Below are 56,548 nucleotides of genomic sequence, written 5' to 3'. Positions count from 1 at the left end.
GCCGGTCACCGTCCGCCACTGGTGCTGCCGGCGATAGATCAGCCGGTGGTTGTCGAAGAAATTGACGAAATGTTCGGCGGGAAACTGCAGCATGCGGGCGGACGGCGTCGACCAGATGGCCGCCGCCATCGGCAGGAGATAGTTGTTGGTGAAACCCGGCGAAAAGCCGCGCCAGTCGAGATAATCGCCGATCGAACGGGAGGCGAGATGGCCGGCCGCCCGGTCTTCGAGGCAGGTGCGGTTGAAGCGCAGGATCTCACGAATCATCCACAGGAACGACGGCCGCAGCAGATTGCGCTTCTGTGCGAAGATCGAAGACAGCCCGCCGCCGCACCATTCCAGTCTGCCGCGGTCGAGTGAGAGCGAAAAGCTCATGTCGCTTGCATGCGTGGCGATGCCGAGCTCGGCAAAGAGCGTCGTCAGATTTGGGTAATTCTGTTCGTTATAGACGATGAAGCCGGTATCGACCGCAATCCGAACCCCATCGTAATCGACGTCGACCGTCGCCGTGTGGCCGCCCGCCCGCGCTTGGCTCTCGTAGAGCGTAACGTCGTGTACCTGACACAGCGCCCAGGCCGCGGAGGCGCCCGAGATGCCGGAGCCGATGATGGCGATCTTCAGCCGGCGGGGAGCAGGACGCAAGTGCGCGTTCATGTGGCGTCCTTTGTGGCGTTGTAGGCGGCGAGCGCCCGGTTGCGCGCGCGCGTGTGGTCGACGATCGGTTTCGGATAGGTTTGGCCAAGCGTGATGCCTGCCTCGTCGAGCATGCTCTTTGGCGCTTCGAACGGCCGATGGATGTATTTTGCCCCGAGCTCTCGAAGCTCCGGCACATGAGCTCTGATATAGTCACCGTCCGGATCGAAGGTCTGGCCCTGCAGCACCGGATTGAAGATCCGGAAAAACGGTGAGGCATCGGCTCCTGAGCCAGCCACCCACTGCCAGCTTGCGGCGTTGTTGGCGGGATCGGCATCGACCAGCGTGTCGCGAAACCAGGCCTCGCCCCGGCGCCAGTCGACCATCAGATCCTTGATGAGGAATGAGGCGACGATCATGCGTACGCGATTGTGCATCCAGCCATGGTGCCAGAGCTGGCGCATGCCGGCATCGACGATCGGGTAGCCGGTCACCCCCCGGCGCCACGCGTTGAAATCGTCATCGTCGTTGCGCCATTCGAAGCCGTCGAATCGATTGTTCCAGTTTTCAGAGGCAAGCTGCGGGAAATGGAAAAGCAGGTGATAGGAAAATTCGCGCCAGGCGATCTCCTTGCGGAAATGCACGATATCGGCCGCCGGCACTTGGCTCGTAAGACCGCGTGTCGCATCCCAGATACGGGCAGGGGAGATCTCGCCAAGTGCCAGATGCGGTGACAGCATCGATGTCGCTTGCTTCGCAGGATAGTCGCGGTTCTCTTTGTAGCCATCGAGCGCTTCCTCGACGAAGTCACGTAGGTTCTGCTGCGCACCTTCTTCGCCCGGCGTCCAGAGATCGCCAAAACCCTTCGCCCAGTTCGGCTTCGTCGGCAGCAGTCTCCAGCTCTCCGGCCTTTCGGATTTTAGAAGCTGCGAGGCCAGCCTTAGTTTCGCAGGCGCGGCGAGCGGCCGCTCTGGTTCGCCGGCGGCCTCCAGCGCCCGCCAGAAAGGCGTGTAGATGCGATAGGGTGTGCCGGCGCCGGTCATCAGCCGGGAAGGTTCGTGCAGCAGCTGGCCGCCGAAGCTTCTCGCCTCGATCGCCTGCTTTTCCAGTTCGTGCTTGATTTGGATATCGATGGCGATTCCGGATGGATCGTAGCGGCGGTTCCAGAAGACGGCTTCGGCACCACTCTCCCTGATCAAAGCGCAGAGCACCTCGAGGGCCTCGCCGCTGGCAAGCACCAGTCCTCCCTGCTGCTTGCGCAACGACCTGTCGAGCGCTTCCAGCGAATGGTGCAGCCACCAGCTTTGCGCAGCGCCCAGTGGACCGGTGCCTGCCGTGGGCTCGTTTATATAGAGGGGGATGACCGGCCGGCCGGAGAGATCGGCTGCATTGAGAGCCTGGTTGTCGTCAAGGCGCAAGTCCTTGCGAAACCAGAGAATGGCCGGTTTTGCCGCGTCCTGTGCCAATAAAGCCGTTCCCTGCTTGTGTTCTTTTCGACCTGCTACGAATGTACGGAACGGCCGGATCAAAAGTTTCATCCGCGAGAACAAGCTTTGCATCGCCGTCGCGACATGAAAAAGGCCGGCGTGAACCGGCCTTTTCTGTCAGCGGAGGGTGCCTGTTAGTTGTCGTACTCGCGGCAGGCGTCGCTGATCGATGCGCCGCTCTGACCGCCGCGGGTGTCGACGCCGGACATCTGTTGCGGCATGCCGGGGCATTCCATCGATTGCGGACGGCCGATGCTTTGTGTCGTCATCGGGTCGACCGTCGTGCTGCGCACCGGATACATGCCGTTGTCACTGTTGGTGTAATCGGATGAATAGCTACCTGAACTCGGATCGGTCGAGCCGCCATTCGTCGGACCGATCGGGTCGGGGTTCGACTGGCCAAAGGCAGACGATGCCATGCCGATCGCAAGCAGCCAAGCGGCAATAAGGGACTTGGTCATGAGGATATCCTCCTTTGATTTTCATCTTGGGTGGCCCTCGGGTAACCGCCCGCTGGAATCATTGTTCCGAAATTTGCCAAAAAAACTTTTACGCGAACCTTGCATGGTTACGCATAAACCTTAACGGGCGAAGCCGCTGGATCGGCATCGCCGCTTGCCTTAATTGCTGGATAAACGCTGAAAACCGGCAGCATGAGGCCGCTATGTTCATTTCCTCTCGCGAGGCCGCAGATTTGGGCCTCCAGATTGCCCTTGCACTCGCCTTGACAGCAAGCGGCATGGCGATCGCGTCCTCTGCCGTGGGCCGCGAGAAGGACAGGATTTCTTCAATCGACGTCAGCCGCCCCTCGCTATGGACCGCCACTCCGATGCGCGTCGATCCAACCGCGCAAGCCGAGCTGCGCGCCGATACTCCGGTCGCGCGGGAGCTCGCCGCCAGCACCGATACCCTCTGCCACGACTCGATCGGTCTCCGACTCTCCTGCGGCTTACTGGCCACCCGCACGGCTTTCTAAGGCGGTTTTTGCCTTCTCAAGAGCGGCCGTCGTCTTTCCGCAAGCTTGCAAAATGCAATAATTTGCCGTTATCAAGCGATAGCAACGACCGTCCGAAATTCCTCCTTAAAAGGATCTACGTTTTGTCCCTGCCGATGCCCCGTGGCTTCGAGAAGCCTTATGCCGCCTTCCTGTTCGATATGGATGGCACCATTCTCAATTCGATCCAGGCGGCCGAGCGTGCATGGAGCGACTGGGCAAGGCGTCACGGGCTCGATGTCGCCACCTTTTTGCCGAAGATGCACGGATCGCGTGGCATTGACACGATCACCCGGCTGAACCTGCCCGGGGTGGACCCCGAACATGAATCCAGGCTGGTGACCGAAGCCGAAATCGCCGATGTCAGCGACGTCGTTGCCATTCCCGGTGCTGCGACATTCCTGAGTTCACTGCCTCCGGATCGCTGGGCGATCGTTACATCCTCGCCGTTGCGTCTTGCCCATCGGCGGCTGGAGGCGGCAGGCTTGCCGGTGCCGAAATTCATGGTGACGGCGGAGGATGTGAAGGTCGGTAAACCCGATCCGCAATGTTATATTCTGGGCGCCGAACGGCTCGGCGTCAGCACCCATGATTGCCTGGTGTTCGAGGATGTCGCAGCCGGCATCGTTGCCGGCGAGGCCGCCGGCGCCGATGTCATGGTCGTCACCGCTGCTCATCACCACAAGATAGAGACGCGGCATCCGACCCTCGCATCCTATGACGAGATTTCGGTGCGTATCTCAGCCGACCATAAGATGTTCATCGTCCCGAACGCGGCCTGATAGCAGCCGCGTGACGTTTCCTGCCGTTCACTCCGCGGCAGCGGCAAGACAGCGATCGATGATGCTGCCGATTTCGCTGCGGCAGGATCCGCAATTGGTACCAGCACTCGTTTCCTTGCCGACAGTCTCGACGCTGTGGCATCCGCCGTGCACGGCGGCAGCGATCTGGTTGACCCCGACGCTGAAGCAGGAGCAGACGGTGGCGCCCGGATCCGGTCTGCCGGCGCCGGGACGGCCTGCGACGAGTGCAAAGCGTTTCCTGAGGTCGCCATGCGAGGCGGAAAGCTGCGAGATCGCCCAGTTGCGGGCGACGGCGACCGGTTCGCGGGCGAGGAACAGCGCGGCGAGCAAGGTCTCGCCATCGAAGAAGGCCAGCCTGAGGTCGCCGGATTGCCGGTCGGCATAACCCAGCGGCTCGATTTCATCGGGAATGGCGAAAACCGCGCGGCACCAGGCCGTCCAGTCCTCGACAGTGTTTCTGAAGGCAAGTTCCAGCCGCCAGCCGCCGTCGGCTTTCGCCAGCGCCCAATAGGCTGCCTCAGGTGTCGCCGGTTTTGTCGCCGAGACGGCGAAGCCATAATGGGTGGCGGGGAAGGGTCGGACGGCGACGGCAACGTTCTTCGACGCCGGCTGGCCGGAAAGCGGATCGGTTATCGGCGCGACCACGGCGTCGATCCGCGCTTTTGCGGCGAATTGGTCGTTCCAGTGCATCGGCGCAAAGATGCCGCCGCGTGCCTGGCGATCGGTCACCAGCGCCCGGACGATCGCCTTTCCGTGGGGACTGTCGATCTCGACGAGGCCGGCGCTTGATATACCGGTCTCGATGGCGTCGCGCGGGTGGATCTCGGCAAAGGGTTCGGCGATGTGGGCGGAAAGCCGCGCGCTCTTTCCTGTGCGCGTCATCGTGTGCCAGTGGTCGCGGACGCGCCCGGTGTTCAGCGTGAAGGGGAAATCGGCATTGGTGCGATCGGTTGCCGGCGGTTTCACCGCGACGAAGCGCGCCTTGCCGTCGGCATGGAAAAACCCGCCCTCGGCGAAGAAGCGGGTGATGCCGGGTTCGGTTCCTGACGCCTGTGGCCATTGAAAGGGCGACAGTTCGTCGTAGGCGCCGTCGCTTATGCCCGCGCGAGCGCCGATGTCGAAATCGCGGCTGCCGTTATTTTCGAAGGCGGAAAGTGCTGCATGTTCCGCGAAGATCGCGGCCGGCGCCTCAAAGGCGAAGGCGGCGGCAAATCCCATGCGGCGTCCGACCTCTGCAAGCTGCCACCAGTCGGCCTTGGCATCGCCTGATATGCCGAGAAACGGCCGCTGCCTGGAAATGCGCCGTTCGGAATTGGTAACGGTGCCGTCCTTTTCGCCCCAGCCGAGCGAGGGTAGAAGCACATCTGCGTGCCGGGTCGTATCCGTCTCTTTGAGGATGTCGGACACGACCACGAAGGGACAGGCGGCGATCGCGCTTTCGACGCTGTCGGCATCCGGCATCGAGACGACGGGATTGGTGGCCATGATCCAGAGCGCCTTGATGCGCCCGTCGGCCACGGCGCGGAACATGTCGACCGCCTTCAGGCCCGGTTTTGCGGCGATGACCGGTGAATTCCAGAAGCGCTGCACGCGGTCCCGGTCTTGCGGATTTTCGATCGCCATATGGGCGGCCAGCATATTGGCGAGACCGCCGACCTCGCGCCCGCCCATCGCGTTCGGCTGGCCGGTCAGCGAGAACGGTCCCATGCCTGGGCGGCCGATGCGGCCGGTCGCCAGATGGCAGTTGATAATCGCATTGACCTTGTCGGTGCCGGAGGAGGATTGGTTGACGCCCTGGCTATAGCAGGTCACGACTTTCGGCGTGGTCTCGAACAGGCGGAAGAATTCCCGGATCTGCATGGCCGGCAGGCCGGTCCGCTCCAGGAGATCGTTGATATCAAGCGCCGCGGCAGCCGCAAAGGCGTCGGCGAAATCTTCCGTGTGGGAAGCGATATAATTCTGGTCGATTGCCGGGCTTGTCGCGAGATGGGCAAGCAGTCCCATGAACAGCGCGACGTCGCCGTCCGGGCGGATTGCCAGATGCAGGTCGGCGATATCGCATGTCATCGTCCGGCGCGGATCGATGACGACGATGCGCATGTTTGGCCGCGCCACCTTTGCGGCGGCAAGCCGCTGGTAGATGACGGGATGACACCAGGCGAGGTTGGAGCCGGTGAGCACCACCAGATCGGCGAGTTCGATATCCTCGTAGGTTCCGGGCACCGTGTCGGCGCCGAAGGCGCGGCGATGCCCCGCCACCGAGGAGGACATGCAGAGCCTTGAATTGGTATCGATATTGCCGGAGCCGATGAAACCCTTCATCAGCTTGTTGGCGACGTAATAGTCCTCGGTCAGCAACTGGCCCGAGACATAGAAGGCAACGGAGTCAGGCCCGTGTTCGGCGATCGTTTCGGAAAAACGCCGGGCGACCAGATCCAGCGCCTCGTCCCAACCGCTGCGCTCGCCTGCGATTTCGGGGTAGAGAAGCCGGCCATCGAGATCGATGGTTTCGGCAAGTGCCGACCCCTTCGAGCACAGCCGGCCGAAATTCGACGGGTGCTCGGGATCGCCCTTGACGCTGACTGAGCCTGCCTCGTCGACGGTGGCGAGAACGCCGCAGCCGACGCCGCAATAGGGACAGGTGGTCTTGACCTCGGCTACCATCTATTCCGCCGCCATCATCAGGCTTTCCAGGGCAATGAACAGCCTGCCGTCTTCGTTCAGCACCTGTATCGTCCGGACCTCGCCCTGGTCGGCACCGAGAGCCTTGCCGGTTTCCAGCGAGATCACCCAGTTGTGCAGCGGGCAGGTGACGGCTTTGCCGTGAACGATGCCCTGAGACAGCGGCCCGCCCTTGTGTGGGCAATGATCCTCGATGGCGAAGACCTCGTTTTCGGCGGTGCGGAAGACGGCGATTTTGCCCTGCGGTGTCTTTACGCAACGCGCCCCACGTAGCGGGATGTCGGAGATGTCGCCTATTGCGATCCAGTTCATGTCCATCTCCTTACTCTGCAGCCTGCGGATAGCCGATCGTCGCCATCGGCTTGAACTCATGCTTGTCCTTGCCGGAAACACGCTCCGACCACGGGTCGACCTGGGCAAATTTTTGGCTGAAGACGAAGCGCTCGTAATAGGCTTTGCGCTTTTCGGCATCGCCCATGATCTGCCGGCGGATTTCTTCGAGGCCAACACGCTTGGCCCACTTGTAAATGCGCTCGAGATAACGGGCCTGCTCGCGGTACATTTGCGTCAGTGCCACGATATGCTCCAGCGCCTCGTCCGCGGTCCGCACGAGCCCAAGGACCTCCGTACCCTTGATGTCGAGACCGGCGGCACCGGCGAAATGGATCTCGAAACCGGAATCGACGCAGATCACGCCGATATCCTTGCAGGTTGCCTCGGCGCAGTTGCGCGGGCAGCCGGACACGGCCAATTTCAGCTTGGCCGGCGTCCAGGAGCCCCACATGAATTTCTCGATGCGGATGCCGAGACCGGTGGAATCCTGGGTGCCGAAGCGACACCAGTCGGAGCCGACGCAGGTCTTCACTGTGCGCAGACCCTTGGCATAGGCCTGGCCGGAAACGAAACCGGCCTTGCCGAGGTCGGCCCAGACGGCGGGCAGGTCTTCCTTCTCGATACCGAGCAGGTCGATCCGCTGGCCGCCCGTCACCTTCACCATGGGGATCTCGAATTTGTCGACGACATCGGCGATGGCGCGCAGCTCGTTCGAATTGGTGACGCCACCCCACATCCGCGGAACGACGGAGTAGGTGCCGTCCTTCTGGATGTTGGCATGGACGCGCTCATTGATGAAACGCGACTGGTAGTCGTCGGCATATTGGTCCGGCCAGTCGCTGACCAGGTAATAGTTGAGTGCCGGCCGACATTTGGCGCAGCCGCAGGAGGTCTTCCATTCCAATTCCTGCATGACGGCGGGGATGCTCTTCAGCCCTTTCGCCTTGATCAGGCGGCGGACGTCGTCATGGCCGAGTTCGGTGCAGGTGCACATCGGCTGCACGGCAGCCGGGTTGTAGCTGTCACCGAGCGTCAGCGCCATGAGTTGTTCGACGAGGCCAGTACAGGAGCCGCACGAGGCGGATGCCTTCGTGTGGGCCCGCACGTCGTCGAGCGACGTCAGCCCTTTGCCTGAAATCGTCGAGGTGATCTTTCCCTTACATACGCCGTTGCAGCCACAGATCTCCGCGTCATCCGGCAAGGCTGCAACGGCCGCCATAGGGTCCAGCGGCGACCCTCCCTGATAGGCCTGTCCGAAGATCAGCGTCTCGCGCATCTCCGAAATATCAGTCGCTTTTTTCTTCAGGTCGTTGAACCAGGCGCCGTCAGCGGTCTCGCCGTAAAGCACGGTGCCGATGATCTTGTTGTCCTTCAGCACCAGGCGCTTGTAGACGCCGGCGCTGGCATCGCGCAGCACAATTTCCTGGCGGTCGTCGCCGTCGGCGAAGTCGCCAAGGGAATAGAGTTCGATGCCGGTGACCTTGAGCTTGGTCGGTGTATCCGCATGCACGAAAGCCGGCGAGCGATCGCCCGAGAGATGTGCTGCGGCAATCCGAGCCATTTCATAGAGCGGCGCAACAAGGCCGTAGACCATGCCGCCCACCTCGGCACATTCGCCAAGCGCAAGAATATTGCCATCCGAGGTCTGCATGCCGGCATCGACGACGATGCCGCGATTGACCGCAAGGCCGGCGTCCTTCGCCAGGCCCACACTCGGACGAATGCCGACGGCCATTACCACCAGCGTTGCCGGGATGATGCGGCCGTCGTCAAGCTCGATACCCTCGACCCTGCCGTTGCCGACGATCGCCTTGGTATTGGCCTTGCAGATGACCTTGATGCCACGTTCTTCGACCGCCTTCTGCAGCAGATAGCCGGCGGCGGGGTCGAGCTGGCGCTCCATCAGCGTCGGCATGACGTGCAGCACGGTGACGTCCATGCCTCGCTGGGCAAGACCGGCCGCCGCTTCGAGGCCAAGCAGACCGCCGCCGATGACAACAGCCTTTTCGCGCGACTGAGCGGCAAGCAGCATCGCCTGCACGTCGTCCAGATCGCGATAGGTGATGACGCCCGGCAGATCCTTGCCGGGGACCGGGATGATGAAGGGCACCGAACCGGTTGCGATCACCAGCTTGTCATAGCTTTCGGTGACGCCGTGGTCGGAGGTGACGGTCTTGGCGACGCGATCGATGTTGACGATCTTGTGGCCCTTGTAGAGCATGATGCCGTGCTTGATGTACCAGCCGTCACCGTGAATGATGATCTGCTCGTAGTCCTTCTCCCCGGAGAGAACCGGCGACAGCATGATGCGGTCGTAATTGACGCGCGGCTCGGCATTGAAGATCGTAACTTCATAGCGTCCGGGCGCCTGTTCGAAGAGGTGCTCCAACATGCGCCCGGGCGCCATGCCATTGCCGATGATGACAAGTTTTTCGGTCATATTTCCAAGTCCTTAGATCAGGTTGCAGCCACGGGCGCGGAGTGCCCTTGGCGCGACAGTTGCTTTACGGACAGGTGCATCCAGATGAGAGAAGCGACGACGATTGCAAAGAGCAGCAGGAAACAGCTGGACCATAGGCCGGTCATGTCCTTGAGCAGGCCGAAGGCGATCGGCAAGATGAAGCCGCCAAGGCCGCCCATCATCCCGACGATGCCACCGACGGCGCCGACGCTTTCGGGATAGTAGGCGGGAATGTGCTTGTAGACGGCGGCCTTGCCGAGGCTCATGAAGAAGCCGAGCACGAAGATGACGACGATGAAAATGGCAGGCGTAATCGTAGCGGCCGGCAGGGACAGAATGAGGGTGGCCACGGCCGATACGGCCAGCATCGTATACATGACGCTGCGTGCGCCCTTTTTGTCCGACAACACGCCGCCGAAGGCGCGGAAGATGCTGCCCGGGATCGAGTAGCAGGCCGCAACCATCCCGGCCGTTTCCAGGTTGAAGCCGTAGACGCCGACCAGATAGCGCGGCAGCCACAGCGACAGGGCAACGAAGCCTCCGAAGGCGAAGAAATAGTAGAGCGAGAAACGCCAGACCTGAACGTTCTGCAGCGGCGCGAATTCCTGAGCCAGGCTCTTGGAGGCGACGCCGCGCTCGCGGCGAAGACGGAAGGCCGGGTCATCGGTGGTGGTGAACCAGAAGACGATTGCCATCAGCGCCAGACAGACGGCCCAGATCTCCGCAACCGCCTGCCAGCCCCATGCCAGCAGGACGAAGGGGGCGGCGAATTTGGTCACGGCCGCGCCGACATTGCCGGCGCCGAAGATGCCGAGCGCCGTTCCCTGCTTTTCCGCCGGGAAGAAGGGCGAGACATAGGCGACACCGACCGCGAAGGAGCCGCCGGCAAGCCCGACTCCGAGACCGGCAATCAGCATCTGCGAATAGGTCTGGGCGTAGGAGAGCAGGAATGTCGCCAATGCGGCGGCCAGCATGGTGATCGTGTAAACGAGACGGCCGCCGTAACGCCCTGTCCAGATGCCGAGGACGATGCGCACCAGCGAGCCGGTGAGGACCGGGGTGCCGACCAGTAATCCGAACTCCGCCTCGTTCAGGCCGAGATCCTGCTTGATGCGGATGCCGATGATCGCAAAGATCGTCCAGACGGCGAAACAGAGGGTGAAGGCGGCTGTGGAGATCCACAATGCTTTGGCTGGTTCGCCGGCGGACATAGGCTCTGCTTTCTCGATGACGGACATGGCTTCTCCGTGGCCCGACGAGGTCGTGCCGATCCATTGTTGGGGGTTAAAACAAAAAAGCCGCTGGCCAGGCCGCGCATACACGAGGTGCGCGAAGTATCCTGATCAGCGGCTTTGCTGGTGGCGCCCGTCGTTGGACGCCGAATTCATGTCAGTAGGACCTACGTCTTCAATCTGAAGAGCAATGTCTCTGTTTTGCGCGAGCGCCTAATGCGCGCTCATTGTGCTGATCGTCGTTGATCTGCGCGCTAATAACCTTGCAAGCTGTGTGCCAGATTGGTGTTTTCATATCAAGGCACTGAATAAAAACAGTATTTTTAAAAGTCTGTCGTCTGCTCGTTTTTGGGGCTACTAAAAATCGTGCAAATTTTTTGTGCGTTGCGGTGGGGCGGACGGAGATCATTGCTGGCGTTTTGTGCAGGCCGGCCTGTCGATCAGGTCTCATCGCTGTGGGAAGCGAAGGGCAGGGTGCTCCGAACGGCGAAGCCCGCAACATAGTCCGGCAATCGCGTCGGATCGAAGACGTGGTCGTCCATGAAGCGGTCGCCTTCGTCATTGCCTTCGATGCGGATATCGGCGTCATCGGGTGCGTTGTCGTCGCCGAGGGCTCTGCGATAAAGATCGGGGCGATAGGCGGATGCGGCGGCCCTTGCGCTGTTGAGGCTGGCCTCGGCCTGTCCCCAGCGGATCATTTGGCTGTAGATCCATAGAGCATGGCTTGGCCGGGGATAGTTGGCGAAGCCGGAATGGAACATGAAATAGTCGGCAATGACGCGGCGGTTGCCCTTTGCATCGAGGCTGAATTCGCCGGCGAGAACACGGCGAATGATCTCGACGGGGGCGGCGATATAGCGGGAATCGGCAAGTGCTGCCGCCAGCGTGTCGTGATTGTCCGGCCGGTCGCACCAGCGGGCTGCGGCGTCGAGCGCCACGATCAGCCGGGAAACGGTTTCCGGATGGCTTTCCGCCCAGTCCGGCCGCATGCCGATCACCTTTTCCGGAGCCGATGGCCAGATATCCTGTTTGGCGGCAACGATGCGGCCGAGGCCGCGCTCCGAGGCGACCATATTCCACGGCGCGCCGACGCAGAAACCGTCGATCGCGCCGGCTGCAAGCGCGTCCGAAGTCAGTGGCGGCGGCACGACGACGAGCTTGACCTCCCTGTCGGGATCGATGCCGCCAGCCGCCAGCCAGTAGCGGAATTCGTAATTATGGGAGGAAAAGGGATAAGTGACCCCGAAGGTCGGTAGCGGCTCGCCGCGCATCTTCATCGCCGCCAGTGTCTTCGCCAAAGCTTGCGCATTGTCGAGCGCATTTGCCGTTTCCGGCAATCCCGCGTCATTTCGCATCCTGTCGAAAAGTCGCGTCGACAGCGTGATCGCGTTGCCGCCGCGTCCCAGAGAAAACGGCGTGATTGTCGGCGAGGGATTGGAGCCGAGACCCAGCATGGAGGCGACTGGCATCGGCGACAGCATGTGGGCGATATCGAACTGGCGGAATGCCAGGCGGTCGCGGACAGTCGCCCAGGAGACGTCCTTGACGAGATCGAGCGTCAGGCCTTCCTTTTGCGCAAAGCCGAATTCTGCCGCCGCAATCAGCACCGATGCGTCGACGAGCGGAATGAAGCCGGCCCGCAGCACTTTCGGCCCTTCGTTGTTCACGCGCACGGGCGAGGGCAGCCCGCCGCTAAAATTCGTCGCCTTCGTCATCATATCCACTCCGGTTCCTCCGGAAATTCACGAACGTCGGCCATTACATCAACAGCCCTGCGGCGGTGACGACGCTCTGGGCGATTTCCGACATCTTCTTCTTTTCGTTCATCGCCGTCTGGCGCAACAGGGCGAACGCCTCTTCTTCGGACAGTCCGCGCATTTTCATCAATATGCCCTTGGCGCGCTCGATGAGCTTGCGTTCCTCCAGCGCTGAGCGGGCATCGGCAAGCTCGCGCCGCAGCCGGCTGAAGGCATTGAAGCGGCTGACGGCCATGTCGAGGATCGGCTTGACACGTTCCTTCTTCAATCCGTCGACGATATAGGCCGAGACGCCGGCATCGACCGCAGCTTCGATCGAGGCCGTGTCGGAGCGATCGACGAACATGGCGATTGGCCGGCTGACCGTGCGCGTCAGCTGGAACAGATGCTCCATCATGTCGCGGTTGGGATTTTCGATATCGATGATGATTACGTCGGGCGTCAGTGTTTCGATGATTCGCGCGATGCCGTTGACCTCATGCACCACGGTGACGCGCGCATGCCCTGCCTCGCGCAGCCCTTCTTCGATGATGGAGGCGCGTATGGCATTTTCGTCGATCACCAGAATTGTCAGATCGAGATGCGTCATTATTCATTGATGACGCACTGCAGCAATTTTGGCAAGGTGTCGCCTGAAAAACGTGCATCAACGCAAATGCCTAAAAAACAATCAAATGCTGCACTTTTGGGCTTCTCCATTCAACAGACCGATGTCGATAGCCCGATTTTTCTGGCCCGTTGCCGCTTGAGGAAGCGCTCCGTTTCGGCGAAAAGGCGTGACGCTCTCGACCGCGATCTTTTTGAGGATCAGGAGTGTCAGATCCTCTGGGCAAAGGTAGGTTTATTGGCCACCAGTGAAGTTCGTCCGATCGAACGGGTCGGGGACGATGGGCTTGCGGCGCGGGCGCTGCGGGCTGTTGAAGTGATCCTCGGCATTGCCGCGGCATCCGTTCTCGCCGTGTTGCTGTTCATGGTGCTCGTCACGGTCTGCCTGCGTTATTTCCTCGGCACCGGCTTCATCGGTGCCGAGGACCTCGGAGTCTGGCTGCATGTGGCACTGATCGCACTCGGCGCGCCGCTCAGCCTCAACAGCGCGCTTGCCATGCGCCTCGACGTTTTCGTCAGGATGCTGCCGGAAAGCCTGCAGAAGGTCACGCGGATCGGCGCCGATATCTTCACCGTGCTTTCCGCCTTGATCCTGAGTTTCGGCGGCAACCAGATCATGACGATGCTCGGCGGTATCTCGCCGACGCTCGGTCTGCCGGAATGGATCCGCTTCGGCTTCCTCGGCGCCGGCGGCGCGCTGATCCTCGTCGTATTGCTTCTGCAGCGTATCGCCGACGGCAAGGTCCTGCCGGTAACGCTTTCGCTTGCGCTGGGCGTCGCGCTCTATGCCGGCATCCCGCATATCTCAATTGATCTCGACTGGCCGCCAAGCATTTTCCTCGGGTTGATCGCGGCGATCGGTCTCGTGCTCGCCGCGCCGCTGCCGCACGCCTTTCTCGCCGCGGCCTATGTCGCCATCGCCTTCGGCAGCAGCCTGCCGGAAGCGGCGATCGTTTCCTCGACCGTCACCGGCATATCGAAATTCCTGCTGCTCGCCATTCCCTTCTTCCTGCTCGTCGGCGGCCTGCTGACGGCTTCGGGCGTCGCCAATCAGCTCGTCCGTTTTGCTGCCGCCATGGTTGGTCATCGCCGGGCCGGACTGGCGCAGACGACGCTTTTGACCAGTGTTCTCTTTTCCGGCGCTTCCGGCTCCTCGGTCGCAAATGCCGCTTTCGGCGCGTCGACCTTCCAGCCCGAACTGGTCAAGCACGGCTATCGACCGGCGCAGGCGGCGGCGATCATCGCCTCGACATCGGTTCTCGACAACATCATCCCGCCGTCGATCGCATTTCTCATCCTTGCCTCGGCGACCAATCTTTCCGTCGGCGCACTGCTCGTCGGCGGCTTTTTTGCCGGCTGCCTGATGGCCATATGCCTGGCGGTTGCCATTCACCTGACGGTCACCGAACAGGTGCCGTTGCCGCGCGCGACCGCGAGACAGCGCTGGCAATCGGCGGTCCAGGCGATCCCCGCCTTCGGCCTCGGCGTCATAGTCGTCGTCGGCATCCGTATCGGCATCGTCACGACCACGGAGGCAGCAGCACTCGCCGCCTTTTACACGCTGCTGCTCGGCATCGGTGCGCGCCTCGGTTTCCTCTCGCTCTATGTTGCCTTTCGTCAGGCGGCGGTCGAGGCAGCGGCGATCGGTCTCCTGATCGGCACGGCCGGCCCCTTCGCCTTCCTGTTGGCGGTCGATGACGTGTCCTCGCTGATCTCGCATCTGACGACGGCGCTCGGCGGCAGCGCGCTTGCCGTCATTCTTTTGTCGAACGTCATTTTGCTGGTCGTCGGTCTCGTTCTCGACATCGGTGCCGCGATCCTGCTCTTCGGCCCGATCCTGCTGCCGGCAGCGGTTGCCGCCGGCATCGATCCCATCCAGTTCGGCGTGATCATCGTGGTCAACCTGATGATCCACGGACTGACGCCGCCGCTCGGCATGCTGATCTTCGTCGTCAGCGGCGTCACCCGCATTCCCGCCTCAGAGCTCTTCCGGGCCGTCGTTCCTTATCTGCTCGCCCTTCTGGTCTCGCTCGCAATCCTTTGCGCCTGGGCCATCATCGTCTAACGAACAGGACAACCCCATGGACAATCTCAACCGACGCCATTTCCTGAAGACCGCAGCGCTCGCCGGAACGGCGCTCGCGGCGCCCGCTTTCGTCCGCACGGCCGCCGCCCGCACGACGACGATCACGATTGCCTCGCTGCTTAACGACGACAAGCCGGAAACGAAGATCTGGGTGAAGATCGGCGAACTAGTCGAAGCCAAGCTTCCCGGCCAGTTCAAGTTCAATATCGTCAGGAACGGCGCGCTCGGCGGCGAGAAGGAAGTGGCCGAGGGCGTGCGCCTCGGCTCGATCCAGGCCAGCCTCTCGACGGTCTCGTCGCTCTCCGGCTGGGCGCCGGAATTGCAGATCCTCGATCTGCCCTTCCTCTTCCGCGATGCCGACCATGTGCGCAGGACCGTCAGCGGCGATGTCGGTGCCGATCTCAAGCAGAGGCTGCAGGCGCAGAATTTCGTCGTCGGCGATTTCATCAATTATGGCGCCCGCCATCTCCTGACCAAGGAACCGGTGACGCGGCCCGAGCAACTCAAGGGCAAGCGCATCCGCGTCATCCAGAGCCCGCTGCACACCAAGCTCTGGAGCGCGTTCGGCACGACACCGATCGGCATTCCGATCACCGAGACCTACAATGCGCTCGCAACCGGCGTCGCCGACGCGATGGACCTGACCAAATCGGCCTATTCCGGCTTCAAGCTTTATGAGGTCGTGCCTGATATGACCGAGACTGGCCACATCTGGGCATCCGGCGTCATCTATTATTCCTCGACCTTCTGGGCTGGCCTCAATGACGAGCAGAAGGCGGTGTTCCAGCAGGCTTCCAGCGAAGGCGCCACCTATTTCAACCAGCTGATCGTCGACGACGAGGTGAAGTCCGTCGAGACGGCGGTTGGCCATGGCGGCAAGCTCTTGAAGCCGGAAGCCTTCGATGAATGGCAGAAGGGCGCGCAGGGCGTCTGGGCCGATTTCGCGCCTATTGTCGGCGGCATCGACAGGATCAAAACCGTGCAGGCGGCTTGAATGAGGGCAGGGCGGACCCCTGATGTTTCAGATAAGGCCGATTGAAATATCGGCCCTGTCATCGCTCGGATGCATCGGAAAAATAATGCCGCCGTAGGCCTGAAATCGAAAGAGCATGCCTTCGGTGATCGTGGTATATGACGTACTTAAAATCCTGGAATGGGAAGTTTTTATCTTCGGCCGGTGCGATCCTGTTGACCGCAATCTCGTGACCGCTTCCGGCGGACGGATCCCATGGCCTCGATTTGAGATGATCAAGATTTAACACAAGGCTTTGGAGGGCCGACCATGAGCTTACGCATCAACGATATTGCTCCCGATTTTACCGCCGACACCACACAGGGACCGGTCAGCTTCCATGATTGGATCGGCAGTGGCTGGGCCGTCCTGTTCTCGCATCCGAAGAATTTCACGCCTGTCTGCACGACCGAGCTCGGCGCCATGGCCGGCCTGGCCGGGGACTTTTCCAAGCGTGGTGTCAAGATCATCGGCATCTCCGTCGATCCTGTGGAAAGCCATGCCAAGTGGAAGAACGACATCAGGACCGCCACCGGCTTCGACGTCGATTATCCGCTGATCGGCGATAAGGACCTCAAGGTCGCCAAGCTCTACGACATGCTGCCGGCCGGCGCCGGCGAGAGCTCGGAAGGCCGCACGCCCGCCGACAACGCAACGGTGCGTTCGGTCTTCATCATCGGTCCCGATAAGAAGATCAAGCTGATCCTCACCTATCCGATGACGACGGGGCGGAATTTCAACGAGATCCTGCGCGCCATCGATTCCATCCAGCTGACGGCCAAGCACCAGGTGGCGACACCGGCGAACTGGAACCAGGGCGAGGACGTCATCATCACCGCAGCGGTTTCCAACGAAGACGCAATCACGCGTTTTGGCTCCTTCGATACGGTTCTGCCGTATCTCCGGAAGACCAAGCAACCGACGGCCTGACCGCTGTATTCAAAGCTTTCCTGAAGCCGCCGCGGCCATCTGGCGCGGCGGCTTTTTCGTGCGGGCATTGCGGAAATGGCAAGCTTCGCGCCTTGATCGATGCTATCTAGGATCACCGTCGCGATGGAAGTCGAACCTGCTGAGATCCGATGATAGGGCGAAAGCGTCAGTCCGGCATTGGGAGGAGAACGGCGAAGGCCATGCTTTCGCTCTGCCTTCTGTTTTCCGCCGCAGCCAGTGGAAAAGCCCAGCCGGAAGAAAGCGCTGCCGAGCCGGCCTGTCTCTACTCCGGGCCTTCGGCGTCGGGATCGGGCGAGACACTCTGCATCCGTAAGGACAATTTCAATCGCGACCTTTGCGTCGCGATCGAGCATTTCGCCAGCGCCAATCAATTGCCGCCGGATTATTTCGCCCGTCTCATCTGGCGCGAAAGCACCTTTCGCCCCGATGCCGTGAGCTTTAAGGGAGCGCAGGGGATTGCGCAGTTCATGCCCGGAACGGCGAAACTGCGCGGCCTTGAGGACAGCTACCAGGTGCTGGAAGCCCTGCGGAAATCGGCGCAGTATCTCGATGAATTGCGCAATCGTTTCGGCAATCTCGGCCTTGCCGCCGCTGCCTACAATGCCGGCGAAAACGGCCTTTCTTCTTACCTAGCGTCAGGAAGATTACCTTACGAGACGCGCGGCTACGTCATGGCGATCACCGCTCATACGGTGGAGGAGTGGAAGGACAATCCGCCGGAAGATGCGGCCGCCCCGCTCGACAAGGACAGGCCCTTTCTCGAGGGTTGCGTGGCGCTTGCCGAACGCCGGATATTGAAGGACACGCCTTGGCGTCCGGAGGGCGATTGGGCGCCCTGGGGCGTCCAGCTTGCCGCGAACGCGGATGTCGCGGTGGCCCGGCGTATGTTTCTCGATTCGGTGCAGGATCTGCCTGCGCCGCTCAATGCGGAGCAACCGCTGATCCTGCGACAGCGTGATCGCAGCTTCGGCTTTCGCCCGCGTTATGCTGCCCGCATCGGCCGGCAGACGCGCCCGGAAGCCAACAACCTCTGCAACCAGATCCGCAGTCACGGCGGCACCTGCCTTGTTTTCAAGAATCGATAGCGGGGCCGCTTTCCCATCTTGGCGAAAACTCCGCTTGCGGGATCGCGGCACGGCGCAGCATAGTCGGCGCGGATCATGCAAAGGGAGGAACGACAATGCGGGTTTTGGTCATCGGGGCAACGGGCCATGTCGGAACCTATCTCGTTCCTCGTCTGGTTGAGGCGGGGCACGACGTCGTCACGATCAGCCGCGGCGCCGCCAAGCCCTACACGGAAAACCGCGCCTGGGCTGCCGTCGATCAGCGTCGGATGGATCGGGCAGCGATGGAACGGACCGGTGAATTCGGCACGGCCGTGCGTGAGTTGAAAGCCGACACCGTCATCGACATGATCTGCTTCACGCTGGAGAGCGCGGAGCATCTGGTGACGGCACTATCGGGGCATGTCGGTCATTTCCTGCATACCGGCACGATCTGGACACACGGCCACGCCAGTGCCGTGCCGACACTGGAAGAGGCGCCGAAGTCTCCTTTCGGTGACTATGGCATCCAGAAGGCGGCGATCGAAACCTATCTGCTGCAGCAGGCAAGGCTTCACGGCTTTCCGGCAACCATCATCCATCCCGGCCATATTGTCGGTCCCGGATGGGCGCCGCTCAATCCTGCCGGTAATTTCAACCTGCAGGTCTTTTCAACCCTTGCTCGGGGAGAGACCCTGGCGCTGCCCCATTTCGGCCTGGAGACTGTCCATCACGTCCATGCCGATGACGTGGCGGCGATGTTCATGGGTGCGATCGCCAACAGGAATGCGTCGATCGGGGAAAGTTTCCACGCGGTTTCGGAGCAGGCGCTGACGCTTCGCGGTTATGCCGAAGCCATGTCGCGGTGGTTCGGGCAGGAGCCGAAGCTCACCTTCGCCCCATTCAATGCCTGGGCCAAAAGCCAGACGGCCGAAGATGCGAAGGCGACGTGGGAGCATATTGCCCGAAGCCCGAATTGCTCGATCGCCAAAGCCCGGCGCCTGCTCGGTTACACCCCCAGGTACACGTCCCAGCAGGCGGTGCAGGAGGCGGTGGGATGGCTGGTCGGGCAGGGGCGGATCAAAACCTGATCCACCATCGCTGCTATTGGCCGGCTTTCAGCGGATCAGGATAGCCCTGAAATCATTGACGTTGGTTCCGGTCGGGCCGGTTTCGAAGAGGTCGCTGGTGGCCGCAAAGCCGGAATAGCTGTCATTGCCGTCGAGCAGCCGGCGCGGATCGAGCCCGGCGGCACGAAGGCGCTTGACGGTGCCACCATCGGCAAAGGCGCCGGCATTATCCTCCGAGCCATCGATCCCGTCCGTGTCGGCGGCAAGGACATGGATACCCTCCTGTCCGTCGATATCAAGCGCCATGGCGAGCGCGAATTCGCCGTTGCGTCCGCCTTTGCCGCCCTTGGCTCGGAGCGTCACCGTCGTCTCGCCGCCGGAAAGGATGACGACCGGCTTCGAAAACGGCCTGTTCCGGCCCAGCACCTCGCGGGCGATGGCCGCATGCACCCGCGCCACGTCGCGCGATTCTCCCTCGATCGCATCCGAAAGGATGGCGGGCTCGATCCCCTGCGACTTCGCCAGGGCCGCAGCGGCCTCCAGCGACACGCCGGCAGAGGCGATGATATGATGCTCGTGCCGTAGGAAGACCGGATCGTCCGGCCGCGGTGCATCGGCCTTCGGCAAGTTCAGATGGTCGAGCGCCGCCTGCGGCAGCTGCAATCCATATTGCCTGATGATCTCCAGCGCATCGTGCCGCGTCGAACCGTCAGGCACGGTCGGCCCGGAGGCGACATGCGCCGGGTTGTCGCCGGGAATGTCGGAGACGATCAGGCTGACGACCCTTGCTTTGGTTGCTGCCGCAAGTCTCCCGCCTTTGATGGTCGAGAGATGTTTGCGCACGACATTCATCGCCGAGATCGGCGCGCCTGAGGCAAGCAGCATTTCGTTGAGGGCAATCTCGTCTTCGAGGGCCAGCCCCTCCGGCGGGGCGGGCAGCAGGGCCGAGCCGCCGCCGCAGATCAGCGCGATCACCAGATCGTCTTCCGTCAGTCCGTTCACCGTCTCCATCAGCCGCCTTGCCGCGGCAAGGCCTGCCGCATCGGGCACCGGATGGGCAGCCTCGATGATGTCGATATCGATTGTCTCGCAGCCGTAACCGTAGCGGGTGACCACCAGACCCTCGAGCGGTCTATCCCAGACGCTTTCAAGCGCCCGCGCCATCTGCGCAGCACCCTTGCCGGCGCCGATTACCACGGTCTTTCCCTTCGGCCGATCCGGCAGGTTTGCCTTGATGCCGGTTATCGGATCGGCGGCGCGAACCGCCGCGTCGAACAGGCTTTTCAGGAAATTGCGGGGAACGGTCATCGTCATCAGTGGTCTCTGTGCCTGGAGTGTCGATCGTGACACGGACTGTCGGCGCATCGGCGTGCCGGCGTCAAGGTCGAAGGCGAGGCTGACTGACGGCCGTGGGCTGCAAATTCTGCTTCGTCAAAAGGAACCGATACGAACGATAGAAAGCATTAACCATAGTCCCGTAGACAACGAATAGGATCAAAGGAACCTGTGTTCAATGGCTACTGAAATGACCTGCCGCCCCGCCGCCCGTAGTGAAGGCAGGGTTATTGCTTTTCCCTCTGCAACCGGAACCGCCAATATCGAGCGCTGCGCCCGTGAACTCGGCCGCCGACACGGCGCAGAGGCAATAGAATTCTGGAGGGCCGAATGCCGCAGGCTCGCCGATCAGCTTCTGGCAGCCGGGATGCCGGAGAGCGACGTTGGTCAGCGGGTGCTGCAGTTTCAGCAGGATGTCCAGATCGAACTCGTCCTCAGCCATCAAAACGGGCCACTGCCCAAGTCCCAAAACCGATAGCGCAATCTCGCCGGCTTCCGACGGTCATCCTGGCATGACGGCATAGCAGCCAGGGCTGCTCGGTCTGTCGCTTTACCGCAGCAGGCCGGCGGATCGAAGGGCGTCTTCAATGACCTTCTGAATGCCGCCACGGTCGCTCTCCGCGGCGAATGGAGCCGTGGCGTTTTCCGGTTGCGCAGCAGAGGATTTGGCGACGAGTCGCTTTTCAAACGAGGGAACCAGACCCCAGGATCTGGCAATTTCCACCGTCGAGGAAATTCCGACGTCAAGCATGAAGGGGCCGCTTGCCCCGTAGCCGGTGCCGACATCGAGCGGAGTGCCGTGATCCATCCCGGCAATCGTATAAAGCTCAATCACCTCGACCCCATGAGCATCGGTCCACACCCTTCGCTGATGTCGCCCGATATCCTCGACGCGTGACGGCGATGCGTCGACGCTGTGGATATTTCTCCATTGCTCCACGATCGCATTCGCATTGGCTGGCACGACGGTTCTGTCGGCGGTTCCCTGCCAGAGTGATAATGTCGGCCAGGGACCTTTGTGCCCTGAAGCGCTTCTCAACCGCAATTCAAGTTCTTCTGCCGTCGGACCGCCGTGGCCGCGCATTCGGTCGAATGCCTCGGGAATGGTCGCGGCGCTTGCATAGGGCAGGCCCGCAATGATCGCGCCGCCGGCAAAAACCTCCGGATAGGTGGCAAGCATGGCGGCGGCCATGGCGCCACCGGCCGAAAGCCCCGTCACGAACACGCGCCGGCTGTCGATACCGTGTTCGGCAACGAGTTTTGCGATCATCTGGCGAATGGAAGAGACCTCGCCGTGATCGCGTCTTGTGTCCTCCGGGTTAAACCAGTTGAAGCAGAGGTTTGGATTGTTTGCCCGTCGCTGCTCGGGAAACAGTAGCGCGAAGCCATAGTCCTCGGCCAATCGCGACCACCCCGACCCGATATCATAGCCGGCGGCAGTCTGGATGCAGCCGTGCAGGACGACGACCAGCGCCATGTTTTTCCCGCGCTTCGTCGGCAGATAGGTATGGCCTCCCAAAGCACCCGGGTTTGCGCCAAACGCCTCCAAGGCGACAAGATCGGAATTGTCCTGCGTGGGTTGGGGGCGAAGCGTTCCACGCAGCGCAGCAAGGCGTGCGAGAGTGTCTGACATAGATCTCATGAAAAGTCTCCGCCAATCAGCAGCCGGGATGGCGGTGATGCTTAACCAAACGTCTACACTAGCAAAAAGTTGCTGCGCTGCACAATATTTTCTGAGTTGGCCGTGTTTCCGGGTGCGCTGACGGCTCACCGGCGAGGAACTTCGGCCCGGATTTGACGTTGATGTTGTCGATTGACGGCATTGATGCTGCGATCCAGCGAGGCTTTTCAGATGTCGAACAAACCCAACTTCTTCTCTTCCTTTGCAACCCTCGTCGCCGATTTCTCGGGAAAGCCGTTCACCTTCGTAGCGGCGCTGGCGCTCGTACTTGCATGGGCGATCTCCGGCCCGTTTTTCGGCTATTCTGAAACCTGGCAGCTTGTGATCAATACAACCACGACCATCATCACCTTCCTGATGGTATTTGTCTTGCAGAACAGCCAGAACCGCGACGGAAAGGCGGTCCAGGCCAAGCTTGACGAACTCATCCTGACGAGCCAGGCCGCCAACAAGTTTGTCGGTATCGAAAAGCTGGAGGAGGAGGAACTCAGGGAAATGAGCAAGACGCTTGCCGCGCAAGCCGACTGCGTCGAGGAAAAAGCGGATGAAAAGTCTGCCGCAGAGGCGGCATCCGCCTGATGCATGCCGCCTCCGTGCGACGCGCTTCAGTTCATTGTCTTTGAGATCTGGTCGTGGTGTTGTTGGCGCATTTCCTCGATGGCGTCGGCATCTTTCTTCTCAGCCGCAATCCAGTGATTTCTTGCCTTGCTTGATCGGATGAGTTCGTCGAGCTTTGCATGGAGCGCCATCATGTCCCGATTTTGCGAGTGCTGCACCAGCAGCAAAATGAAAAATATAATAGCTGTACCGACCATGTTGGTCAGCAGAAGCCACTGCCGCGGGAAGGAAAAACTCAGGCCGACTGCCGCCCATGTGGCTACGAAAGCGACCAGCGTGACAGGGACCACACGATGCCCTGCCCATAAGACGGCTAAGTCGGAGATCTGTCGAAAGCACCAGCGCATACGGCTCTCCACAGCGCATTGGACGGAAGATGGAACAGATCGAAGCAGTTTCCATCACGTAGTTTCAATAAATTGCGTGCCTCATACGGTATAAAACCCGCGTTTACGCGGGTTTTAGATTGCGACAAATCATTCCCATGGCGGCGGTCAATTCCGTTTGACCGAGGGTTCGCGGCCCCAGACACGCAGTTTGCCAAGCACCTTGACGAAGGCCGATACATCCCCAGCCGCTCCGAGCGCAATCACGCCCTCATCCCGTGAATCGGCAATTCCGGCCTTCTGCATGAGTGGCAGCGCTGTTTCCACATAGCCGATGAACTTGCAGTGCACGAAGGCATCCGACACGAAATCATGGGCCGTGGCCTCCTTCAGCAGGTCACTCGTTCCCGCCGACGAGGGGAGGAGCGCGACGGCGTCGTAGAGCACCGAGGGTCCTCCGTCGATCATCTGATGCGCCTCGATCCAATTGCCGTCCGAGAGCGTCACGCCGCCGATCTTTGGCGCGATCACTTCGAAACTTGCCCTCTGTTCGGTGATTTCAGCAAGCAGCGCCTTGAAGATAGCGGCATCGGTACCATCGCTGACAAGAATGCCGAGCTTGCGTCCTTCGAACCGCTTCGGACCGCGCTCGATAATGCTGAGCGCCGGCGACGGCTCGAGATCCTGCCGCGTCGGCATGGCGGCATCGGCAGGTTTCGGCATCGATTTGAAGCCGAGCGCGTGGCCGACCTTGCTGGCCAGGGTCTCATCGATGTTCATCAGATGCGAGACCATGCGTTCGCGAATGACAGGTGTCTCGACCTTGCTCAGTTCGAAGATCAGCGCTGCCGCGATATGGCGTTGCTCCGGCGGTGTCTGGCTGATGAAGAACTGCCTGGCCTGGCTGTAATGATCGGCAAAGCTTTCCGGCCGCAACCGGACTTTGGGACCCTGCTCCTCGGCGGGGAAGTGACGATAGCCCTGAACCGGCGATTCTCGTGGCCCTTGATTCCAGGAGTTCGGTTGGTAATTGACCCGCCCGACAGGATTGCGCATCGCCATATGGCCATCCTGCTGGAAATTGTGGAAGGGACATTTCGGAGCATTGATCGGCAGATGGGTGAAATTCGGACCACCCAGACGTTTCAGCTGCGTGTCGAGATAGGAGAAGTTCCGTCCCTGCAGAAGCGGGTCGTTGCTGAAATCGATGCCGGGCGGAACGTTCTGCGTCATGAAGGCGACCTGCTCGGTCTCGGCGAAAAAGTTTTCGGGCATTCGGTCGAGCACGAGACGGCCGACCGGTTTGACCGGCAAGACCTCCTCGGGAATGATCTTCGTCGGATCGAGGATGTCGAAGTCGAACGTATCGGCGAAGTCCTGATCGAAGAGCTGGACACAGAGCTCCCATTCCGGGAAGTTTCCTGACTGGACCGACTGCCAGAGGTCGCGGCGATGGAAGTCCGGATCCGCACCATTGATTTTGACCGCCTCGTTCCATGCGACGGATTGCAGGCCAAGTTTCGGTTTCCAATGGAATTTGACGAAGGTCGATTCATCGGCGGCGTTGATGAAGCGGAAGGTGTGAACACCGAAACCCTCCATGAAACGAAAGGAGCGCGGGATGGCGCGGTCCGACATGACCCACATGATCATGTGCATGCTTTCGGGGGTGAGGGTGATGAAGTCCCAGAAATTGTCATGCGCCGACTGCGCCTGCGGAAATTCCCTGTCGGGCTCCGGCTTCACGGAATGGATGACGTCGGGAAATTTGATTGCGTCCTGAATGAAGAAGACGGGAATGTTATTGCCGACCAGATCCCAATTACCCTGCTGCGTATAGAGCTTCACCGCGAAACCACGAACGTCGCGCGCCAGATCAACGGAACCCTTGCTGCCGGCAACTGTGGAAAACCGTACGAAGGCTGGCGTCTTTTCGCCAGGCCGCTGGAAAAGATCGGCCCGGGTATAGGCGGCCAGCGATTCGTATGTTTCGAAGTAGCCATGGGCGCCGTAACCGCGCGCATGGACGACCCGCTCGGGGATGCGCTCGTGGTCGAAATGAAAAATCTTCTCGCGAAAATGGAAGTCCTCGATGAGGGCGGGGCCACGGGCGCCGACGCGAAGCGTATTCTGATCGTCGGAGACGGGGCCGCCTTGAGCCGTGGTCAACACCGGCATGCCGTCTTCGGCAAACTGATGAAGCTCACCGCCTGCACCGCGATGCAGTTTCTGATCATGGATCGTTGCACTGTCCGAGGGCGAGATCTTGGACGTCTTCTTGGCCATCTATCTTCTCCGGAAAAGGTTTGACTTAACCGAAGCTCAAAAATGGCCACATGTTCCGCTCGCCGCAAAATAAACTGCAACCTGGCGAAGGGCTGCGTTTCAAACAAGACAACATAAATAGGGCGCGCGGCCTTTCGACCCCGCGCCCCGAGTTCACCCGGGCCTTTAGCGCCGGGAAGTGACGATGAGATCTTCCTCTTCGTCGCGTTGCGATCCGCCAAACGCTGCGGCGGCAGAGGCGATGAAAGCCCCGATCAGAAGTGACAGCGAGCCGAGCAGGGCCGTGGTGGAGGCCGCCTTGCGTGCCTCATCGGCAGCTTTCTGGGCGGCAACCTTGGTGTCGTCGATACGCTTCAACACCGCATCGACGCGGGTGCGTGCATCGGCTTCGGAAAGACCGGTCCGAGAAGAGACGATGGTGGCAAGATAGGCCTTGTCGTCATCGGGAATCTTGCCCTCGGCGGCGCCGTTGAGCAGGATGCGAGACACCTCCGATGTTGCCGCGGCATCATTGGATGTGGCCGCTGCTCGCGCCTGATCGGGGCGCAGCAGTGCGTCGGTAAAATAGGAAGTGGAGAGATCCACCGGCGAAGTTGCCGACGATGCTGCTGCCGTACCGGCGGCAGTGGCAGTCGATCCCACGGCATGTGCCGCTGAACCCACGGCTTGTGCACCTGCGCCGGCCAGCGAGGTCAGCGACGATGCAAGAAAGCAGGCGACGAAGACTGTCGCCAAAGCCCAGCTCAAGAAACCATGCGCGGTGTCACGGAAGAAAACTTCATCAGTGTGGACAGCCGCCCATTTCGTCCGCAGCCGTCCGGTAATATAGCCTCCGAGCGCCGAAGAGAGCCATTGCACGAGAACGAGCCAGATTGCCGCCGTCACACCGAGTGTCCCGAGCGAACTGCTTTGCCCCGACCAGGGCGACACCATGGTCAGCCCGAGCCCGGATCCGAGCAGCAAAAGGATGAGCGTCACGCCAATGGCTGCCGCGGCTCCCCCAAAGATAGGCCCCCATGTCATAGCCGATTTGGAGGATTCGACCGGAGTGGCAATCTCTCCGGAACCTGTCATTGAAACCGACATATCTGCTCCTATCGCATAAACAGAGCCAGAAGAATGATGATAGGCAGTGGAACACCGAGCAGCCAAAGTAGAATACCGCGACCCATGAGAGACCTCCTGTCAGAAACTGACGTTACGTTGTTAATGCCACTCAACTTTGAACCACGGCCTTTGTTCCCGGCCGGCTTGATCGTCGACGATCTTCAGGCGCGGATGATAAAGATCGACGAAATCTTGGGCGCTCCCGCTAACGCCAGTCGAGCAACGCGCCTATATCTTTGGGGGCAAGATAAATTCCTCCCGCTGCTCCCAAGGGACAGGCACTCATGATGGCGTCACGGCGTAAACTGGAGAAGCATCAATGAACAGATTTCGGGCATTTGTATCAGCCGGAGCAATCAGTCTTGCCGCCATGATCTCGGCCTGCTCGACACCGCCGAATTCATATGGCACGGCATCGGGATATCAGCCGGGAGATTCCATGAACCCGGCCTGCGCCGATGGCTTCCGACCCGGCGACGGCCGTTCGTGCAGCTATTAAAGGCAGGCGGCTCGCGTCTGCACAGAACGGGAGTATGGGGGAGAAGTCAGGCAGGCGCTCCGTAGTCGGGAGCGTTGGCCAATAGGATCGCGATCGAGCCCGGACGTCATTTCCGTTTGATTGTAGCCCCAACGGCAGCGCCGAGCGCAACCCCGAACGTGATGCCGATCGCGACGTCGTCGAACAGAATCGGGCCGACCGCAGCGCCTATTCCAATTCCTATTGCCATACCGAGAGCCATGACTGAGCCTATCCGGTTGCTGTGGCGGAAGTATGTGTTTGAAAAGGAGCTGCGAGCGCGGTTCCCACGCTCCGATGATGAGAACGGCCACGTGATCTCGTGGCAGCGACGTGACGTCAATCTGCCGCCCGACCCCATTCTAAAGTTAATGGCGGTCGCGTCCTGCCTCAGCCTCTACATCATTCGACCGTCAACGCAAAGGCCGGCCGGTTCGTCGTTTCGCTTTCATTAAAGACGAACGCCAGGACGACCAGCCCCGGAGGTATCGCCGTCGATGAAGGCCGGCGCCACGAGGGCTTACACGACCGCGGCCACGCTGTTCTCTCGCGACCTGGATCTTTGGGACTATGCCAACAATGTCACTGGCCGTGAAGGCGCAATGCATCGATCAACTGGTGCACCTTATCGGTTGCGTAAACGATATCCTCGCGGGGCAAGTGCACCGTGATTTCGATCTGCTGCCATCGACCGCCATTGTTTTTCGCGTAACTCACGGCGGCCTGTAGAGATTTGAATTCAACCGCGGGCGCGTCGGCAATCCAGAACTGCACGGTGCAATCGGCTTCGGAATAGTCGGAGAGTGCTTTGAGTGGGTCTAGGGCCATGCGATGGGCTCTACACCCTTGGCGGTTCTTTGGCTACCGCAGGTGAAGCGCCGCTGCTGTTTTCGAGTCGCGCAATCCGGTGAAGACGTCTGCAATGTTATAGTGGTGCTCTGTGCTAGGGCGAAGTAGCGTCTGCCAAGTTCGCAGCATGAGAACTTTTCAGGCCTCTCAGAACGTTGCCGATCGCGGTCTCTTGATGCGGCCACGGGCCAGGAGCGAGTGGTCCACAGGAGCACGGGGTATGACTAGCTTGACCCCTGTCTTGCTTTGCTTGAACCGGATCGTGACCATCACGATGGCAGGCGAGCGACGCCGCTTCATACGGCGCCGCGGCCGGGCGGCTCTCAGCTTTATGGGTGCGCTCGGTTCCTTTCGGCCGCTGCCCAGGCCAACAGCGGGGGGCACTTCACGCCACATTGACGTGACCTCCGCTCCTCCAACACCGATGGCCGGCGCGATCACCACCCCATCCGACACTAGGGCGCGGCGGCTGGTGTCTTTCTGGAAATTCCACAGCGGAGAGCCGTTCATGCCAGGTTAATGCCTATTAACCCAGACTCGGAGCCTGAAAGGATGCGCCGATGAAAAAGCTTTTTCCCGCAGTCGCAGCCACAGTCTTGGCTGCATGTTTTGCCCTGCCGCTAAACGCCACGCCGATCGTCGTGCCGAAACCAGTTGCAATGCACACCGCCGACGTCGAGCAGGTCAAACACCGTCGACACGGCAATGGATATGCGTATGGCCACTGGAAGAACCGCCGGTACGCTTACCGCGACTGCCGGTACTACGGTTCGTGCTACCGTCCGCGGTATTACGGGCATCGCGACTATTACGGCTATCGCGACGATTACGGCTATCGCAACGATTACGGCTATCGTCGTCGGTCAGGTGTGACCGTGTATTTCGATTTTTAGTCGGCAGTAACCCGGTCACAGTCGCGTCGGCCTGACCTCACCACACCACCACAGCAGCCCGTCGAGCAGCAACTCGGCGGGCGTTTTGTTTCCGGCGTCTGAACAAAAAAAAGGTCGGGGGGAGCATTCGACCCGACCTTTCTTTGATTGCATCAGCACGGTGCCAGTTCATCCGTGGTCACCAGCAAAAGCTATCCGATGGATTGAATTTATGCGTCTTGTGGATTTTCGCAAGGATTAGGGGGATGCTGATTTAGGGCTAAAAGTGAGAAGAAAACGCCTGTCTTCGGATTTCTCAACGAAACAGGCGATTAACTTGAAAATGGCTCCCCGGGCCGGATTCGAACCGGCGACCTGTCGATTAACAGTCGAATGCTCTACCGCTGAGCTACCAGGGATCACTGCTTGGCGCGGTGTGAGTGGGCTAATACAAATGCTTGCCCGATTTGCCAAGCGGTTTTTTCAAAAAAATGAAATGAACTTGTATTTGGGATGCCTGTGCCCATCTCTGGGGAATGACGAATCGGAATGATCGCGAACAGACGAGGGCCGGCGAAAGGCCCAAAAAGCGGGCGGGGCGCTTCGGCATCGATCATGCAAGCGGCAGGCTTATGCTCGGCTCCTTCAGCATCGGAATGCCCCGTTCGCGCATCGCGCGGATGGCGATCGGCGTGGCCCTCATTCTTTGCGGGTTCTTAGGCTTCCTGCCAATCTTGGGATTCTGGATGCTGCCGCTCGGCCTCCTGGTGCTTTCGCACGATCTGCCTGTCGCGCGCAGGCTCCGGCGGCGGCTGGTGGTCTGGTGGCACAGGCGGCGGGACCCGGCTGGCTGACAGTCATCTCCAGACAGATTTGGCGAAACCCTGAATGGCTTTTGCCTTCATGGTTTATGGATTGTAAAATGCGAAAACGCGCCAATTGGTCCAGGTGAGGAAATGAAGGCATTATTTATCGTCGTTGTGTCAGCGGCGGCGATTTTTTCAAGCGTTCCTGCCGAGGCCCTCGACAGCCGGGGTTTTGACGCTCGCGGCGTCTGCCGCCGTCCCGAGGGATGCGTGATCGACCAAGGTCAAGGCGGAGGCTATAACGGACCTCGTAACTATCGCAATTTCAACGGCCGGAACGAGCGTGATGGCAGCAACGATCGCCACCGCGACGATCGCCGTTATCGCAATCAGAACAGAACCGACAATGTCGACCCAGCAGCCAGTCGCCTTGCCGCAGGCCCAGCGATTGAGCCGGGCACGCCGCCTATGCGAATTTGGGCCTAATTCGACCTGAGTTCGCTTTCCTCGAACACTCCACTGGGACCCGGATCGAGGCTGGTCACCATGAGGAGGCTGCAGACGGCAAGCAGGAGGACGAGCTTCAGCGCGTGGGAGACCGAGACCGGATGTCGCCCACCCCGTGATACGCGGGAAGGCGCAACATAATAACTGTAATAGAAGTGCGGATCACTCGTTTCCAGCAGGTTCTGGTAGACGTGCGGCGGAATATCCGCATGTTTCACTGGTGGAGAACCCGGGAATTTTACGTGGAGATCCCGGCTGTCGGCGTCGTATGCCGCATGCACGTGCTTCGATTTGAGGGCAGCCCAATCCATTGCAGCTCCTATCACCCTCCCGGGGGCAATATGAGGCCAACAGCACGATCGTCAAGCTGACAATTCGTTTCAAATGCAAACATTGGCAGGAAATAGGGCATCGTCACGGCCATGGAAATCCCAGCCTGCGCCCGCGCCGTTCCGGGATGGGAAAATGGCCTTTTCGGCAGCAGCGGAATGGCGTTTTTCCGAAATGCCCTCTTGCGATTTCCTTATGATCATTCTAAACGCTCGCCACGGCTCAGATAACGAGCGCGTGAGGCCTCGTGGCGGAGTGGTGACGCAGAGGACTGCAAATCCTTGTACCCCGGTTCAATTCCGGGCGAGGCCTCCAAAATTTTCCACACGACGTATACCGCCTGGCTGCGGCCGGTTAAGCGACGAGGCGTCGCGTCTGAAACGCACGGCTACCAGATCCGCGGGCGGGCCGAAAAATCGAACTGCGACGGATTGATTCCCCTGAGGCGGTGAAGCGCCTTCAGGCCGCCCTTGCGGATTTGCGCCTGATATTCCAGATCGCTTGATCCAGACCCGCTACCGATTTCGGGACCAGCGCCGAGCAGCCGTCGCATGGCCCGCGGCGAAACGCCGGTGAAGCTGCGAATGTCGCCGCTGCTGTATTTGATCAGCAGCAGGCGGGCATCGGCATTGTAGTGAAGCGCTTCTATATCACGCGATTTTATCAGAAAGGTTTGCATGCGCACACCCATAGCGAAAGGTGAGGGCGCCGCAACAAAATGGTTGACGTAACGTTAATGTGCGTGAGGCGGTCGAGGCTGGAAGTGCTGGCTACTGTTGGCAACATGCGTAGCGGGCAGCGGGGTCGCGCCGTGATTTCAAACGAACCGAGCGCAAATCAAACCCGCGTCTGCCTGCATGAGATTGCCGCAGACGATATGCCGGGAATATCTCTGAGCGCCCTTCGGCGCCCAATCACTTCAGGGTCGTTTCGCCGTCAAGCAGCCCGCAGCAGAATATGCCGATGAGCGCTGCGACGATGAAAAAATCGAACAGCGAGAAATGCTCGAAAATCGCAGACATTGCCTGCTCCTCCTTATTTCCTCCGTTGAGGATCATAACATGACGGGGCAGGGGATTCCACGTTTGCGTTGCAGCGCTTCAATCCCCCTGTGGCGCGGAAGATGCGCCTGCCGGATTCTTTACGCCGGAGGCTGCCAAGCCTTGAAAGCAACCGTGGCGGGGATTAAGAGACGAAGGATAGGAACCGCTTTCAAGAGCCAGAGGACATGATGGATTTCGAAGCAGCGCGCGCAAAGATGGTCGACACCCAGGTTCGCACGACGGACGTTACCTCGCATTCCGTGCTGACGGCGTTTCTCTCCGTGCCGCGTGAGGCATTCGTGCCGGAGAAGGCGAAGCTGCTGGCTTACATCGACAACGATGTCGAGATATCGGCCGCAGCACCGGGAAAGCCGGCCCGATTCCTGATGGAGGCATCGCCGCTCGCCAAGCTGCTGCAACTGGCCGCGATCACCAAGAATGATTTCGTCCTCGAAGTCGGTTGCGGTACGGGTTACGCATCGGCGCTGCTGTCGATCATTGCCGGCTCCGTCATCTCGCTCGAATGCGATGAGACGCTGGCCGCCGAGGCGAAGGCGCAGCTTTCCGGCTATGCCAAAGTCGAAGTCGTGACCGGACCACTCGAAAAGGGCTACGCTGCCGGCGCTCCCTATGATCTGATCTTCGTCAATGGCGCAGTCGAGGAGGTTCCGGCGGCTCTTCTCGGTCAATTGCGTGATGGCGGCCGTTTGATCACCGTCGAAGGTTACGGCAATGCTGCCCGCGCCAAGGTATTCGTCGCCGAGCGCGGCGCCGTTTCGGAAAACGTCTTCTTCAATGCCTCCGTGAAGCCGCTGCCCGGTTTCGCCAAGGCGCGCGAATTCGTTTTCTGAGGCGGTTTTTCGATGAATTCAGCAACGGGCGTCAATGGGGCCTGTCAGACCGGCTAATAGGCCTGCCTATTTCTCTGTCGCAGATCCTCGGCACAAGGCCGAGGATGACGCCGAGTAAAGAGCAAGGCTTGTCATTAGTGCTCGGTTTTTGTTCGTGCCGCTGGAAAGCCTTCACAAACATGAATTACCCTGATGCCGCCAGGTCGCAAACATCGGGTAACAAAACTGTGCATGGCCGCATTCATTTGATTCGCGATGATTTTTTTCCTGCCTGGGGTATTCTAAGGTCGTGGTGATTCGGGTGAACGCTCCACATCATCCGGTTGTTGTTTTTGGATAACGGGGATTGAAATGGCTCAGCCAGGTGTAGCGCGTGAACCGTCCATGGAAGAAATTCTGGCCTCCATTCGCCAGATCATCGAAAGCAATGAGCCCGGCGCCGGCAAGGCGATCTCCGCATCCCTGCCGCCGGTCTACGGCGCCGATGAGGACGAGAACGGCTCCGAAATCCATCTGACGGTGGATGACACCTATGCCGGCGTGGAGTTCCCCGAACCGGCCATGCGCTCCTCCGATCCGCGTTTCGTCGCCGCCAATTCGGCCGGCACCGCCCCTGAAGCAGAAGTGCCGGCCCGCGCCCTGTCGCTTGCCGATGTCGCCGCCCGCGTGCGCGCCGCCTCCGAGCGCAGCGCCGTGCAGGCCGGTCAGGCACTGCGTGAGATTCCGAGCGGCTTCCGCCAGCCCGAACCGCAGCCGGCAGTGATGCCGGAGCCGCCGCGTGCAGCAGCACCGCAGCCGCAGCCGGCGCAGCCTGGTTTTCCTCCGGCTAGCGTTGCACCCGTTCCGCAGGCGGTGATCGAGCAGCCGGCCGAGCCGGTCTATGCGGAAGCACCGCGGGTCGCAATCGACGAGCCGGCGCCCGCCGTCGAAACAATGCCGCCGGTTTTGGAACCCGCACGGTCGTCGGCCGAACGTTTTCTGCCGAGCGTCATGGACGAGGTCCAGCCGACGCTGCTTTCACAGGATGCCGGTCTGCAGATCAGCCGCTCTTTCGAGGAGCTCGCCGCCGCGATCGACGGTGCGGAGCGCCGCTCGCTGGACGAGATTGCAGAGGATATGCTGCGCCCGATGCTGCGCGAATGGTTGGACGACAATCTGCCGACGCTGGTCGAGCGGTTGGTGCGTGAAGAGATCGAGCGCGTGGCGCGCGGCCCGCGCCGCTGATCGGATTGCTTTTTCCTGAAAAGCCGCTCCGGTCTCCGGGGCGGCTTTTTTATTGACTTGCCGGTAGCCATCCTATTTACAAACGCCATCCTCGAACCTCGAAATTGGTCAGAAAATGCTCGACAAGACCTATGATTCAGCTGCCGTCGAACCCAAAATCGCTGCAAAATGGGATGAGGACGACGCCTTCCGCGCCGGCGCGAACGCCAAGCCCGGGGCCGAGACCTTCACCATCGTCATCCCGCCGCCGAACGTTACCGGTTCGCTGCACATGGGCCATGCGCTCAACAACACGTTGCAGGACATCATGGTTCGCTTCGAGCGCATGCGCGGCAAGGACGTGCTCTGGCAGCCGGGCATGGACCATGCCGGCATCGCCACGCAGATGGTCGTCGAGCGCAAGCTGATGGAACAGCAGCTGCCCGGCCGCCGCGAAATGGGCCGCGACGCCTTCATCGACAAGGTCTGGGAGTGGAAGGCTGAATCGGGTGGCCTGATCTTCAACCAGCTGAAGCGCCTTGGTGCCTCATGCGACTGGTCGCGCGAACGCTTCACCATGGACGAGGGCCTGTCGAAGGCCGTCCTCGAAGTTTTCGTCACACTCTACAAGGAAGGCCTGATTTACAAGGACAAGCGCCTCGTCAATTGGGACCCCAAACTCCTGACTGCCATTTCCGACATGGAGGTCGAGCAGCACGAGGTAAAGGGCCATCTCTGGCATCTGCGCTATCCGCTAGAGCCGGGTGTCACCTACCAATATCCGATTGCATTCGACGAGGAAGGCAAGCCGACCGAATTCGAGACGCGTGACTATATTGTCGTCGCGACAACGAGGCCGGAGACGATGTTGGGTGATACCGGCATTGCCGTCAACCCCGAAGACGAGCGGTATGAATCGATCGTCGGCAAGCATGTCATCCTGCCGATCGTCGGCCGCAAGGTACCGATCGTCGCTGATTCCTATGCCGATCCGACGGCCGGCACGGGCGCGGTGAAGATCACGCCTGCGCATGATTTCAACGACTTCGAGGTCGGCAAACGCGCGAAGCTGCGTACCATCAATGTCATGAATGTCGATGCCACGATTACCATCAAGGAGAACGAGGACTTCCTCGAAGGTCTCGACAATCCGGCAGCGCTGCATGGCGCCTGGGACCGTCTGGAAGGACAGGACCGTTTCTTCGCGCGCAAGATCATCGTCGAGATTTTCGAAGAGGCCGGCCTCGTCGACAAGATCGAGCCGCACAAGCACATGGTGCCGCACGGCGACCGCGGCGGCGTGCCTATCGAGCCGCGGCTGACTGAACAATGGTTTGTCGACAACAAGACGTTGGGACAACCCGCGCTGGAATCCGTTCGCGAGGGAAGAACCAGGTTCATTCCCAGGAACTGGGAAAACACCTATTTCAACTGGCTGGAGAACATCGAGCCGTGGTGTATTTCTCGCCAGCTCTGGTGGGGGCATCAGATTCCCGCCTGGTATGGCCCGGACGGCCAGGTCTTTGTCGAACAGACAGAGGAAGAGGCGCTGCAGGCGGCGATCCAGCATTACCTCTCGCATGAAGGACCAATGAAGGCTTATGTCGAGGACCTGCTCGAAAACTTCAAGCCGGGCGAGATCCTGACGCGGGATGAGGACGTGCTCGACACATGGTTCTCCTCCGCGCTCTGGCCATTCTCGACACTCGGTTGGCCGGACGAAACGCCGGAACTCGCACGCTATTATCCGACGAGTGTTCTGGTCACCGGTTTCGATATCATCCCGTTCTGGGTCGTTCGCATGATGCAGATGGGCCTGCATTTCATGAAGGACGAGAATGGCGATCCTGTCGAACCCTTCCATACGATCTACATTCACGCGCTGGTGCGCGACAAGAATGGGCAGAAGATGTCGAAGTCCAAGGGCAACGTCATTGATCCCCTGGAACTGATCGATGAATATGGCGCCGACGCGCTGCGTTTCACGCTGGCGATCATGGCGGCGCAGGGCCGCGACGTGAAGCTCGATCCGGCCCGCATCGCCGGCTATCGCAACTTCGGCACAAAACTCTGGAACGCCACGCGCTTCGCCGAGATGAACGGTGTCAAGAGCGACCCGCATTTTGTGCCCGAGGCGGCCGAACTCACCATCAACCGCTGGATCCTGACGGAGCTTGCCCGTACGGAACGTGACGTTACGGAAGCGCTTGAAGCCTTCCGCTTCAACGATGCCGCCGGCGCGCTCTATCGCTTCGTCTGGAACGAGGTCTGCGACTGGTATCTCGAGCTCCTGAAGCCGGTCTTCAATGGTGAGGACGAGGGTGCCAAAGCCGAGGCCCAGGCCTGCAGCGCCTATATTCTCGAAGAGATCTACAAGCTGCTGCATCCCTTCATGCCCTTCATGACCGAAGAGCTTTGGGCCCATACGGCAGGCGAGGGCAAAGAGCGCGACACCTTGGTCTGCCATGCCGAATGGCCGGCGCCCTCCTATGCCGACGACGCGGCCGCCGACGAGATCAACTGGCTGATCGACCTCGTCTCCGGCATCCGCTCAGTACGCGCCGAAATGAACGTACCGCCGTCGGCGACAGCCCCGCTCGTCGTCGTCAAGGCCAACAACCTGACGCGCGAACGTCTGTTCCGCCATGACGCCGCCATCAAGCGGCTTGCCCGTGTCGAGGCAATATCGCTGGCCGACGATGCGCCGAAGGGGGCTGCTCAGATCGTCGTCGCGGAGGCTACCATCTGCCTGCCGCTCGGCAATCTGATCGACCTTTCCGCCGAAAAGGCCCGTCTCGAAAAGGCGATCGCCAAAATGGAAGGTGAGATTTCGCGCATCAACGGCAAACTCTCCAACGAGAAGTTCGTCGCCAACGCCAATCCCGAAGTGGTCGAGGCCGAACGCGAGCGCCTCGACGAGCTGAAGGGCCAGATCGCCAGCTTGAACACTGCCCTCTCCAGGGTAAGCGAAGCCGGGTAAGGTTCATCGCCCGTTTTGGTATTTTATTTCAAAGGCGCGTCCCTCCTCGGGCGCGTCTTTTTCATTGGTTTCGGCGCGCGTGATTCGGCCTGAAAGCGGCTGATTTCAGGCGCTGAGCCTGTGGATTACGGCTGGACGGACCTCCTGGGGGTGAAAACTGCCACTGTTGTCGGATTGATACAGCTTCTGCAATGTTTGGAATGAAAACCCAAAAGCCCATCTTAAAACCGATAACCTGGGAATAAAATTTTATTAACCAGATTTTTTGACGTGTCCGTCAATTTCTTTACGTAAGCTAGTCGCTGCAATGCCTGGAAGCGCTGCCGTGGCGCGCGTTGCCATGTCGAGCGAACACTTACTAGAGTGACGTGACATCAATTGCTGGAGTGGGGGAGACACAATGGCATCGCGTAGGTTTTCCAAGGGCGTAACGTCGCTCGTTCTTTTTTCGTCGCTTGCATCGCCGTCCTTCGCCGGCGGTCTGGAGCGCGGCGGATACAATATCGACCTTCTCTTCGACAATTCGCGGTTCTCGGTGCAATCCGGTGCGACCTATGTCATGCCGCAGCGCAGGCTGACGAACGTCAAGGACACCAAAGCCTCGGACGGCCTCGGCACCAACGGCGTCGGCGGTGGTTCGACCACAGCGGATGAGACGGAGGATTACTGGGTCCCCTATCTCGGGGTAAAGGTTGGTTTCGGAGACGCCATCGACTGCTTGGGCGATTATTCAACGCCCTTCGGCGCACACACCAATCCCGGCACTGATTGGCTGGGCGTCAACAACAACATCGAAACCAAGATCAGCACCCGCAACTACGGTGCCACTTGCTCCTATCGTTTCGACATGGGTCCCGGACAGCTTCGCCTGATCGGTGGCGGATTCTACCAGACGGTCGAGGGGTTCAAGACGCGCCTCGTCGCCCCGATCACCACTCTGCCGGCCGCACTAATCTATGACGGCACTGGCCGTCTGGACCTTGCCGACCAGGCTTGGGGATGGCGGGCGGGCGTCGCCTACGAAATCCCGGAATATGCCTTTCGCGCCAGCCTGGTCTATAACAGCAAGGTCAAGTATGACGATCTCACGGGCACGGTCGACTTGACCGAGGTGCCGAAGGCCGTCAGTCCCACCAATCCCTACCTCGGTATCGTCACGCCCGTCTACGGTTCGGCCGAAGCGCCCGATTCCGTCGAGTTGAAGCTGCAGAGCGGCATTGCCCCCGACTGGCTTGCCTTCGGTTCGGTCAAGTGGACGAACTGGAGCGTGCTTCAGTCGATCGCCTTCTGCCCGAAGGCCACCAAGGGCGTCGTCGCCTGCAACGCCGGCAGCCAACTCACCTCGCTCGACCTCTTGTATCGCGACGGCTGGACGATCAGCGGCGGCGTCGGCCACAAGTTCAACGACCAATGGGCAGGCGCCCTCAGCCTGACCTGGGATCGCGGCACAAGCCAGGGCTACGGCGCCCAAACCGACACGTGGACGCTTGGCGCAGGTGTTTCCTATACGCCGGTCGAAAACGTCGAATGGCGTCTGGCCGGTGCGCTCGGCATCATGACCGCCGGTGAATCCGGCACCTTCGTCTATAACGGCAAGACTTACGGCGACGACGTCTCTTATTCCTTCGGCGACGATCTGGTGGCGGCGCTTTCCACCAGCGTAAAGATCAAGTTCTGACCCTGCGTCCCAAGTAGAGGTTTGAGAGCCCGGCAGTCTGCCGGGCTTTTTTTGAGCACTCCGTAAGACAAATGGACGTTCTGATTTGTGACGATTCAGCAACACTTTTTTACGACGATTGCCGTAAGGTGGCAGCGGGGTGAAATTGTCCATTTCCCGCCACAAAGAGGGCGCAGCGCTATTTGCGGGCAAGGTGATGGGCAGGCTTACGGTGCGTGTAAATAGTAGCATGGGTCGATTTTTTTCCGGCAACAACAGATCGCGCGATACGATTGGCAACAATCGTTTGATTGCGGCCGTTTCGCTTTCTGCACAAGGCTGTTGCGACCGCCAATCCGGTCTCACGGCGGCGCCGTCGAGCCGTTCTTTGTTGTCGTTTTCGGCCCGCTCGGATGAGCGGCACGGCTTTCCTGGAGATGTCGATACCGGTTTCGTCACATTTGTTGTTTACGATTATGGTGAAGGCGGGAAGGCGGATGCCGCAACTGTCGAAAGCCTGCCACGGAGATTGCTGTCGGGCCATGCCGTGAGCCGGGTGGTTCTGAATGATGCGCTGAAAATTCGGCCTTCGAGAGAGGGCCAGTGGGCTGGATGCGACGCGGGCAAAGGAGCCATGGAGCTCGCCGCGGGATCGCTCGCCTCGAAGAAATACATCCGCGGAATGCACAGCGCGAGCGCCGCTGCTTCCTGCCTGCGATGAGCGAAAGAAATCGGTTGAAATGGTGACGTCCGAGTTCAGACTGTTCAAATTCATGCTGATGGGCATGTCGATGGCCGTAGCGCTGGCGCTGTCCGGCCCGGTCCGCGCATTTGACATCAAGGCGGGCGTCAGCAAGGAATCCGGACCCTTCGACCTCTTCAAGTTCGGCTTCAAGGCCTATAAGAACGGACAGAAGGAAGAGGCGGTCGAAGCCTATAAATACGCTGCTGAAAAGGGGCACACCGGCTCACGCTGGGCGCTCGCCAATATGTATGCCGATGGCGACGGTGTCACGCAGGATGATTTCGAAGCCTTCAAGATTTACAGCGAAATCGCCCAGCAGGGCGTCGAACCGGGCTCGGAAGATACCGGCTTCTTTGTCAACGCGCTGCTGTCGCTCGCCAATTATTACAAACACGGCATATCAGGCAGTCCGGTCCGGATCGACCTCAGCCAGGCGCGCCAGCTTTATTTTCAGGTGGCCTCCACCTTTGGCGTCCCCGAGGCGCAGTTCCAGCTGGCGCAGATGATGCTGGCCGGCGAGGGCGGCAATTCCAGCCCGCAGCAGGCGAAGAAATGGCTGAACCAGGCCCGCAAGAGCGGTCACCCAGGCGCCATGGCGGTCTTCGGCAATATTCTTTTCGACGAGGGCCAGACGGCCCGCGGCCTGGCGCTGATGACGGCCGCGCTCGACCGCTGCAAGCCCAAGGATTGCAGCTGGATGGAAGCGCTGCAGGAACAGGCCTTCTCCGTTGCCAATGAGGCCGACCGCCGCACGGCGGTATCCCTCTCGCACAGCATCGCAACTAGCTCCGACGACTAGTATCAAGGCGAAAAGCCTCAGGCCGTGAAATCGAAATAAGCGATGACCGGTACGTGGTCGGACGGCTTTTCCCAGGCCCGCACGTGTTTTTCGATTGCAGCCGACGTCATCCGGTCGGCGGCCTCAGGCGACAGCAGCAGATGATCGATGCGGATGCCGTTGTTCTTCGGCCATGCGCCGGCTTGATAATCCCAGAAGGAATAGAGCTGCGTCGCATCCGTCGTCACGCGCACGGCATCCGTCAGCCCGAGATTTTCGAGCCGGCGGAACGCCTCCCGCGTCTGCGGCAGAAACAGCGCATCGCTTTCCCAGACCTTGGGATCGAAGCAGTCGTGCGGTTCCGGGATGACATTGTAATCGCCGGCAAGGACCAGCATCTCCTCATAGGCCAGCCGCTCGGCTGCAAACGTCCGCAGGCGCTCCATCCAGGCGAGCTTGTAGGGATATTTTTCCGTGTCGACAGGATTGCCGTTCGGCAGGTAGAGGCAGCAGACGCGCAGGATACGTGTGTCGGGCAGGGTGAACACCGCTTCGATGAAGCGGGATTGTTCGTCCAGCGGATCGCCGGGCAGGCCGCGGTTCACTTCGGAAGGTGAACTCTTCGAGAGAATGGCCACACCGTTGAAGCCCTTCTGACCGTGCGTCTCGACGTGATAACCGAGCGCCTCGATCTCGAGCCTTGGAAAACCTTCGTCGACCGTTTTGATCTCCTGCAGGCAAACGATATCCGGATCGGAATCCTTGAGCCATTGCGTAAGATTGTCGATGCGCGCCTTGACGCCATTGATGTTCCAGGTCGCGATCTTCATGGCTCTGTCCCGTTGCGCATAATGCATGTCGCCCAGAAATGTGCAGCGGTTCTGGATAACGGCATGCATAAAAACAAAAGAACTAAAGCGCGCCGCATGAATCAGCTTCGAGGCGGTGCGCTTTAGTGCGCTTCTTTTATCGTGGTCTTTCGTCGTCGGACAAGACGGTAAACCGGCCGAAAGCATTATCTTCGGCCGGTTCGATGGGGAGAACGCAGTGCGTTCGGATCTTCAGATCGAGAAGCTGGTGCCACAACCGCAGCTTGCCACTGCGTTCGGGTTCTTGATCTGGAAGGATTGACCGAGCAGATTGTCGACGAAGTCGATCTCGGAACCCGCCATGTAGACGAGCGAAAGGCTGTCGATCAGCACCTTGGCATTGTTCTTTTCGACGACGACGTCGTCGTCATCAGCGCTGTCGGCAAGGTCGAACTTGTAGGAAAAGCCCGAGCAGCCGCCGCCTTCGACGGAGACGCGCAGCGCGCTCTTGCCGGCCTCGGCGCCGACGATCGCAGCGATACGCTTTGCTGCGGCATCTGAAAGGGTTACACTCGTATCCGTCATGTTTCCTCCTGCCGGGGTCAAGATCCGGAGAGAATGGGTTTTGGCACTCGAATATTCAAATGCCTGATATCAAACAAACTTATCATGATCTTCGTAAAAAGGCCATGATGCGCCGAGGTGGTTGAGAAAGCACCTCTTTGCCGTTTCTTCGGGCTATAGGTATGAAGAGCGCAAAGCGGCGTCAATGGGCAGATGCGGCAACATGCAGGATGACGGTGAACAATGACGATCGATAGGCGTGCTTTGGGTTTCGGCAGCGGTGAAAGGGCGGTCTATGCGGCCGACCCCTGGACGACGCGCGGACGGCTTTATCAGGAGGATGAAAGCCCGACGCGCTCCGACTTCCAGCGCGACCGTGACCGCATCGTCCATACCACCGCCTTCCGACGGCTGAAGCACAAGACCCAGGTCTTCATCGCTCAGGACGGCGATCATTACCGTACCCGGCTCACGCACACGATCGAGGTGGCGCAGATTGCCCGCGCGCTCGCCCGCGCCCTGAAGCTCGACGAGGATCTGGCCGAGGGCGTGGCGCTCGTGCACGATTTCGGCCACACGCCGTTCGGTCATACCGGCGAGGACGCGCTGCACGAGGTGCTGCTGCCCTATGGCGGCTTCGACCACAATGCACAATCGCTGCGCATCGTGACCAAGCTGGAGCGGCGTTATGCCGAATTCGACGGCATCAACCTGACATGGGAAAGCCTCGAAGGTCTGGTCAAGCACAATGGTCCGCTGCTGACGCCCGAAGGTGTCGGCACGCGCGGTCCCGTTCCACAGCCGATCCTCGATTATTGCGAGCTGCACGATCTCGAGCTTGCAACCTATGCCAGCCTCGAGGCCCAAGTCGCGGCGATCGCCGACGACATCGCCTATAACACCCACGATATCGACGACGGCCTGCGCTCCGGCTACCTGACTTTCGATATGCTGGAGGAAATCCCGTTTCTCGCCGGGCTGATGGCCGAGGTCAGGGCGCGATACCCGCATCTGGAGCCGAGCCGCTTCACCCATGAGATCATGCGCCGGCAGATCACCCGCATGGTCGAAGACGTGATCGGCGTCGCGCAGGCACGCCTTTCCCTGCTGCGCCCCGAGAGCGCAGCCGACATTCGCGGTGCCGACCGGGTTATCGCCACGTTTTCCGATCACATGGCCGAGACCGACAGGCTGATCAAGGCGATGCTCTTCAAACGTATCTACCGCAATCCCGATATCATGCGCATCCGTGCGGGTGCGGCGCAGATCGTCACCGATCTCTTTGCCGCCTACATGGCCAATCCCAAGGAGATGCAGAGCCACTACTGGGTCGATCATATCGCCGGCCTGTCGGATGCGCCGAAGGCCCGCCATGTCGGCGATTATCTCGCCGGCATGACCGACACCTATGCGATCAGCGCCCACAGGCGATTGTTTGACCAGACTCCGGATTTGCGATAGGCAGCGGTCGCCCCGCCGAAGGCCGATTTAAGCCTTTGGCACAGCCTATGCATGGAAGAGTGTGATGAACCTTTTTACCGACTTCGAAGCCAGGATCAAAACCGCCCTTGAACAGATCGATCTGGTCAGGGAAAAGCGATCCGAGCTCGATTTCGGCCGCATCGCCGTCGAGCCGCCACGTGACGCGAGCCATGGCGATGTCGCGACCAATGCCGCCATGGTGCTGGCAAAACCGCTCGGAACCAACCCGCGCGCGCTGGCCGACATCATCATCGCCAAGCTCAGGGAGGATGCCGACATCGCCGAGGTTTCGGTCGCCGGCCCGGGTTTCATCAACATCCGTCTGGCCGTCGGCTACTGGCAGCGGCTGCTCGCTGCGATGATCGGCGCGAGCATCGATTACGGCCGCTCGACGCTTGGTGAGGGCCGGAAGGTCAACGTCGAATATGTCTCGGCCAATCCGACCGGCCCGATGCATGTCGGCCATTGCCGCGGTGCCGTCGTCGGTGATGCGCTCGCCAACCTGCTCGCCTTTGCTGGTTACGACGTCGAGAAGGAATACTATATCAACGATGCCGGCTCGCAGATCGACGTGCTCGCCCGTTCGGTTTTCCTGCGCTATCGCGAAGCGCTCGGCGAAAAGATCGGCGAAATTCCCTCGGGTCTCTATCCAGGCGACTATCTCGTGCCCGTCGGCCAGTCGCTTGCAGCCGATTACGGCGTACGGCTGCACAACATGCCGGAAGACCAATGGATGCCGATCGTCAAGGATCGCACCATCGATGCGATGATGGTGATGATCCGCGAAGACCTGGCGGCGCTGAACGTCCATCATGACGTCTTCTTCTCCGAGCGCACGCTGCATGCCCATGGTGCAGCCGCGATCCGCACGGCGATTAACGACCTGACCTTCAAGGGCTATGTCTACAAAGGCACGCTGCCGCCACCGAAGGGACAACTGCCTGAGGATTGGGAGGATCGCGAACAGACGCTGTTCCGCTCGACCGAAGTCGGTGACGATATCGACCGGCCACTGATCAAGTCGGATGGCTCCTACACCTATTTCGCCGCCGACGTCGCCTACTTCAAGAACAAGTTCGACCGCGGTTTCGACGAGATGATCTATGTGCTTGGCGCCGACCATGGCGGCTACGTCAAGCGCCTGGAAGCGGTTGCACGTGGCGTTTCGGACGGTAAGGCGAAACTGACGGTGCTGCTCTGCCAGCTCGTCAAGCTGTATCGCAACGGCGAGCCGGTGAAGATGTCGAAGCGCTCGGGCGATTTCGTTACGCTTCGGGAAGTGGTCGAGGAGGTCGGTCGTGATTCGGTGCGTTTCATGATGCTTTATCGCAAGAATTCCGAGCCGCTCGACTTCGATTTCGCCAAAGTGACGGAACAGTCGAAAGATAATCCGGTTTTTTACGTGCAATATGCGCATGCCCGCTGCATGTCGGTCTTCCGGCAGGCGAGGGAGGCTTTTGGCGACCTCGATGTTTCGGCCGCCGAACTGGCGCAAACCGTTGCAGGCATTGGCGATCCGGCCGAATTGCAGCTCGTCGCCAAGCTCGCCGAATTCCCGCGGATCGTCGAGGCTGCAGCCCAGTCACAGGAGCCGCATCGGGTCGCTTTTTACCTCTACGACCTCGCTAGTTCTTTCCATGCGCACTGGAACAAAGGTAAAGATCAGCCGGAATTACGATTTGTTAATGATAAAAACCGAGAATCAACTATTGCCAGACTTGGGCTGGTGTACGCCGTCGCGTCGGTTTTGAAGTCGGGACTTGCCATTACAGGCACTGCCGCACCGGACGAAATGCGATAACGTCACCATTTCCCCACAATGCGCTGGCAATTCAGAGTTGGCGTTTGCGAGTGGGATAGGCATGGCTGATAAACAACTTGCGTATGATACGCGCGGAAAAGATGACCTGTTTGCCGACGATGATCCGTTGGCCGAACTTGCCCGTATCGTCGGCTTCGAACCCCGTGTTGCAGCAAACACGATAACCGAGCCCGCGCGGCAGGAGCCCGCCCTCGATCTCGAGGACGAGCTTGGCCGCGAGTTCGACCGTTACGATTCGCCACATCCGCTCGCAGAGCTCGACCGGCCAGCCGAGCCGATCTCTGACGACGTCATCCCCGAAGATTACATTGAGCCCGTTCTCGATGTTTCTCCGGCTGCCGAGAGGCCGGAGGTTGCAGAGCCGGTTTCCGTCGCCTCCGTTGAGGCTGAGGAAGCAACTGTGCCTGCAGCAAGCAACTGGGATGCGCCCGCCGCCGACCCGGCGGCTTGGCCGCAGCAGCTTTCCGTCGAGCCCGCTTTCGAGACGCCGGTGCAATCGGCTATCGGCGGTGCCCGCGACCTGATCGAGGAGCTTGAGCTGTCGATCGGTGCTGCTCCGGTCTCTTCGCTGCCGCAGCCCGCCAAGGCGCCGCAGTGGTCGGCCGCCAGTATCAGGTTGCCGCTTGCCAATTTCCACGCCGCGAAACGCGAGGAATCGGTTGTTCCGCCGAAGCCCGAACCTGTGGTCGAAGCAGCCGCAGCGCCGGTGGCTGAAGCGCATTCCGCCGATCTGCCCGCTGCAGAGCCGCAGCCCGTAATCGAGCAGTCCGCCCCCGCCGTCGAGCAGTTGGCCCCCATCGTCGCTGCCGAGCCGTCCGAGGAATTCGAATCCGCGTCTCCGTCGCTCGGCTTCCCCGCCGAGCTCGATCGCCACGACGAGGTGATCGCGTCGGAAGAGGTTGCCGAGGTCGAGGACTTCGTCGAAATCGAAGACGATCTGGAAGATTTCGGGTCCGACGCCGGTTTCGATCTCATTGCCGCCGCCGTCGAAGGCGAGATCCAGGCCGATGCCGCGCTGACCGAGGTCGTGCCCGACGTTCCGCACACTGCCGGCACTTTCGATCTTGACGATCTGCTCGCCGACGTCTCGCGTTATCCGGTACCGCAACGCCCCAATCCGGCGGCGGTTTCGCCGCAGGCCGAATCGATCGAGGCAGCTCCCGTTGCCGCTGCATTTGTCCAGCCGCAAGTGATCGCGCCGGCACCGGTCGTCGCGGCTGCCGCTCGGCCTGCTCCGGTCTATGCTGCTGAAGCCGTAACGGTCGCGCCGCAGCTTGCCGAGGTCGCTGCACCTCAGCCTGCCGCGACGGCATATTCGCGGGCACAGCAACCTGTACCGGAAGCCGACGATCCCTTCGCCGGCCATGATTTCGAGCTGGATCTTGCCGGCATCGAGCTGGAACTCGCCGATCTCGATTTCTCCGAACCGCCAGAGCTGGCTCCGGCTGAGCCCGTGCCGCAGCTGGAGCCGGCAGTCCGTGCTCCCGAGCAGGCCGCTGCCATCTCGCCTAGGTCAGCGGCCGTTTTTGCGCCTGAGCCACAAATTCCTGCTTTCCAGCAGGCGGCTTCCGCCCCTGCACGGCCCGCTCCGGCTGTCGTTGCTGAGTCCCACGTTCGGGCTCAGGCTCAGGTTCCAACTCCGGCTCCGGCCTTCAACTGGACGCCTGTCGCTGACTCGACCGAAGACTTGCCGTTTGATCCGGCGATGATCTCCGATCCGGAGGATCGTCCTGAGGCTGTCGAGGACATGCACGTGCCGGCGCTACCGCCGGTCGAGCAGCCAGCTCCGGTCGCGAAAACTCAGGATTTCGATTTCGATCTCGACGCGGAGATCGCGAGCTTCTTCGAACCGGCCAAGCCGCGGGAAAACCCGGCGCCGGCCACGGATACGGCTGCCGCAGCGGCAAAGGTGGTCAAGCCCACCATCGCCGATGGCCTCGATGATTTCGAACGGGCGCTGGAGGAGGATTTCCGCCGCAGCGTGCGCGAGCCGGTCGAGCGCCGCGAAACCTCCGAAGTTCGGATTGAGTCGGCAAGCCAGGCGGCTGATTTCAGCCGGGCCCGGTCGATGCGCCGGCTGCTTGCCGGAGCCGTCGTGCTCGTGGTCTTCGCCGGCGTCGGTTACGGTGTCTATTCCTCCGTCTGGAACGGCGAGGGGCTCGGCATCGTCGCATCGGGCGAGCCGCGCGTGATCGCTGCGGACAAGGAGCCGGTCAAGGTCGTTCCGGAAAATCCCGGCGGCAAGACCGTGCCGAACCAGGACAAGGCGGTCTACGACCGTGTTGCCGGTTCTGCCGAGGAGCCGAAGCAGAAGGCGTTGGTTTCTTCCGACGAGGCGCCGGTCGATGTCGTCCAGCGCACGCTGACACCGGAAGCGCTGCCTGAGGACGACGAGAACGCCAACCCGAGTGATCAGGTCACACCGACCGCAGTCGGTGAGACGGAGGATCCTCGGCTGCTGCCGAACCAGGACAATGCCGAAAACGCGCCCGCTAGCGATGCCGACAAGGCGCCGTCCGTTTCGCCGCGCAAGGTCCGCACGATGATCGTCAAGCCCGATGGCACGCTGGTCGCCCGCGAGGAACCAGCAGCCGTCGACCAGCCGGCTGCCCCGGTGACATCGTCTGCTCAGCCGATGCCGGCGTTGACGGCCCCGTCGGCGCAATCGGCTTCGCCGGTGCCGCCGGTAGGCGGAACGGCCGCAAGCTTCCCGTCAAGCGCCGAGGTTGCTTCCGCCGATGCTCGTTCTGCAGCACCTGCCGAAACGACGCCGGCACAGCCGCCGCTGACAGGTGGCGCCGACACGCAGGCTGCAAATCCCGCCCCGGTCCAACCGCCGGTGCGCCCGGTCAAGACCGGGGCGGCGACCGATACCGCTCCGGTTCCGATCGCCCGTCCGGCCGAGCAGCCCGTCAACGTTGTCGGCACCGTGACCGAGAAGGGCAATGTCCGACCGCCGGCACAGCAGCCGAAGACGACTGAGGTCGCGGCCGCAGCACCGGTCGCCGCTCAGCCGCAGCAGGCCGCGTCCGCCGGCGGCTACGGCATCCAGATCGCCTCATTGCCGTCGCAAGACGAGGCGACCAAATCCTATGCCAACCTGTCGAAGAAATTCGCCGGTGTGCTTGGTGGCCGCGCACATGAGATCCGCAAGGCCGATATCGCCGGCAAGGGCACTTTCTACCGTGTCCGTATTCCTGCCGGTTCCAAGGACGAGGCCGCAGCGCTCTGCGAACAGTATCGCGCAGCGGGCGGCAGCTGCCTGATCTCCAAGTAGTCTCGGGTTTGAATGGAATAACAAGAGCGGCGGGCCGGATCGGTCCGCCGCTCTTTTTTGTGCATCGCTTTCGACCTTGCTCGCATTTGGCCGGGCGCCGTCTATGATTCTCAAATGACCGAATCAAAAGCGATGATCCTTGGCTGCAGTGGCCTTTCCCTCACATCCGAAGAGAAAGCCTTCTATCGGGGCGAACGGCCCTGGGGCTTCATCCTCTTCGGGCGCAACATCTCGGAGGCAGGTCAGATTACCGATCTTGTCGCCGAACTGCGCGACAGCGTCGGCTGGCATGCACCGGTGCTGATCGACCAGGAGGGCGGCCGTGTCCAGCGCATCCGGCCACCCATTCTCAAGCGTTATCCCTCAGGCCGGGAACTCGGCGATCTCTATCGCCGCGACCCAGGGCTCGGCCTGCGCGCCGCATGGGCGATGTCGCGGCTGCACGCCTTCGACCTTTCGAGCCTCGGCATCGATGTCGATTGTCTGCCGGTGCTCGATGTGCCGGTCGAGGGCAGCAGCAATGTCATCGGCGACCGCGCCTATGGCGGCGATCTCGAGACCGTCATCGCGATGGGCCGGGCGGCTGCCGAGGGGCTGAAGGCCGGCGGCCTGTTGCCGGTGATGAAGCATGTTCCCGGCCACGGCCGCGGCTTTGCGGACTCACATCTGGAACTTCCTGTCGTCACCGTCTCGCGCGATGAGTTGGAAGCCCATGACTTCCCACCCTTCGTCGCGATGAAAGACGAGTTGATGGCGATGACCTGCCACGTCGTCTTCACCGCCATCGATCCCGATAATCCGGCGACAACGTCGCGCAAAGTGACCGACGGTATCATCCGCGAGCATATCGGCTTTACCGGTCTGCTGCTCTCCGACGACAGCTCGATGAATGCTCTTTCCGGCACGATCGGTCAACGCGCGGCGAATATCATTGCAGGCGGATGCGATATCGTGCTGCATTGCAACGGCCATATGGACGAGATGCGCGAGGTCGTGGCAAATGTTCCGCAGATCGCCGGTCAATCGCTTGTCCGCGCAAAAGCGGTGGAGGCGGGCTTCACGGCAGCAGATGCCGCCGACGAAGCGGAATTGAGGGCAGAATTCGAGGCGATGTTTGCGACGGTCTGATTGTAGAGGAGCAGGGTGGTGAACACGGTCAAGGGCACGGGGCGTCAGCAGGCGGCAACGCCGATGGACAAGCTGTGGCAGGAAAATGGTGCCGAGCGCGCCAGCCACGAGCCGGCGTTGGTGATCGATGTCGCCGGCTTTGAAGGCCCGCTCGACCTGTTGCTCTATCTTGCCCGCAACCAGAAGGTTGATCTGTCGCGCATTTCGGTGCTGGCGCTTGCCGAGCAATATCTGCAGTTCGTCGAAAGCGCCCGGCGCATCCGCATCGAGCTTGCCGCCGACTATCTCGTCATGGCAGCCTGGCTCGCCTTTCTGAAGTCGAGGCTGCTCATTCCCCAGCAGGCCAAGGATGACGGTCCTTCCGGCGAGGAACTGGCGGCAACGCTCGCCTTCCGGCTGAAACGCCTCGAAGCCATGCGCCAGGCTGCGGAAGGCCTCGTCAACCGCAACCGTCTCGGCCGCGACATCTTCATGCGCGGCGCGCCCGAGCATATTCCCGACCGGCAGCAATCCGCTTATGCGGCCAGCCTCTACGATCTGTTGACCGCCTATGCGGCGCTGCGCCAGCGCAATGCGGTCACCCATGTGACGATCGAGAGACGCAGCGTCTGGTCGCTGACAGATGCCCGCGAATTGCTGACCCAGATGATCGGCGAGGTCGGCGACTGGACAGCGATGGAGCATTATCTGCTGCGCTATCTCGCAGCGCCCGAGGAACGCGTCACGGCGATCGCTAGCGCTTTTGCCGCCTCGCTAGAGCTGGTGCGCGAGGGCAAGTTGGAAATCCGCCAGGACGGCGCCTTTCAGCCGTTATACATGCGCCGCGGTCCCAAACACGCCACGCTGCAGGTGGTGGAGCAGGAGCAGCCGGCTTGATCGATCCGAAGAGTGATGAGGATTTCGAGGACGATTTCGAAGGCAGGGGCCGCGACTTGCAGGCGGAGATCGAGGCAGAGCGCATCGCCGAGGCGCTGGTCTTCGCTTCCTCGCAGCCGGTTTCCGAGAGCTTCCTGGCTGAGCGTCTGGCTGAGAATGCTGACGTGCGCGCAATCATGCTGCGTCTGAAAGCGCAATATGCGCCGCGCGGCGTCAACCTCGTGCAGATCGAGGGCGCCTGGGCCTTCCGCACCGCGGCCGATCTGTCCTTTGTCATCCGCCGCGATGAAAACGAGGTGAAGAAGCTGTCGCGCGCCGCACTGGAAGTGCTGGCGATCATTGCCTATCACCAGCCGGTGACCCGGGCCGAAATCGAGGATATCCGCGGCGTTCAGACCTCGCGCGGCACGCTCGACGTGCTGATGGAAGCCGGCTGGGTGCGGTTTCGCGGCCGCCGGCGCACGCCGGGCCGGCCAGTGACACTGGGCACGACACGCGATTTCCTCGACCATTTCGGTCTCGAGGAACTGCGTGACCTGCCCGGTCTCGAAGAATTGAAGGGAGCGGGCTTGCTGTCAGGCCGGATTCCGGCGAATTTCAATATTCCCTCGCCGTTGATGAACGACGAACTGACCGAGGACGAGGACCCGATAACCCAGATGGACCTCGAGGAACTGGGGTTGCTGGCGCCGCGCGGCGCCTCCGAAGATTGAGGGGCTTGCGTCTTGCTTTTGCCATGCATGGCGAAAACAATGGGGGCCGCCACTTTTCGACGGGTCAATGGCTTGTCACAAAGGGCGATACCGTGACATTAAGCGCAGTTCAAAAGGCGTGATGTTGGAAACGGTGTTTGAAATCCTTACATCGTGGGAACAACGAAACAGGGAGTTAGGGTAATGGGTTCTTTTAGCATGTGGCACTGGTTGATCGTTCTGGTCATAGTGCTGTTGTTGTTCGGTCGCGGCAAGATCCCGGAACTGATGGGCGACGTTGCCAAGGGCATCAAGAGCTTCAAGAAGGGCATGACGGACGAGGACGCGCCGGAAACGGCAAAGACCGTCGATCACAAGGCCGACGAAACGAAATAACCAAGTCCGGGAAAAGGCGCTGCCCCCGCGCTTCCCGTCCAGGAGCCTTGCATGTTCGATATTGGCTGGACCGAGCTTTTGGTCATCGCGGTGGTCCTGATCGTGGTCGTCGGTCCCAAGGATTTGCCGCCGATGCTGCGCGCTTTCGGCAAGATGACGCAGCGCGCCCGCAAGGTGGCGGGTGACTTCCGCGCGCAGTTCGATGAAGCGTTGCGCGAGGCAGAGCTTGACGATGTCCGCCAGACGCTCAGCGACGCTCAGAAGCTCAACCCGGTGAATAGCCTGCGCGAGGCGATGAATCCGCTTCGCCAGATGGGCAACGAGATCAAGGCCGACCTGCAGAAGGCGACCGTGGCCCCGGAAAACAAGACCGAGGTGCCGCCTGCTGCGGTCTCAGCCCCGACGCCGTCGATGAGCCTGCCGGAAACGCCGCCGTTGGTGCCGGCGCCTGCGCAGCCTGAACCCGTCGCAGCAGCGATCGTCCAGGCCGAAACGGTTGCCGCCAAGCCGAAGGCCGTACGCAAGCCACGCGCCAAGGCCGCAGATAAGGCCGCCTTTGCCATTGCCGCGCCTGTGGAAAAGCCGAAGCGCACGACGGCAGTCAGGAAGCCTGCAACGCCGAAGACGCCGGTACAGATGAAGAAAAAGGACGAGGCATGAGCGGTGAGTCCGAAGATAAGCCGCAGCCGTTGATCGAGCACCTGATGGAGTTGCGCACGCGGCTGATCTGGTCGATCGGCGCGTTTTTTATCGCCTTCATCGCCTGCTTCTTTTTTGCCAAGCATCTCTTCAACTACTTAGTCATTCCCTACAAGACAGCCGTAATATGGGCGCATCTCGACGTCGAGAAGGCCCAGCTGATCTACACCGCGCCACAGGAATTCTTCTTCACGCAGGTCAAAGTGGCGATGTTCGGCGGACTGGTGGTCGCTTTCCCGATCATTGCCGCCCAGGTCTACAAGTTCGTAGCGCCCGGCCTCTACAAGAACGAACGTCAGGCCTTCCTGCCGTTCCTGATCGCCTCGCCGGTCCTGTTCCTGATGGGCGGCGCGCTCGTCTATTTCTTCTTCACGCCGATGGTCATGTGGTTCTTCCTGTCTATGCAGCAGGCGCCGGGTCATGACGAGGTGGCGATCTCGCTGATGCCGAAGGTCTCGGAATATCTGAGCCTGATCATGACGCTTGTCTTCTCCTTTGGCCTCGTCTTCCAGCTTCCCGTCGTCACCACGCTGCTCGCCCGCGTCGGACTTCTGACGTCGCAATGGCTCGCCGAAAAGCGCAAGTTCGCCATCGTGCTTGCCTTCATCGTCGCCGCCGTGTTGACGCCACCGGATCCGATGTCCCAGATCGGCCTTGCGATACCGACGATCCTTCTCTACGAGATTTCCATCCATGCGGCGCGACTCGTAGAGCGCCAGCGTGCCCGGCAGGCGGTCGAAAAGGACACCGAATCCGCGGACGTTGCCAAGACGGACAGCGTCTGAGCGGCAATCCGGAAATCCTTTCATGAACGCCGTCTCATCCGGTCGAAGCCCGCTCAGGCTTTGGCCGGGTCACTTCTGTTGCAAACGATCTGGAACGACGATGCTCGATATCAAATGGATCCGTGAGAATCCCGAAGCGCTCAATGCCGCTCTTGCCAAGCGCGGCGCGGAGCCTCTGGCCCAAAGCCTCGTCGCCCTCGATGAAAAGCGCCGCTCTGCCGTGCAGAAAGCGCAGGACTTGCTGTCTCGCCGCAATCTCGCCTCCAAGGAGATCGGCGCGGCGCTGTCCCAGAAGAATGGCGAGCTTGCCGAGAAGCTGAAGGCCGAGGTCGCCGAATTGAAGACCCTGCTGCCGGCGATCGAGGAGGAGGACCGGCTACTGACGGCCGAACTCGCCGACGCGCTCTCTCGCATCCCCAACATACCTTTCGACGATGTTCCGGTCGGCAAGGACGAGCACGACAATGTCGTCACCCGCGTCGTCGGCGAAAAGCCGCGCTGGAACCATACGCCGAAGGAGCACTTCGAAATCGGCGAGGGGCTCGGCTATATGGATTTCGAGCGCGCCGCCAAGCTCTCCGGCTCGCGCTTCACGGTTCTGACCGGGTCGCTCGCCAGGCTCGAGCGTGCGCTCGGCCAGTTCATGATCGATCTCCACACCCGTGAGCACGGTTATACCGAAGTCAGCTCGCCGCTAATGGTGCGCGCTGAAGCCCTGTTCGGCACCGGCAACCTGCCGAAGTTCGAAGAGGATCTCTTCAAGACGACGGACGGTCGTTATCTCATTCCGACAGCCGAAGTGACGCTGACCAATCTGGTGCGCGAGGAAATCCTCGATCAGGAAAAGCTGCCGCTCCGCTTCACCGCCTTGACGCCGTCCTTCCGTTCGGAAGCGGGCTCGGCCGGCCGCGATACGCGCGGCATGCTGCGTCAGCACCAGTTCTGGAAATGCGAACTCGTCTCGATCACCGACGCCGAAAACGCCATCGCCGAGCATGAGCGCATGACGGCCTGCGCCGAAGAAGTTCTGAAGCGCCTAGGTCTGCATTTCCGCACGATGACGCTTTGCACCGGCGACATGGGCTTCGGCTCGCGCAAGACCTACGATCTCGAAGTTTGGCTGCCGGGACAGAACGCCTTCCGCGAAATCTCCTCCTGCTCTGTCTGTGGCGATTTTCAGGCCCGCCGGATGAACGCGCGCTACCGCGACAAGGACGACAAGAGCAACAGGTTCGTCCACACGCTGAACGGCTCCGGCACCGCTGTCGGCCGCTGCCTGATCGCCGTTCTCGAAAATTATTTGAACGAAGATGGGTCCGTCACGATTCCGGACGTTTTGCTTCCCTATATGGGCGGATTGACCAAAATCGAACGGGCGGCCTGAAGGCGATGCGCATCCTGCTGACGAATGACGACGGAATTCACGCGGAAGGCTTGGCCGCGCTGGAGCGGATCGCCCGCACGCTGTCCGACGACGTCTGGATCGTGGCGCCCGAGACTGATCAGAGCGGCCTTGCCCATTCGTTGAGCCTGTCGGAACCTTTGCGGCTACGCAAGATTTCCGACAAGCATTTCGCCTTGCGCGGCACGCCGACCGATTGCGTCATCATGGGCATCCGGCAGGTGATGGACATCAAGCCCGATCTCGTTCTCTCCGGCGTCAATTCGGGCTCGAACGTCGCAGACGACGTAACCTATTCCGGCACTATCGCCGGCGCCATCGAAGGCACGATGCAGGGTGTGCGTTCCTTCGCGCTGAGCCAGGCCTACCTCTATGAGGACGGCGCGCGCATCGTTCCTTGGGAGGTCTGCGAGACACATGCGCCGGCCCTTCTGGAAAAGCTGATGGTTCTGGACCTGCCGCAGGGCACGTTTCTCAATCTCAACTTCCCGAACTGCGGTCCCGACGAGGTCGATGGCGCCGAGGTGACCATGCAGGGCAAGCTCGCCTTCAACCTGCAGGTCGAAGCCCGCTCCGATGGCCGGGGCTTTCCCTATTACTGGCTGAAGTTCGGCGAACGCGCCGGCGCCTTCATCGAAGGCACGGATATTCATGCCCTGAAGCATAACAAGATTTCGGTAACGCCTTTGAAACTGGATCTGACCGATTATTCCGTGACGGACCGCGTGGCGCGGGCCTTGGGATACGGAGCACAGGTTTGACGGCAAGACTGGCCGAGAAAGAGGGCTTTGCGGCGCTCGTCCTTAGATTGCGTGCCGAAGGCATCTCCGACCTCGATCTGCTGACGGCGGTCGAGCAGACGCAGCGCTCGCTCTTCGTGCCGCCGCAATTTTCCGATGATGCCTATTCGAGCCGGACGATACCGATCGAATGCGGCTCCTTCCTTGAAGGCATCGATTTTGTCGTCCGCATCCTGCATCACCTCAAAGTCAAACCAGGACAGCGCGTCCTCGAAATCGGCACCGGCAGCGGCTTTACCGCCGCCGTCATCGGCAGAATGGCTGAGCGTGTTCTGTCCATCGACCGCTACAAGACGCTGACATCGGCGGCACAGCGGCGCATGGAATCGCTTGGCCTGCGCAACGTTATCATCCGCCACGCCGACGGTAGTGCCGGCATGCAGGGAGAGGGCACCTTCGACCGCATCCTGGTGACGGCGGCCTTCAATGCGATGCCGCGCTTTTATACTGACCAGCTTGTTTCCGGCGGCTCGATGATCGCGCCGTTGATGATCTCCGAAACCGAATGCCGCATGGTGCGGTTGACGAAAACCGGCAGCCGGTTCGAACGCGAAGAACTGTTCGAAGCCCCGTATCTGCCGATCGTTCCGCGCCTTGCCTCGCTGCTGTAAGCTCTACGATTTTTCACCCGTAAGCTATGGTTATCAACTTCTCAAAAATACCGCACTGATTCCAGCATCTTAACCGCGTGGTAATACTAACGCGTTTTAATAGACTCACAAATGGTTGCGTTCTCAGTGGGTCGAGTCAATGCGTTTCAGTCTTTCGCCGAAGTTCGGGAAGTCGGCCGGTAATCTTCTGGTTGTGGGTCTGTTGGCGAGTGCCGCAACAGGCTGCAGTTCCGATGTGACACGGTTTGGCGGCTTGTTTTCCTCCTCAGGGCAGGATCAGATCACCACCAGTTCCATTCCGCGCAGGGGTGGTGCTCAGGGCGATCCGGTGCCGCGCGCCGATCTCGGCGGCTCCGCCGTTGCCAGCCAGTCGGGCTACGGCGGCGGCAATGGTGCGCTGAGCCAGCCTTATCCGTCGAGCCCCAGTTATGATCCGGTCCGCACGTCGAGCGCCCGCATGGCTTCCGCACCGGTCTCGGTGCAGCGTTCCGAGCTTGCTGCGCCGACGGCTGTTGCGCCTTCCCGCCAGCGGGAAAAGGAAGTCGCGCTCGCCCAGCCTTTCCCTTCAGCGCCCCAGGCCGAAAAAAACCGATTGGTGGCCCCGGCTGCGCCGAAGCTGACGCCCGATACTCTGACGACGGGCACGACGCCGAAGGTTTCAGGCTGGTCCGGGACCAATGCCCCTTCCGTAACGCTACGTCCGGGCGAAAGTGTTGCCACGCTGTCCAGGCGCTTCGGTGTTCCGGAAAAGGAAATCCTGCGGGTCAACAACCTGAAGACGGCTTCCGCCGCTGCGCCCGGCCAGGCGATCCTGATCCCGACCTTCAATGGCGGCAATGCCGCCAAGGCGGCGTCGCAGGCGGCCGATCTTTCCAGGCCCGGCAAGATGCCGGAACCGGTGAAGGCTCCTGAGCAGAACGTCGCCGTCATTCCCGGCGCCAATTCCGCCCGCGACAAGACCATGGCGAGCGCCGATTCTACCGGCAAGCTTCCGGCCGGCGCCGGCAAGGATCCGAAAGCGCCTGCCGGCAGCTACGTCGTCAAGCAAGGCGATTCGCTGGCAAAGATCGCCAAGGCGACCGGTAGCAATATCGACGATCTGAAGGCCGCCAACAAACTTTCGGCCAACTCGCTCCGGATCGGCCAGGCCCTGAAGATCCCGAACGGCACTGCCGACAATATCAAGACGGCGTCGATCCAGCCCGAGAAGGTCGATCCGAAGCCGGCTCAGACAGCGCCGGCCCAGCAGACGGCCTCCGTTCAGCCAGCGCCCTACAAGGCGCCGGCCGCCACCCAGACGGTCGACGATGTCGAAAAGAAATCTGACGTCAGCTCCGCCGCACCGGAATCGACCGGCATCGGCAAGTACCGTTGGCCGGTCCGCGGTCAGGTCATTGCTTCATACGGCGCTAACGTCAACGGCAACCGCAATGACGGCATCGACATCTCGGTTCCGCAGGGAACGCCGATCAAGGCCGCCGAAAATGGCGTCGTCATTTATGCCGGCAACGGCCTGAAGGAACTCGGCAACACGGTTCTCGTCCGTCACGACGACGGCACCGTC

52 protein-coding genes and 2 tRNA genes (2 of these 54 only partly in view) are annotated in these 56,548 nt (G+C 60.9%); 33 read left to right on the top strand and 21 right to left on the bottom strand.

The window, feature by feature from the left end; all coding sequences use genetic code 11:
* The 3 genes from HJB83_RS25335 to HJB83_RS25325 form a co-directional block, all read right to left on the bottom strand.
* A protein-coding gene (locus tag HJB83_RS25335; protein ID WP_221132676.1) for an NAD(P)/FAD-dependent oxidoreductase crosses the window boundary here: on the bottom strand, positions 1 to 654 show its start. Its footprint begins 678 nt before the window's first position; only the first 654 of its 1,332 coding nucleotides appear in the window; the start codon lies at positions 652 to 654; the stop codon falls past the left edge of the window.
* Entirely contained in the window at positions 651 to 2,099 is a 1,449-nt protein-coding gene (locus tag HJB83_RS25330; protein ID WP_221132675.1) for a deoxyribodipyrimidine photo-lyase, read from the bottom strand. Before HJB83_RS25330 ends, HJB83_RS25335 begins: the two co-directional genes overlap by 4 nt.
* A gap of 155 nt (positions 2,100 to 2,254) precedes the next feature.
* Positions 2,255 to 2,581 (bottom strand): hypothetical protein, encoded by a 327-nt coding sequence (locus HJB83_RS25325; protein WP_221132674.1) that lies wholly within the window; start codon positions 2,579 to 2,581, stop codon positions 2,255 to 2,257.
* A 203-nt stretch (positions 2,582 to 2,784) separates the two neighbouring features.
* On the opposite strand from HJB83_RS25325, the gene HJB83_RS25320 reads away from it, so the two are divergent.
* A complete protein-coding gene (locus HJB83_RS25320) occupies positions 2,785 to 3,096 on the top strand; it encodes a hypothetical protein (RefSeq protein WP_207584297.1) in 312 nt (103 codons plus the stop codon).
* A 122-nt stretch (positions 3,097 to 3,218) separates the two neighbouring features.
* Positions 3,219 to 3,896 carry an HAD family hydrolase gene (locus tag HJB83_RS25315; RefSeq protein WP_207583931.1) on the top strand — a complete coding sequence of 226 codons (678 nt, stop codon included), beginning with the start codon at positions 3,219 to 3,221 and terminating at the stop codon, positions 3,894 to 3,896.
* 27 nt (positions 3,897 to 3,923) lie between these two features.
* On the opposite strand, the gene HJB83_RS25310 is transcribed toward HJB83_RS25315, so the two are convergent.
* The 6 genes from HJB83_RS25310 to HJB83_RS25285 all read right to left on the bottom strand — a co-directional run bounded on the left by HJB83_RS25310 (position 3,924) and on the right by HJB83_RS25285 (position 12,971).
* A complete protein-coding gene (locus HJB83_RS25310; RefSeq protein WP_221132673.1) occupies positions 3,924 to 6,581 on the bottom strand; it encodes a nitrate reductase in 2,658 nt (885 codons plus the stop codon).
* On the bottom strand, positions 6,582 to 6,917 hold the full coding sequence (gene nirD / locus HJB83_RS25305) for a nitrite reductase small subunit NirD (protein WP_207583933.1): 336 nt from the start codon (positions 6,915 to 6,917) through the stop codon (positions 6,582 to 6,584).
* A gap of 4 nt (positions 6,918 to 6,921) precedes the next feature.
* The gene (nirB, locus tag HJB83_RS25300) at positions 6,922 to 9,372 is read right to left on the bottom strand and encodes a nitrite reductase large subunit NirB (protein ID WP_221132672.1); all 2,451 of its coding nucleotides are present in this window, start codon (positions 9,370 to 9,372) and stop codon (positions 6,922 to 6,924) included.
* Positions 9,373 to 9,389: 17 nt separating this feature from the next.
* Positions 9,390 to 10,631: a nitrate/nitrite transporter gene (locus tag HJB83_RS25295; RefSeq protein WP_207583935.1), complete on the bottom strand. Its 1,242-nt coding sequence runs from the start codon at positions 10,629 to 10,631 to the stop codon at positions 9,390 to 9,392.
* Positions 10,632 to 11,065: 434 nt separating this feature from the next.
* The gene (locus tag HJB83_RS25290; RefSeq protein ID WP_221132671.1) at positions 11,066 to 12,349 is read right to left on the bottom strand and encodes a CmpA/NrtA family ABC transporter substrate-binding protein; all 1,284 of its coding nucleotides are present in this window, start codon (positions 12,347 to 12,349) and stop codon (positions 11,066 to 11,068) included.
* 34 nt (positions 12,350 to 12,383) lie between these two features.
* Positions 12,384 to 12,971, bottom strand: coding sequence for an ANTAR domain-containing response regulator (locus HJB83_RS25285; RefSeq protein ID WP_207583937.1), 588 nt, complete (start codon positions 12,969 to 12,971; stop codon positions 12,384 to 12,386).
* Between the two features lie 255 nt (positions 12,972 to 13,226).
* On the opposite strand from HJB83_RS25285, the gene HJB83_RS25280 reads away from it, so the two are divergent.
* The 5 genes from HJB83_RS25280 (at position 13,227) to HJB83_RS25260 (ending at position 19,171) form a co-directional block, all read left to right on the top strand.
* On the top strand, positions 13,227 to 15,053 hold the full coding sequence (locus tag HJB83_RS25280) for a TRAP transporter large permease subunit (protein ID WP_221132670.1): 1,827 nt from the start codon (positions 13,227 to 13,229) through the stop codon (positions 15,051 to 15,053).
* A gap of 16 nt (positions 15,054 to 15,069) precedes the next feature.
* Positions 15,070 to 16,068 carry a TRAP transporter substrate-binding protein gene (locus HJB83_RS25275; RefSeq protein WP_221132669.1) on the top strand — a complete coding sequence of 333 codons (999 nt, stop codon included), beginning with the start codon at positions 15,070 to 15,072 and terminating at the stop codon, positions 16,066 to 16,068.
* 288 nt (positions 16,069 to 16,356) lie between these two features.
* The gene (locus HJB83_RS25270) at positions 16,357 to 17,016 is read left to right on the top strand and encodes a peroxiredoxin (protein ID WP_207583941.1); all 660 of its coding nucleotides are present in this window, start codon (positions 16,357 to 16,359) and stop codon (positions 17,014 to 17,016) included.
* A 149-nt stretch (positions 17,017 to 17,165) separates the two neighbouring features.
* Positions 17,166 to 18,122, top strand: coding sequence for a lytic transglycosylase domain-containing protein (locus tag HJB83_RS25265; RefSeq protein ID WP_207583942.1), 957 nt, complete (start codon positions 17,166 to 17,168; stop codon positions 18,120 to 18,122).
* Positions 18,123 to 18,217: 95 nt separating this feature from the next.
* Positions 18,218 to 19,171, top strand: coding sequence for an NAD(P)-dependent oxidoreductase (locus HJB83_RS25260; protein WP_207583943.1), 954 nt, complete (start codon positions 18,218 to 18,220; stop codon positions 19,169 to 19,171).
* A 27-nt stretch (positions 19,172 to 19,198) separates the two neighbouring features.
* Here the strand turns inward: HJB83_RS25260 and HJB83_RS25255 are convergent, their stop codons facing one another.
* Positions 19,199 to 20,464: a glycerate kinase gene (locus HJB83_RS25255; protein ID WP_207583944.1), complete on the bottom strand. Its 1,266-nt coding sequence runs from the start codon at positions 20,462 to 20,464 to the stop codon at positions 19,199 to 19,201.
* Positions 20,465 to 20,663: 199 nt separating this feature from the next.
* Here HJB83_RS25255 and HJB83_RS25250 point away from each other — a divergent pair, with 199 nt between their 5' ends.
* Positions 20,664 to 20,963, top strand: a complete 300-nt coding sequence (locus HJB83_RS25250; protein ID WP_221116309.1) for a DUF6074 family protein — start codon at positions 20,664 to 20,666, stop codon at positions 20,961 to 20,963.
* A gap of 72 nt (positions 20,964 to 21,035) precedes the next feature.
* Here the strand turns inward: HJB83_RS25250 and HJB83_RS25245 are convergent, their stop codons facing one another.
* Positions 21,036 to 22,127 (bottom strand): PHB depolymerase family esterase, encoded by a 1,092-nt coding sequence (locus HJB83_RS25245; protein WP_207583946.1) that lies wholly within the window; start codon positions 22,125 to 22,127, stop codon positions 21,036 to 21,038.
* A gap of 210 nt (positions 22,128 to 22,337) precedes the next feature.
* On the opposite strand from HJB83_RS25245, the gene HJB83_RS25240 reads away from it, so the two are divergent.
* Positions 22,338 to 22,745 carry a low affinity iron permease family protein gene (locus tag HJB83_RS25240; RefSeq protein WP_207583947.1) on the top strand — a complete coding sequence of 136 codons (408 nt, stop codon included), beginning with the start codon at positions 22,338 to 22,340 and terminating at the stop codon, positions 22,743 to 22,745.
* Between the two features lie 26 nt (positions 22,746 to 22,771).
* On the opposite strand, the gene HJB83_RS25235 is transcribed toward HJB83_RS25240, so the two are convergent.
* From HJB83_RS25235 to HJB83_RS25225, 3 genes are all read right to left on the bottom strand, one after another.
* Positions 22,772 to 23,131, bottom strand: coding sequence for a low affinity iron permease family protein (locus tag HJB83_RS25235; RefSeq protein ID WP_207583948.1), 360 nt, complete (start codon positions 23,129 to 23,131; stop codon positions 22,772 to 22,774).
* Between the two features lie 147 nt (positions 23,132 to 23,278).
* A complete protein-coding gene (locus tag HJB83_RS25230) occupies positions 23,279 to 25,396 on the bottom strand; it encodes a catalase (RefSeq protein WP_207583949.1) in 2,118 nt (705 codons plus the stop codon).
* Between the two features lie 165 nt (positions 25,397 to 25,561).
* Complete coding sequence (locus HJB83_RS25225; protein ID WP_221116311.1) at positions 25,562 to 26,482, bottom strand: hypothetical protein; 921 nt, start codon at positions 26,480 to 26,482, stop codon at positions 25,562 to 25,564.
* 340 nt (positions 26,483 to 26,822) lie between these two features.
* On the opposite strand from HJB83_RS25225, the gene HJB83_RS34310 reads away from it, so the two are divergent.
* Positions 26,823 to 27,002, top strand: a complete 180-nt coding sequence (locus HJB83_RS34310) for a hypothetical protein (protein WP_259671102.1) — start codon at positions 26,823 to 26,825, stop codon at positions 27,000 to 27,002.
* Positions 27,003 to 27,602: 600 nt separating this feature from the next.
* Here the strand turns inward: HJB83_RS34310 and HJB83_RS25220 are convergent.
* Positions 27,603 to 27,848: a hypothetical protein gene (locus tag HJB83_RS25220; protein WP_207583951.1), complete on the bottom strand. Its 246-nt coding sequence runs from the start codon at positions 27,846 to 27,848 to the stop codon at positions 27,603 to 27,605.
* Between the two features lie 581 nt (positions 27,849 to 28,429).
* Between HJB83_RS25220 and HJB83_RS25215 the strand changes: the two genes are divergently transcribed.
* Positions 28,430 to 28,762, top strand: a complete 333-nt coding sequence (locus tag HJB83_RS25215) for a hypothetical protein (RefSeq protein WP_207583952.1) — start codon at positions 28,430 to 28,432, stop codon at positions 28,760 to 28,762.
* 323 nt (positions 28,763 to 29,085) lie between these two features.
* Here HJB83_RS25215 and HJB83_RS25210 read toward each other — a convergent pair.
* Both HJB83_RS25210 and HJB83_RS25205 read right to left on the bottom strand, forming a co-directional pair.
* Positions 29,086 to 29,160: transfer RNA gene (locus HJB83_RS25210), tRNA-Asn, on the bottom strand.
* Positions 29,161 to 29,358, bottom strand: coding sequence for a hypothetical protein (locus HJB83_RS25205; RefSeq protein ID WP_207584408.1), 198 nt, complete (start codon positions 29,356 to 29,358; stop codon positions 29,161 to 29,163).
* Here HJB83_RS25205 and HJB83_RS25200 point away from each other — a divergent pair.
* Positions 29,278 to 29,595, top strand: coding sequence for a hypothetical protein (locus HJB83_RS25200; RefSeq protein ID WP_207583953.1), 318 nt, complete (start codon positions 29,278 to 29,280; stop codon positions 29,593 to 29,595). The genes HJB83_RS25205 and HJB83_RS25200 overlap by 81 nt on opposite strands.
* Before the next feature lie 102 nt (positions 29,596 to 29,697).
* Positions 29,698 to 30,033 (top strand): hypothetical protein, encoded by a 336-nt coding sequence (locus tag HJB83_RS34305; protein WP_207583954.1) that lies wholly within the window; start codon positions 29,698 to 29,700, stop codon positions 30,031 to 30,033.
* On the opposite strand, the gene HJB83_RS25195 is transcribed toward HJB83_RS34305, so the two are convergent.
* Entirely contained in the window at positions 30,030 to 30,365 is a 336-nt protein-coding gene (locus tag HJB83_RS25195) for a KTSC domain-containing protein (protein ID WP_207583955.1), read from the bottom strand. The genes HJB83_RS34305 and HJB83_RS25195 overlap by 4 nt on opposite strands.
* Before the next feature lie 260 nt (positions 30,366 to 30,625).
* Between HJB83_RS25195 and HJB83_RS25190 the strand changes: the two genes are divergently transcribed.
* A tRNA-Cys gene (locus tag HJB83_RS25190) sits at positions 30,626 to 30,699 on the top strand.
* Between the two features lie 73 nt (positions 30,700 to 30,772).
* On the opposite strand, the gene HJB83_RS25185 is transcribed toward HJB83_RS25190, so the two are convergent.
* Positions 30,773 to 31,075, bottom strand: coding sequence for a KTSC domain-containing protein (locus tag HJB83_RS25185; RefSeq protein ID WP_221116313.1), 303 nt, complete (start codon positions 31,073 to 31,075; stop codon positions 30,773 to 30,775).
* A 537-nt stretch (positions 31,076 to 31,612) separates the two neighbouring features.
* Between HJB83_RS25185 and HJB83_RS25180 the strand changes: the two genes are divergently transcribed.
* The 6 genes from HJB83_RS25180 to exoR all read left to right on the top strand — a co-directional run bounded on the left by HJB83_RS25180 (position 31,613) and on the right by exoR (position 39,662).
* The gene (locus tag HJB83_RS25180) at positions 31,613 to 32,278 is read left to right on the top strand and encodes a protein-L-isoaspartate O-methyltransferase (RefSeq protein ID WP_221132668.1); all 666 of its coding nucleotides are present in this window, start codon (positions 31,613 to 31,615) and stop codon (positions 32,276 to 32,278) included.
* A gap of 351 nt (positions 32,279 to 32,629) precedes the next feature.
* Positions 32,630 to 33,502 (top strand): PopZ family protein, encoded by an 873-nt coding sequence (locus HJB83_RS25175; RefSeq protein WP_221132667.1) that lies wholly within the window; start codon positions 32,630 to 32,632, stop codon positions 33,500 to 33,502.
* Positions 33,503 to 33,617: 115 nt separating this feature from the next.
* The gene (locus HJB83_RS25170; protein WP_221132666.1) at positions 33,618 to 36,461 is read left to right on the top strand and encodes a valine--tRNA ligase; all 2,844 of its coding nucleotides are present in this window, start codon (positions 33,618 to 33,620) and stop codon (positions 36,459 to 36,461) included.
* Between the two features lie 400 nt (positions 36,462 to 36,861).
* Entirely contained in the window at positions 36,862 to 38,139 is a 1,278-nt protein-coding gene (locus tag HJB83_RS25165; RefSeq protein ID WP_221132665.1) for an OmpP1/FadL family transporter, read from the top strand.
* Between the two features lie 139 nt (positions 38,140 to 38,278).
* Positions 38,279 to 38,839, top strand: a complete 561-nt coding sequence (locus tag HJB83_RS25160; protein WP_246762742.1) for a hypothetical protein — start codon at positions 38,279 to 38,281, stop codon at positions 38,837 to 38,839.
* A gap of 19 nt (positions 38,840 to 38,858) precedes the next feature.
* Positions 38,859 to 39,662, top strand: a complete 804-nt coding sequence (gene exoR, locus HJB83_RS25155) for an exopolysaccharide production regulator ExoR (RefSeq protein WP_207583960.1) — start codon at positions 38,859 to 38,861, stop codon at positions 39,660 to 39,662.
* A gap of 17 nt (positions 39,663 to 39,679) precedes the next feature.
* On the opposite strand, the gene xth is transcribed toward exoR, so the two are convergent.
* Both xth and erpA read right to left on the bottom strand, forming a co-directional pair.
* Positions 39,680 to 40,471, bottom strand: coding sequence for an exodeoxyribonuclease III (gene xth, locus HJB83_RS25150; RefSeq protein ID WP_207583961.1), 792 nt, complete (start codon positions 40,469 to 40,471; stop codon positions 39,680 to 39,682).
* 231 nt (positions 40,472 to 40,702) lie between these two features.
* On the bottom strand, positions 40,703 to 41,035 hold the full coding sequence (gene erpA / locus HJB83_RS25145; protein ID WP_164009248.1) for an iron-sulfur cluster insertion protein ErpA: 333 nt from the start codon (positions 41,033 to 41,035) through the stop codon (positions 40,703 to 40,705).
* 222 nt (positions 41,036 to 41,257) lie between these two features.
* Here erpA and HJB83_RS25140 point away from each other — a divergent pair, with 222 nt between their 5' ends.
* From HJB83_RS25140 to HJB83_RS25080, 13 genes are all read left to right on the top strand, one after another.
* On the top strand, positions 41,258 to 42,475 hold the full coding sequence (locus HJB83_RS25140; RefSeq protein ID WP_207583962.1) for a deoxyguanosinetriphosphate triphosphohydrolase: 1,218 nt from the start codon (positions 41,258 to 41,260) through the stop codon (positions 42,473 to 42,475).
* 64 nt (positions 42,476 to 42,539) lie between these two features.
* Positions 42,540 to 44,297: an arginine--tRNA ligase gene (argS, locus tag HJB83_RS25135; protein WP_221132664.1), complete on the top strand. Its 1,758-nt coding sequence runs from the start codon at positions 42,540 to 42,542 to the stop codon at positions 44,295 to 44,297.
* 61 nt (positions 44,298 to 44,358) lie between these two features.
* Positions 44,359 to 47,595, top strand: a complete 3,237-nt coding sequence (locus HJB83_RS25130) for an SPOR domain-containing protein (RefSeq protein WP_221132663.1) — start codon at positions 44,359 to 44,361, stop codon at positions 47,593 to 47,595.
* Between the two features lie 114 nt (positions 47,596 to 47,709).
* Positions 47,710 to 48,723, top strand: coding sequence for a beta-N-acetylhexosaminidase (gene nagZ / locus HJB83_RS25125; RefSeq protein WP_207583965.1), 1,014 nt, complete (start codon positions 47,710 to 47,712; stop codon positions 48,721 to 48,723).
* A gap of 18 nt (positions 48,724 to 48,741) precedes the next feature.
* Entirely contained in the window at positions 48,742 to 49,599 is an 858-nt protein-coding gene (locus HJB83_RS25120) for a ScpA family protein (protein ID WP_207583966.1), read from the top strand.
* Entirely contained in the window at positions 49,596 to 50,312 is a 717-nt protein-coding gene (gene scpB / locus HJB83_RS25115) for an SMC-Scp complex subunit ScpB (protein WP_207583967.1), read from the top strand. Before HJB83_RS25120 ends, scpB begins: the two co-directional genes overlap by 4 nt.
* Positions 50,313 to 50,495: 183 nt before the next feature.
* A complete protein-coding gene (locus HJB83_RS25110; RefSeq protein ID WP_064709192.1) occupies positions 50,496 to 50,687 on the top strand; it encodes a twin-arginine translocase TatA/TatE family subunit in 192 nt (63 codons plus the stop codon).
* Between the two features lie 51 nt (positions 50,688 to 50,738).
* Positions 50,739 to 51,347, top strand: a complete 609-nt coding sequence (gene tatB, locus HJB83_RS25105; RefSeq protein WP_207583968.1) for a Sec-independent protein translocase protein TatB — start codon at positions 50,739 to 50,741, stop codon at positions 51,345 to 51,347.
* On the top strand, positions 51,344 to 52,171 hold the full coding sequence (gene tatC / locus HJB83_RS25100) for a twin-arginine translocase subunit TatC (RefSeq protein ID WP_207583969.1): 828 nt from the start codon (positions 51,344 to 51,346) through the stop codon (positions 52,169 to 52,171). The genes tatB and tatC overlap by 4 nt, the downstream gene beginning before the upstream one ends.
* 100 nt (positions 52,172 to 52,271) lie before the next feature.
* Positions 52,272 to 53,555, top strand: a complete 1,284-nt coding sequence (serS, locus tag HJB83_RS25095; RefSeq protein WP_207583970.1) for a serine--tRNA ligase — start codon at positions 52,272 to 52,274, stop codon at positions 53,553 to 53,555.
* Positions 53,556 to 53,560: 5 nt separating this feature from the next.
* Entirely contained in the window at positions 53,561 to 54,334 is a 774-nt protein-coding gene (surE, locus tag HJB83_RS25090) for a 5'/3'-nucleotidase SurE (RefSeq protein WP_221132662.1), read from the top strand.
* Positions 54,331 to 54,984 carry a protein-L-isoaspartate(D-aspartate) O-methyltransferase gene (locus HJB83_RS25085; protein WP_007628476.1) on the top strand — a complete coding sequence of 218 codons (654 nt, stop codon included), beginning with the start codon at positions 54,331 to 54,333 and terminating at the stop codon, positions 54,982 to 54,984. The genes surE and HJB83_RS25085 overlap by 4 nt, the downstream gene beginning before the upstream one ends.
* 139 nt (positions 54,985 to 55,123) lie before the next feature.
* Positions 55,124 to 56,548, top strand: the 5' portion of a protein-coding gene (locus tag HJB83_RS25080; RefSeq protein WP_207583972.1) for a peptidoglycan DD-metalloendopeptidase family protein. 168 nt of this gene lie beyond the right edge of the window; the window shows 1,425 of its 1,593 coding nt (coding positions 1-1,425); its start codon is at positions 55,124 to 55,126; its stop codon lies beyond the right edge, outside the window.

It is taken from the genome of Rhizobium sp. NZLR11 (assembly GCF_019685115.1).
In the GTDB taxonomy this organism is placed as follows: Bacteria; Pseudomonadota; Alphaproteobacteria; order Rhizobiales; family Rhizobiaceae; genus Rhizobium.
This window is presented reverse-complemented; position numbering and strand designations above follow the sequence as displayed.

What these genes read in the sequence shown, in the direction of transcription:
- HJB83_RS25240 (WP_207583947.1), top strand. Translation starts at nt 22,338, where the DNA reads ATGTCGAACAAACCCAACTTCTTCTCTTCCTTTGCAACCCTCGTCGCC.
- HJB83_RS25225 (WP_221116311.1), bottom strand. Translation starts at nt 26,482, where the DNA reads ATGTCGGTTTCAATGACAGGTTCCGGAGAGATTGCCACTCCGGTCGAA.
- serS (WP_207583970.1), top strand. Translation starts at nt 52,272, where the DNA reads ATGCTCGATATCAAATGGATCCGTGAGAATCCCGAAGCGCTCAATGCC.
- HJB83_RS25215 (WP_207583952.1), top strand. Translation starts at nt 28,430, where the DNA reads ATGAAAAAGCTTTTTCCCGCAGTCGCAGCCACAGTCTTGGCTGCATGT.
- HJB83_RS25175 (WP_221132667.1), top strand. Translation starts at nt 32,630, where the DNA reads ATGGCTCAGCCAGGTGTAGCGCGTGAACCGTCCATGGAAGAAATTCTG.
- HJB83_RS25260 (WP_207583943.1), top strand. Translation starts at nt 18,218, where the DNA reads ATGCGGGTTTTGGTCATCGGGGCAACGGGCCATGTCGGAACCTATCTC.
- HJB83_RS34305 (WP_207583954.1), top strand. Translation starts at nt 29,698, where the DNA reads ATGAAGGCATTATTTATCGTCGTTGTGTCAGCGGCGGCGATTTTTTCA.
- surE (WP_221132662.1), top strand. Translation starts at nt 53,561, where the DNA reads ATGCGCATCCTGCTGACGAATGACGACGGAATTCACGCGGAAGGCTTG.
- HJB83_RS25320 (WP_207584297.1), top strand. Translation starts at nt 2,785, where the DNA reads ATGTTCATTTCCTCTCGCGAGGCCGCAGATTTGGGCCTCCAGATTGCC.
- HJB83_RS25245 (WP_207583946.1), bottom strand. Translation starts at nt 22,127, where the DNA reads ATGAGATCTATGTCAGACACTCTCGCACGCCTTGCTGCGCTGCGTGGA.
- HJB83_RS25250 (WP_221116309.1), top strand. Translation starts at nt 20,664, where the DNA reads ATGGCTACTGAAATGACCTGCCGCCCCGCCGCCCGTAGTGAAGGCAGG.
- HJB83_RS25220 (WP_207583951.1), bottom strand. Translation starts at nt 27,848, where the DNA reads ATGGCCCTAGACCCACTCAAAGCACTCTCCGACTATTCCGAAGCCGAT.
- HJB83_RS25200 (WP_207583953.1), top strand. Translation starts at nt 29,278, where the DNA reads ATGACGAATCGGAATGATCGCGAACAGACGAGGGCCGGCGAAAGGCCC.
- HJB83_RS25275 (WP_221132669.1), top strand. Translation starts at nt 15,070, where the DNA reads ATGGACAATCTCAACCGACGCCATTTCCTGAAGACCGCAGCGCTCGCC.
- HJB83_RS25235 (WP_207583948.1), bottom strand. Translation starts at nt 23,131, where the DNA reads ATGCGCTGGTGCTTTCGACAGATCTCCGACTTAGCCGTCTTATGGGCA.
- HJB83_RS25165 (WP_221132665.1), top strand. Translation starts at nt 36,862, where the DNA reads ATGGCATCGCGTAGGTTTTCCAAGGGCGTAACGTCGCTCGTTCTTTTT.
- HJB83_RS25255 (WP_207583944.1), bottom strand. Translation starts at nt 20,464, where the DNA reads ATGACGATGACCGTTCCCCGCAATTTCCTGAAAAGCCTGTTCGACGCG.
- HJB83_RS25140 (WP_207583962.1), top strand. Translation starts at nt 41,258, where the DNA reads ATGACGATCGATAGGCGTGCTTTGGGTTTCGGCAGCGGTGAAAGGGCG.
- erpA (WP_164009248.1), bottom strand. Translation starts at nt 41,035, where the DNA reads ATGACGGATACGAGTGTAACCCTTTCAGATGCCGCAGCAAAGCGTATC.
- HJB83_RS25185 (WP_221116313.1), bottom strand. Translation starts at nt 31,075, where the DNA reads ATGGGTGTGCGCATGCAAACCTTTCTGATAAAATCGCGTGATATAGAA.
- xth (WP_207583961.1), bottom strand. Translation starts at nt 40,471, where the DNA reads ATGAAGATCGCGACCTGGAACATCAATGGCGTCAAGGCGCGCATCGAC.
- tatB (WP_207583968.1), top strand. Translation starts at nt 50,739, where the DNA reads ATGTTCGATATTGGCTGGACCGAGCTTTTGGTCATCGCGGTGGTCCTG.
- HJB83_RS25180 (WP_221132668.1), top strand. Translation starts at nt 31,613, where the DNA reads ATGATGGATTTCGAAGCAGCGCGCGCAAAGATGGTCGACACCCAGGTT.
- HJB83_RS25265 (WP_207583942.1), top strand. Translation starts at nt 17,166, where the DNA reads ATGATAGGGCGAAAGCGTCAGTCCGGCATTGGGAGGAGAACGGCGAAG.
- HJB83_RS25310 (WP_221132673.1), bottom strand. Translation starts at nt 6,581, where the DNA reads ATGGTAGCCGAGGTCAAGACCACCTGTCCCTATTGCGGCGTCGGCTGC.
- HJB83_RS25130 (WP_221132663.1), top strand. Translation starts at nt 44,359, where the DNA reads ATGGCTGATAAACAACTTGCGTATGATACGCGCGGAAAAGATGACCTG.
- HJB83_RS25170 (WP_221132666.1), top strand. Translation starts at nt 33,618, where the DNA reads ATGCTCGACAAGACCTATGATTCAGCTGCCGTCGAACCCAAAATCGCT.
- HJB83_RS25325 (WP_221132674.1), bottom strand. Translation starts at nt 2,581, where the DNA reads ATGACCAAGTCCCTTATTGCCGCTTGGCTGCTTGCGATCGGCATGGCA.
- tatC (WP_207583969.1), top strand. Translation starts at nt 51,344, where the DNA reads ATGAGCGGTGAGTCCGAAGATAAGCCGCAGCCGTTGATCGAGCACCTG.
- HJB83_RS25205 (WP_207584408.1), bottom strand. Translation starts at nt 29,358, where the DNA reads ATGATCGATGCCGAAGCGCCCCGCCCGCTTTTTGGGCCTTTCGCCGGC.
- HJB83_RS34310 (WP_259671102.1), top strand. Translation starts at nt 26,823, where the DNA reads ATGAACAGATTTCGGGCATTTGTATCAGCCGGAGCAATCAGTCTTGCC.
- HJB83_RS25195 (WP_207583955.1), bottom strand. Translation starts at nt 30,365, where the DNA reads ATGGATTGGGCTGCCCTCAAATCGAAGCACGTGCATGCGGCATACGAC.
- HJB83_RS25110 (WP_064709192.1), top strand. Translation starts at nt 50,496, where the DNA reads ATGGGTTCTTTTAGCATGTGGCACTGGTTGATCGTTCTGGTCATAGTG.
- HJB83_RS25270 (WP_207583941.1), top strand. Translation starts at nt 16,357, where the DNA reads ATGAGCTTACGCATCAACGATATTGCTCCCGATTTTACCGCCGACACC.
- HJB83_RS25230 (WP_207583949.1), bottom strand. Translation starts at nt 25,396, where the DNA reads ATGGCCAAGAAGACGTCCAAGATCTCGCCCTCGGACAGTGCAACGATC.
- nirD (WP_207583933.1), bottom strand. Translation starts at nt 6,917, where the DNA reads ATGGACATGAACTGGATCGCAATAGGCGACATCTCCGACATCCCGCTA.
- argS (WP_221132664.1), top strand. Translation starts at nt 42,540, where the DNA reads ATGAACCTTTTTACCGACTTCGAAGCCAGGATCAAAACCGCCCTTGAA.
- exoR (WP_207583960.1), top strand. Translation starts at nt 38,859, where the DNA reads ATGGTGACGTCCGAGTTCAGACTGTTCAAATTCATGCTGATGGGCATG.
- nirB (WP_221132672.1), bottom strand. Translation starts at nt 9,372, where the DNA reads ATGACCGAAAAACTTGTCATCATCGGCAATGGCATGGCGCCCGGGCGC.
- HJB83_RS25285 (WP_207583937.1), bottom strand. Translation starts at nt 12,971, where the DNA reads ATGACGCATCTCGATCTGACAATTCTGGTGATCGACGAAAATGCCATA.
- nagZ (WP_207583965.1), top strand. Translation starts at nt 47,710, where the DNA reads ATGACCGAATCAAAAGCGATGATCCTTGGCTGCAGTGGCCTTTCCCTC.
- HJB83_RS25295 (WP_207583935.1), bottom strand. Translation starts at nt 10,631, where the DNA reads ATGTCCGTCATCGAGAAAGCAGAGCCTATGTCCGCCGGCGAACCAGCC.